This window comes from Yoonia sp. SWMV100, from assembly GCF_056108365.1.
The window spans coordinates 115,344-171,594 of sequence record NZ_JBWBAQ010000006.1; the positions used below are offsets into that span (position 1 = coordinate 115,344).

Annotated in this window: 52 protein-coding genes and 2 tRNA genes (1 of these 54 running past the window's edge); 31 read left to right on the plus strand and 23 right to left on the minus strand. The window is 55.7% G+C overall.

Annotation, left to right across the window (positions count from 1 at the left end; translation table 11 throughout):
- The 7 genes from ACXJGX_RS13860 to ACXJGX_RS13890 form a co-directional block, all read left to right on the plus strand.
- A protein-coding gene (locus tag ACXJGX_RS13860) for an alpha/beta hydrolase (RefSeq protein WP_474782679.1) crosses the window boundary here: on the plus strand, window positions 1-143 show its final stretch. It extends 526 nt beyond the left edge of the window; the window shows 143 of its 669 coding nt (coding positions 527-669); its start codon lies off the left edge, out of view; it ends in the stop codon at window positions 141-143.
- Window positions 144-228: 85 nt separating this feature from the next.
- Window positions 229-960, plus strand: coding sequence for a GGDEF domain-containing protein (locus tag ACXJGX_RS13865; protein ID WP_474782681.1), 732 nt, complete (start codon window positions 229-231; stop codon window positions 958-960).
- Between the two features lie 142 nt (window positions 961-1,102).
- On the plus strand, window positions 1,103-1,687 hold the full coding sequence (locus ACXJGX_RS13870) for an HNH endonuclease (protein WP_474782888.1): 585 nt from the start codon (window positions 1,103-1,105) through the stop codon (window positions 1,685-1,687).
- Between the two features lie 84 nt (window positions 1,688-1,771).
- A complete protein-coding gene (zwf, locus tag ACXJGX_RS13875) occupies window positions 1,772-3,226 on the plus strand; it encodes a glucose-6-phosphate dehydrogenase (RefSeq protein WP_474782683.1) in 1,455 nt (484 codons plus the stop codon).
- 41 nt (window positions 3,227-3,267) lie between these two features.
- Window positions 3,268-3,939 carry a 6-phosphogluconolactonase gene (gene pgl, locus ACXJGX_RS13880; protein WP_474782685.1) on the plus strand — a complete coding sequence of 224 codons (672 nt, stop codon included), beginning with the start codon at window positions 3,268-3,270 and terminating at the stop codon, window positions 3,937-3,939.
- A 1-nt stretch (window position 3,940) separates the two neighbouring features.
- On the plus strand, window positions 3,941-5,539 hold the full coding sequence (gene pgi, locus ACXJGX_RS13885) for a glucose-6-phosphate isomerase (protein WP_474782687.1): 1,599 nt from the start codon (window positions 3,941-3,943) through the stop codon (window positions 5,537-5,539).
- A gap of 52 nt (window positions 5,540-5,591) precedes the next feature.
- Window positions 5,592-6,050 carry a prepilin peptidase gene (locus ACXJGX_RS13890; RefSeq protein WP_474782689.1) on the plus strand — a complete coding sequence of 153 codons (459 nt, stop codon included), beginning with the start codon at window positions 5,592-5,594 and terminating at the stop codon, window positions 6,048-6,050.
- 22 nt (window positions 6,051-6,072) lie between these two features.
- Here the strand turns inward: ACXJGX_RS13890 and ACXJGX_RS13895 are convergent, their stop codons facing one another.
- The 5 genes from ACXJGX_RS13895 to ACXJGX_RS13915 form a co-directional block, all read right to left on the minus strand.
- A complete protein-coding gene (locus tag ACXJGX_RS13895) occupies window positions 6,073-6,423 on the minus strand; it encodes a RidA family protein (RefSeq protein ID WP_474782691.1) in 351 nt (116 codons plus the stop codon).
- A 27-nt stretch (window positions 6,424-6,450) separates the two neighbouring features.
- Window positions 6,451-6,524: transfer RNA gene (locus ACXJGX_RS13900), tRNA-Gly, on the minus strand.
- Between the two features lie 100 nt (window positions 6,525-6,624).
- On the minus strand, window positions 6,625-7,170 hold the full coding sequence (locus tag ACXJGX_RS13905; protein WP_474782693.1) for a GNAT family N-acetyltransferase: 546 nt from the start codon (window positions 7,168-7,170) through the stop codon (window positions 6,625-6,627).
- 59 nt (window positions 7,171-7,229) lie between these two features.
- Entirely contained in the window at window positions 7,230-8,525 is a 1,296-nt protein-coding gene (locus ACXJGX_RS13910; protein WP_474782695.1) for a class I SAM-dependent methyltransferase, read from the minus strand.
- Window positions 8,526-8,645: 120 nt separating this feature from the next.
- Entirely contained in the window at window positions 8,646-10,688 is a 2,043-nt protein-coding gene (locus tag ACXJGX_RS13915; protein ID WP_474782697.1) for an ASKHA domain-containing protein, read from the minus strand.
- Between the two features lie 320 nt (window positions 10,689-11,008).
- Between ACXJGX_RS13915 and ACXJGX_RS13920 the strand changes: the two genes are divergently transcribed.
- Window positions 11,009-11,704, plus strand: coding sequence for a YoaK family protein (locus tag ACXJGX_RS13920; RefSeq protein ID WP_474782699.1), 696 nt, complete (start codon window positions 11,009-11,011; stop codon window positions 11,702-11,704).
- Between the two features lie 331 nt (window positions 11,705-12,035).
- Window positions 12,036-12,446, plus strand: coding sequence for a helix-turn-helix transcriptional regulator (locus tag ACXJGX_RS13925; RefSeq protein ID WP_474782701.1), 411 nt, complete (start codon window positions 12,036-12,038; stop codon window positions 12,444-12,446).
- A gap of 54 nt (window positions 12,447-12,500) precedes the next feature.
- Here ACXJGX_RS13925 and ACXJGX_RS13930 read toward each other — a convergent pair whose 3' ends face one another.
- On the minus strand, window positions 12,501-13,553 hold the full coding sequence (locus ACXJGX_RS13930) for an ATP-grasp fold amidoligase family protein (protein ID WP_474782703.1): 1,053 nt from the start codon (window positions 13,551-13,553) through the stop codon (window positions 12,501-12,503).
- Window positions 13,554-13,713: 160 nt separating this feature from the next.
- Here ACXJGX_RS13930 and guaB point away from each other — a divergent pair, with 160 nt between their 5' ends.
- The 4 genes from guaB to ACXJGX_RS13950 all read left to right on the plus strand — a co-directional run bounded on the left by guaB (window position 13,714) and on the right by ACXJGX_RS13950 (window position 19,993).
- Window positions 13,714-15,162, plus strand: a complete 1,449-nt coding sequence (guaB, locus tag ACXJGX_RS13935; protein WP_474782705.1) for an IMP dehydrogenase — start codon at window positions 13,714-13,716, stop codon at window positions 15,160-15,162.
- Window positions 15,162-15,944: an MBL fold metallo-hydrolase gene (locus ACXJGX_RS13940; protein WP_474782707.1), complete on the plus strand. Its 783-nt coding sequence runs from the start codon at window positions 15,162-15,164 to the stop codon at window positions 15,942-15,944. The genes guaB and ACXJGX_RS13940 overlap by 1 nt, the downstream gene beginning before the upstream one ends.
- 492 nt (window positions 15,945-16,436) lie before the next feature.
- Window positions 16,437-17,597 carry an RsmB/NOP family class I SAM-dependent RNA methyltransferase gene (locus ACXJGX_RS13945; RefSeq protein WP_474782709.1) on the plus strand — a complete coding sequence of 387 codons (1,161 nt, stop codon included), beginning with the start codon at window positions 16,437-16,439 and terminating at the stop codon, window positions 17,595-17,597.
- Between the two features lie 236 nt (window positions 17,598-17,833).
- Complete coding sequence (locus tag ACXJGX_RS13950) at window positions 17,834-19,993, plus strand: ATP-binding protein (RefSeq protein WP_474782711.1); 2,160 nt, start codon at window positions 17,834-17,836, stop codon at window positions 19,991-19,993.
- On the opposite strand, the gene ACXJGX_RS13955 is transcribed toward ACXJGX_RS13950, so the two are convergent.
- From ACXJGX_RS13955 to ACXJGX_RS13965, 3 genes are read right to left on the minus strand one after another with little or no spacing between them, the layout of a single operon-like run.
- Entirely contained in the window at window positions 19,990-20,976 is a 987-nt protein-coding gene (locus tag ACXJGX_RS13955; RefSeq protein WP_474782713.1) for a glucokinase, read from the minus strand. The genes ACXJGX_RS13950 and ACXJGX_RS13955 overlap by 4 nt on opposite strands.
- 7 nt (window positions 20,977-20,983) lie before the next feature.
- Window positions 20,984-22,306: a GH1 family beta-glucosidase gene (locus tag ACXJGX_RS13960; protein ID WP_474782715.1), complete on the minus strand. Its 1,323-nt coding sequence runs from the start codon at window positions 22,304-22,306 to the stop codon at window positions 20,984-20,986.
- Window positions 22,296-23,339, minus strand: a complete 1,044-nt coding sequence (locus tag ACXJGX_RS13965; protein ID WP_474782717.1) for a LacI family DNA-binding transcriptional regulator — start codon at window positions 23,337-23,339, stop codon at window positions 22,296-22,298. Before ACXJGX_RS13965 ends, ACXJGX_RS13960 begins: the two co-directional genes overlap by 11 nt.
- 280 nt (window positions 23,340-23,619) lie before the next feature.
- Between ACXJGX_RS13965 and ACXJGX_RS13970 the strand changes: the two genes are divergently transcribed.
- The 5 genes from ACXJGX_RS13970 (at window position 23,620) to ACXJGX_RS13990 (ending at window position 30,278) form a co-directional block, all read left to right on the plus strand.
- Window positions 23,620-24,975: an ABC transporter substrate-binding protein gene (locus ACXJGX_RS13970; protein ID WP_474782719.1), complete on the plus strand. Its 1,356-nt coding sequence runs from the start codon at window positions 23,620-23,622 to the stop codon at window positions 24,973-24,975.
- A 79-nt stretch (window positions 24,976-25,054) separates the two neighbouring features.
- Window positions 25,055-26,281 (plus strand): carbohydrate ABC transporter permease, encoded by a 1,227-nt coding sequence (locus tag ACXJGX_RS13975; protein WP_474782721.1) that lies wholly within the window; start codon window positions 25,055-25,057, stop codon window positions 26,279-26,281.
- Window positions 26,281-27,432 (plus strand): carbohydrate ABC transporter permease, encoded by a 1,152-nt coding sequence (locus ACXJGX_RS13980; RefSeq protein WP_474782723.1) that lies wholly within the window; start codon window positions 26,281-26,283, stop codon window positions 27,430-27,432. The genes ACXJGX_RS13975 and ACXJGX_RS13980 overlap by 1 nt, the downstream gene beginning before the upstream one ends.
- A gap of 89 nt (window positions 27,433-27,521) precedes the next feature.
- A complete protein-coding gene (locus ACXJGX_RS13985) occupies window positions 27,522-29,174 on the plus strand; it encodes an alpha-glucosidase (protein ID WP_474782725.1) in 1,653 nt (550 codons plus the stop codon).
- Between the two features lie 12 nt (window positions 29,175-29,186).
- Window positions 29,187-30,278: an ABC transporter ATP-binding protein gene (locus ACXJGX_RS13990; protein WP_474782727.1), complete on the plus strand. Its 1,092-nt coding sequence runs from the start codon at window positions 29,187-29,189 to the stop codon at window positions 30,276-30,278.
- A 213-nt stretch (window positions 30,279-30,491) separates the two neighbouring features.
- Here ACXJGX_RS13990 and ACXJGX_RS13995 read toward each other — a convergent pair whose 3' ends face one another.
- From ACXJGX_RS13995 to ACXJGX_RS14010, 4 genes are all read right to left on the minus strand, one after another.
- A complete protein-coding gene (locus ACXJGX_RS13995; protein WP_474782729.1) occupies window positions 30,492-31,118 on the minus strand; it encodes a hypothetical protein in 627 nt (208 codons plus the stop codon).
- A gap of 259 nt (window positions 31,119-31,377) precedes the next feature.
- Window positions 31,378-32,445 carry a dihydropteroate synthase gene (locus ACXJGX_RS14000; protein WP_474782730.1) on the minus strand — a complete coding sequence of 356 codons (1,068 nt, stop codon included), beginning with the start codon at window positions 32,443-32,445 and terminating at the stop codon, window positions 31,378-31,380.
- Window positions 32,442-33,377 carry a methylenetetrahydrofolate reductase gene (locus tag ACXJGX_RS14005; protein ID WP_474782731.1) on the minus strand — a complete coding sequence of 312 codons (936 nt, stop codon included), beginning with the start codon at window positions 33,375-33,377 and terminating at the stop codon, window positions 32,442-32,444. The genes ACXJGX_RS14000 and ACXJGX_RS14005 overlap by 4 nt, the downstream gene beginning before the upstream one ends.
- A gap of 41 nt (window positions 33,378-33,418) precedes the next feature.
- Entirely contained in the window at window positions 33,419-33,715 is a 297-nt protein-coding gene (locus ACXJGX_RS14010; protein WP_474782732.1) for a virulence factor, read from the minus strand.
- A 246-nt stretch (window positions 33,716-33,961) separates the two neighbouring features.
- Here ACXJGX_RS14010 and ACXJGX_RS14015 point away from each other — a divergent pair, with 246 nt between their 5' ends.
- From ACXJGX_RS14015 to glpK, 3 genes are all read left to right on the plus strand, one after another.
- Window positions 33,962-35,074, plus strand: coding sequence for a Ppx/GppA phosphatase family protein (locus ACXJGX_RS14015; protein ID WP_474782733.1), 1,113 nt, complete (start codon window positions 33,962-33,964; stop codon window positions 35,072-35,074).
- A gap of 15 nt (window positions 35,075-35,089) precedes the next feature.
- On the plus strand, window positions 35,090-35,839 hold the full coding sequence (locus ACXJGX_RS14020; protein WP_474782734.1) for an RlmE family RNA methyltransferase: 750 nt from the start codon (window positions 35,090-35,092) through the stop codon (window positions 35,837-35,839).
- 75 nt (window positions 35,840-35,914) lie between these two features.
- Window positions 35,915-37,405 (plus strand): glycerol kinase GlpK, encoded by a 1,491-nt coding sequence (gene glpK, locus ACXJGX_RS14025; RefSeq protein WP_474782735.1) that lies wholly within the window; start codon window positions 35,915-35,917, stop codon window positions 37,403-37,405.
- On the opposite strand, the gene ACXJGX_RS14030 is transcribed toward glpK, so the two are convergent.
- Window positions 37,402-37,998: a gamma-glutamyl kinase gene (locus ACXJGX_RS14030; protein WP_474782737.1), complete on the minus strand. Its 597-nt coding sequence runs from the start codon at window positions 37,996-37,998 to the stop codon at window positions 37,402-37,404. The two genes, glpK and ACXJGX_RS14030, sit on opposite strands and share 4 nt — an antisense overlap.
- Window positions 37,999-38,192: 194 nt before the next feature.
- On the opposite strand from ACXJGX_RS14030, the gene recA reads away from it, so the two are divergent.
- From recA to ACXJGX_RS14045, 3 genes are all read left to right on the plus strand, one after another.
- Window positions 38,193-39,272 (plus strand): recombinase RecA, encoded by a 1,080-nt coding sequence (recA, locus tag ACXJGX_RS14035; protein WP_474782739.1) that lies wholly within the window; start codon window positions 38,193-38,195, stop codon window positions 39,270-39,272.
- A gap of 203 nt (window positions 39,273-39,475) precedes the next feature.
- Window positions 39,476-42,133 (plus strand): alanine--tRNA ligase, encoded by a 2,658-nt coding sequence (alaS, locus tag ACXJGX_RS14040; RefSeq protein WP_474782741.1) that lies wholly within the window; start codon window positions 39,476-39,478, stop codon window positions 42,131-42,133.
- The gene (locus tag ACXJGX_RS14045) at window positions 42,130-42,417 is read left to right on the plus strand and encodes a DUF1330 domain-containing protein (protein ID WP_474782743.1); all 288 of its coding nucleotides are present in this window, start codon (window positions 42,130-42,132) and stop codon (window positions 42,415-42,417) included. Before alaS ends, ACXJGX_RS14045 begins: the two co-directional genes overlap by 4 nt.
- A gap of 85 nt (window positions 42,418-42,502) precedes the next feature.
- Here the strand turns inward: ACXJGX_RS14045 and typA are convergent, their stop codons facing one another.
- Complete coding sequence (gene typA, locus ACXJGX_RS14050) at window positions 42,503-44,320, minus strand: translational GTPase TypA (RefSeq protein WP_474782745.1); 1,818 nt, start codon at window positions 44,318-44,320, stop codon at window positions 42,503-42,505.
- A gap of 80 nt (window positions 44,321-44,400) precedes the next feature.
- Window positions 44,401-44,736 carry a DMT family transporter gene (locus tag ACXJGX_RS14055; protein WP_474782747.1) on the minus strand — a complete coding sequence of 112 codons (336 nt, stop codon included), beginning with the start codon at window positions 44,734-44,736 and terminating at the stop codon, window positions 44,401-44,403.
- A 178-nt stretch (window positions 44,737-44,914) separates the two neighbouring features.
- Here ACXJGX_RS14055 and ACXJGX_RS14060 point away from each other — a divergent pair, with 178 nt between their 5' ends.
- On the plus strand, window positions 44,915-45,781 hold the full coding sequence (locus ACXJGX_RS14060) for a transferrin-binding protein-like solute binding protein (protein WP_474782749.1): 867 nt from the start codon (window positions 44,915-44,917) through the stop codon (window positions 45,779-45,781).
- Here the strand turns inward: ACXJGX_RS14060 and ACXJGX_RS14065 are convergent.
- Together ACXJGX_RS14065 and ACXJGX_RS14070 are read right to left on the minus strand one after the other, a co-directional pair.
- Window positions 45,778-46,389 (minus strand): YitT family protein, encoded by a 612-nt coding sequence (locus ACXJGX_RS14065; RefSeq protein WP_474782751.1) that lies wholly within the window; start codon window positions 46,387-46,389, stop codon window positions 45,778-45,780. The genes ACXJGX_RS14060 and ACXJGX_RS14065 overlap by 4 nt on opposite strands.
- 90 nt (window positions 46,390-46,479) lie before the next feature.
- Window positions 46,480-47,688 (minus strand): NADP-dependent isocitrate dehydrogenase, encoded by a 1,209-nt coding sequence (locus ACXJGX_RS14070; protein ID WP_474782753.1) that lies wholly within the window; start codon window positions 47,686-47,688, stop codon window positions 46,480-46,482.
- Between the two features lie 751 nt (window positions 47,689-48,439).
- Here ACXJGX_RS14070 and ACXJGX_RS14075 point away from each other — a divergent pair.
- Window positions 48,440-48,622: a hypothetical protein gene (locus ACXJGX_RS14075; protein WP_474782755.1), complete on the plus strand. Its 183-nt coding sequence runs from the start codon at window positions 48,440-48,442 to the stop codon at window positions 48,620-48,622.
- Window positions 48,623-48,626: 4 nt separating this feature from the next.
- On the opposite strand, the gene ACXJGX_RS14080 is transcribed toward ACXJGX_RS14075, so the two are convergent.
- Window positions 48,627-48,703: transfer RNA gene (locus tag ACXJGX_RS14080), tRNA-Ile, on the minus strand.
- A 447-nt stretch (window positions 48,704-49,150) separates the two neighbouring features.
- Between ACXJGX_RS14080 and purM the strand changes: the two genes are divergently transcribed.
- The 4 genes from purM to ACXJGX_RS14100 all read left to right on the plus strand — a co-directional run bounded on the left by purM (window position 49,151) and on the right by ACXJGX_RS14100 (window position 52,446).
- Window positions 49,151-50,191: a phosphoribosylformylglycinamidine cyclo-ligase gene (purM, locus tag ACXJGX_RS14085; protein ID WP_474782757.1), complete on the plus strand. Its 1,041-nt coding sequence runs from the start codon at window positions 49,151-49,153 to the stop codon at window positions 50,189-50,191.
- Window positions 50,188-50,784, plus strand: coding sequence for a phosphoribosylglycinamide formyltransferase (gene purN / locus ACXJGX_RS14090; RefSeq protein WP_474782759.1), 597 nt, complete (start codon window positions 50,188-50,190; stop codon window positions 50,782-50,784). The genes purM and purN overlap by 4 nt, the downstream gene beginning before the upstream one ends.
- Before the next feature lie 75 nt (window positions 50,785-50,859).
- A complete protein-coding gene (rnd, locus tag ACXJGX_RS14095; RefSeq protein WP_474782761.1) occupies window positions 50,860-52,017 on the plus strand; it encodes a ribonuclease D in 1,158 nt (385 codons plus the stop codon).
- A 21-nt stretch (window positions 52,018-52,038) separates the two neighbouring features.
- Window positions 52,039-52,446, plus strand: coding sequence for a SufE family protein (locus tag ACXJGX_RS14100; RefSeq protein ID WP_474782763.1), 408 nt, complete (start codon window positions 52,039-52,041; stop codon window positions 52,444-52,446).
- Here ACXJGX_RS14100 and ACXJGX_RS14105 read toward each other — a convergent pair.
- Genes ACXJGX_RS14105 through ACXJGX_RS14115 form a run of 3 tightly spaced genes read right to left on the minus strand, consistent with a single transcriptional unit; the run spans window position 52,433 to window position 53,978 of the window.
- Window positions 52,433-53,065 (minus strand): DUF1638 domain-containing protein, encoded by a 633-nt coding sequence (locus ACXJGX_RS14105; RefSeq protein WP_474782765.1) that lies wholly within the window; start codon window positions 53,063-53,065, stop codon window positions 52,433-52,435. The genes ACXJGX_RS14100 and ACXJGX_RS14105 overlap by 14 nt on opposite strands.
- Complete coding sequence (locus tag ACXJGX_RS14110) at window positions 53,055-53,222, minus strand: hypothetical protein (RefSeq protein ID WP_474782766.1); 168 nt, start codon at window positions 53,220-53,222, stop codon at window positions 53,055-53,057. Before ACXJGX_RS14110 ends, ACXJGX_RS14105 begins: the two co-directional genes overlap by 11 nt.
- Window positions 53,223-53,276: 54 nt before the next feature.
- A complete protein-coding gene (locus ACXJGX_RS14115; RefSeq protein WP_474782768.1) occupies window positions 53,277-53,978 on the minus strand; it encodes a corrinoid protein in 702 nt (233 codons plus the stop codon).
- Window positions 53,979-54,109: 131 nt separating this feature from the next.
- Here ACXJGX_RS14115 and ACXJGX_RS14120 point away from each other — a divergent pair, with 131 nt between their 5' ends.
- Complete coding sequence (locus ACXJGX_RS14120) at window positions 54,110-55,192, plus strand: PA0069 family radical SAM protein (protein ID WP_474782770.1); 1,083 nt, start codon at window positions 54,110-54,112, stop codon at window positions 55,190-55,192.
- Here the strand turns inward: ACXJGX_RS14120 and bmt are convergent.
- Window positions 55,189-56,205 (minus strand): betaine--homocysteine S-methyltransferase, encoded by a 1,017-nt coding sequence (bmt, locus tag ACXJGX_RS14125; protein ID WP_474782772.1) that lies wholly within the window; start codon window positions 56,203-56,205, stop codon window positions 55,189-55,191. The two genes, ACXJGX_RS14120 and bmt, sit on opposite strands and share 4 nt — an antisense overlap.
- Window positions 56,206-56,251 lie beyond the last annotated feature (46 nt).

The following is a 56,251-nucleotide window of genomic DNA, read 5'->3' on the forward strand; positions in this document are numbered from 1 at the left end:
TGCCACAAGCCGCTGAAACACTTCAAAATGCCGGCTGGACCGAAGTTTTCGCCCATATCATGAAGGGCACAGGCCACGGCATTGCCCCCGATGGATTGCAGGTGGCTTTGGCGTTCATGCGGGATCGGCTGGGGCTCGCCTGATCATTCACATTTCACCGTTCAGATTCACCAACTGGTAAGGGCGCTGCGCAATACTGATCCGACCGGGTTGTTTGGGTGGTTTTTTATGGTGCGATATACACCGTCTGTTGTGCGCTATTTGGCGCCGCACTCTGTGCTGGGGTGGCTTTGGCGGATTTGTGCGATCCTGAGCGCGCTAATTGTCGTTCAGATTTGTGTAAACGGGTATCGGCACCACGTTCTGACAGATGGAATTGCGCATCATATCGGGACGGTCGTCATGATTGGCGGACCTTTGTGTATCGCCCTGATGTGGGCGATGCGACAGCTTGACATTGCGGAACGAAGGTTGCAAGCTGTTGCGCAGATCGACCCCGTCACCGGGCTGTTCAATCGGGCAAACTTTAAGCAACGGCTTGCCCGCGCACTGCCCCAAAGCGGGGTGCTTCTTTTGGTGGATATCGATGATTTTCGCGGGTTGAACCAACGGCTTGGGTTTGATGCGGGCGATCTGTGTCTGCTGGCATTAGGGCAGCGGTGCCGCGAGGTTACCCGTACAAACGATATACTTGGGCGGCTTGAGGGCGCGGTGATCGCGATATATCTGCCGGGCGCGCCGGTCGAAATCGCGGTCGAGATCGCGGATCGGTTGACAGACGGGATTCATGTGATCGCCAGCACCTGTAATTTTAAGGCGACTGTTTCGGTTGGGGCCGTGATTGCACCCGGGTCAACCGCCGTTGATGCGCTGCTACAGCAAGCCACGACGGGTCTGGAGCGCGCAAAGCTGCGTGGACGGGCGCATGTGATTCTGCGCGGTTGGCCAAAAGCGGCCTGAATAGTCAGCAACAATTGTGATATGATCCGCACATGCTGGGGGTTGTCACATTTCTGACGCGATATATAGTCCTTAATTAACAGGACTGCGGGAACGCCGCTTTGCAGAGTTCCCGCGCTTCGTGTGTGGGATGTAAAATATGATGCAGGCAGATTTTCGAATAGATTTTGTCAGGGAGCCCGGCGCGCTCAAGCACTTTCCGGCGTTGGTGTTAAACGCGGACTATCGCCCGCTGTCCTATTACCCTTTGTCATTATGGCCGTGGCAAGAAGCGGTCAAAGCAGCGTGGCTTGATCGCGTTGATATCGTCAGCGAATACGACGAGGTCGTGCGAAGCCCGACGACAACGTTGCGCATTCCGTCGGTCGTTGTTTTAAGGGACTATGTGAAGCCGCAAAAACAGGTGGCATTCACGCGGTTCAACCTGTTCTTGCGCGATTCCTTTTGCTGCCAGTATTGTGGCAGCAAGGGTGATCTGACATTTGACCACGTCGTGCCACGTGCCGCTGGTGGGGTGACAAGCTGGGAAAACGTTGTCGCGGCCTGTAGCCCCTGTAACTTGCGCAAGGGGTCTAAGTCGTTGAAACAAAGCGGTATGAGCCTGCGTAAGCCGCCCGGACGACCCGTACCGGACCAATTACACAACGTTGGTCGCAAATTTCCGCCCAATCATCTGCACGAAAGTTGGGTGGATTATCTATATTGGGACGCGGAACTGGAAGCTTAGGTGTTTCTGGTGCTAGACTCGGGTCGCGACGCGGGGTAGATACGCGGCGTTAGCGCTAACGTATCCAGCAAAGCGGAGTAAGCTATGGTCTCTCGCGTCATTCCCGTTGAAACTTTCGATCTGGTCATTTTTGGCGGGACCGGTGATTTGGCACGGCGGAAAATCCTGCCAGGTCTATTCCGCCGGTTTCGGTCAGGGCAAATGCCTGAAGGGTCACGCATCATCGGTGCCGCCCGATCCGAACTGGACGCCGATGGCTATCGCCAGATGATCGCAGACGCGGTTGCCGAATTCGGCGGCCAAGAGGCAAGCGACAAGAAAGGCTTAGCGGCGTTTCTGTCGCGTCTCGATTATGTTGCGATCGACGCGATGGGCGAGGGTGGCTGGAAAGAACTGGCCGGTATCGTGCGCCAGGATGTCGTTCAGGCGTTTTACTTTTCGGTCGCGCCATCGCTGTTTGGCGATCTGGCAGAGCGGTTGCACACACACAATATCGCAAATGCCCAAAGCCGCATCGTGGTTGAAAAACCATTCGGTCGCGACCTCGAAACGGCGCGCGCGTTGAATGCGACGTTGGCTGCGCATTTTAATGAACGCCAGATTTACCGGATCGACCACTATCTGGGCAAAGAAACTGTGCAGAACCTGATGGCCGTGCGCTTTGGGAATATGCTGTTTGAACCGCTGTGGAACAACCACTACGTCGATCATATCCAAATTACGGTTGCCGAAACTGTCAGTGTCGGTGGCCGTGGCGCGTATTATGACAAATCCGGTGCGATGCGCGACATGGTGCAAAACCACCTGATGCAGCTGCTGTGTCTGATCGCGATGGAACCCCCAAGCCAGTTTGGCGCCGACGAAGTGCGCGACGAAAAGCTGAAGGTGATCCGTGCGTTGCAGCCGGTTGCGCCGCATCACATCGTGCGTGGTCAATACGACGCCAGTGCTGACGGCCCAAGCTATCGCGAAGATGCCGAAAATCCGCGCAGTTTCACCGAAAGCTTTATCGCGATGAAATGTAACATCGCAAACTGGCGGTGGGCTGGCGTACCATTCTACATCCGTACCGGCAAACGTATGAAGGCGCGGTCTTCGGAAATCACTGTTGTTTTCAAAGATCTTGGCCATTCGATTTTTGAAGGCGACGAGGCACGCCATCGCAACATTCTGTCGATCCGTTTGCAGCCCAACGAGGGTATGGATTTGCAAGTGACCATCAAAGAACCCGGTCCGGGCGGCATGCGGTTGATTGATGTGCCCTTGGACATGACGTTCGCTGATGCGCTTGGCCCCGACGCCGAGGAAGTGCCGGACGCCTATGAGCGCCTGATCATGGACGTGATCCGCGGCAACCAGACCTTGTTCATGCGCGGCGACGAAGTCGAGGCTGCTTGGCGATGGACCGACCCGTTGATCAAAGGTTGGGAGGCGCGCCATGATGTGCCAAAGCTGTACGATGCTGGGTCGAATGGCCCCGAAGACGCGATGGCGATGATCCACAGAGATGGAAGAAGATGGCGTGAAATCAAGGGCTAGGCCATTGATCTTTACCTAAATTAATTCAGAAAGGCCCGCTCATGAAGTTGCTGGAATATCCCGACGCGGAAATGATGATGATGGACTTGGCCGATACGTTGGCCAAGGAATTAAAGGGGGCGTTAAACAGCAATGACACCGCGTCATTGGCGGTGCCGGGTGGTACAACGCCGGGGCCGATTTTTGACAGCTTATGTGCTGTCAATTTGGATTGGTCCCGCGTGCATGTGATCTTGACCGATGAACGCTGGGTCCCCGAAGAGTCCGAGAGATCGAACACCCGTCTTTTGCGGCAGCGGCTGCTGGTGAACCACGCGGCGCAGGCCAATTACGTGCCGCTTTATGCGCCCGCCGAGACCCCAGAAGAAAAACTGCCAGCGCTGGCCAGCGATCTGGCCCGGGTTTTGCCGCTGACGGTGGCTTTATTGGGGATGGGTGCAGATATGCACACCGCATCGATTTTCCCCGGTGCGGATCAGTTGGACCTTGCCTTGAACGGCGACGACTTGCTTGTCGCGATGCGCGCCCCCGGCGCGCCAGAACCCCGCATCACACTGTCGGCAAAAGTGCTGAATGCGGCGATGCACCGCCATATCGTGATTATCGGGTCGGAAAAACGTGCAGCGCTGGAACGGTCGAAAACACTTTCTGCCGCAGAGGCGCCCGTTGCGGCGATTTTGAACGGTGCCACTGTACATTGGGCGGAGAAATAAGATGTGGACGACCCTGAAAAACCATCATGCGACTGTTGCCGATCGTCGTTTCGAAACCTTGGTCGATGCTGCGCGCGCCGCTGATTTTTCGGCACAAGCGGGCGATATGTTGTTCGATTATGCCAAGACAAATATTGATGCAGACGGTCGCGCGCTTTTGATTGATTTGCTGGAAAACACAGGCGTTGCGGCGAAGCGTGATGCGATGTTTGCGGGTGCTGCGATCAATGAAACCGAAGGCCGCGCGGTGCTGCACACGGCCCTGCGCAATCTGGACGGCGGTCCGGTGATGGTTGACGGGGCCGATGTGATGCCCGGCATCAAAGACACCTTGGACCGGATGGCCGATTTCGCCAGCGCCGTGCGCGACGGTCGTTTTATGGGGCAGGGCGGCAAGATCACCGATGTCATCAATATTGGTATTGGCGGGTCTGACCTTGGCCCCGCGATGGCCGTAAAGGCGCTGGCACCTTATCACGATGGTCCCCGCTGTCATTTTGTCAGCAACGTAGACGCGGCAGATATTGCGGGCGTCATGCGCCAATGTGATCCGGCGACCACACTGGTCATCGTGGCGTCAAAGACATTTACCACGATTGAAACCATGACCAACGCCCGTACTGCACAGGCATGGATGGGGCAAAGCGTGGCGGACACGGGCGCGCAGTTTGCCGCGCTGTCGACGGCGGCCGACAAAACAGCAGCCTTCGGGATTCATCCCAGCCGGGTGTTTGGGTTTGAAGACTGGGTCGGTGGCCGCTATTCGATGTGGGGACCGATTGGTTTGTCACTGATGATCGCCATTGGCCCGCAGGCGTTCCGCGCGTTTCTGCGGGGGGGGCAGGCGATGGATGTCCATTTCAAGACGGCGGAATGGCAAGACAACCTGCCCGCGCTGCTTGCACTGGTGGGCATTTGGCATAACCAGATTTGCGGTTACGCCACCCGTGCAGTGTTGCCTTATGATAATCTTCTCAGTCGCTTACCTGCCTATCTTCAACAGTTGGAGATGGAGAGTAACGGCAAAGGCGTCAGCATGGATGGCGCAGATATGACGGTAAATTCTGGACCCGTCGTCTGGGGAGAGCCCGGCACAAACGGGCAGCACGCGTTTTATCAGCTGATCCATCAGGGCACGCGGGTGATCCCGTGCGAGTTTCTGGTCGCGGCCCGCGGGCATGAAGACGGGTTGCATCATCAACACCAACTTCTGGTTGCGAACTGTCTGGCCCAATCCGAGGCGCTGATGGCAGGGCGCGATCTGGACACGGCACGTGCGAAGGTGGCTGATAAATTCAGCGGTCCTGAACTTGAACGGCAAGCCAAGCACCGTGTTTTCCCCGGTAACCGTCCGTCGGTCACGATCGCCTATCCACTGCTTGACCCGTTTATGTTGGGGCAAATTATTGCGCTCTATGAGCACCGGGTGTTCGTGGAAGGCGTGGTTTTAGGTATCAACTCTTATGACCAATGGGGTGTGGAACTGGGCAAGGAACTTGCCACTGCGCTGCAACCCGTGGTGGAGGGGAAGCAAGACACCGAAGGGAAAGATGGCTCAACTGCCGCACTTGTCGGTTTTTTGCAAAAGAATGGTGTTTAGCCGGCGATGATTTTGTCATAGTTGCGAAAGTGTTAGACAAAGGAAACAGCCGATGATTGCCTACTATATCCCTTACGCGATGGCCGCGGTTTTAATCGTTGCTGTGATCATTGATCTGCGCACAGCCAAAACACCGAACTGGCTGACGCTGATCCCAATCGTGCTGTTTATCGCGCAGATCGCGTTGTCGGAAACACCTGCCGCCTTCGGATGGCAGTTGGGGCAAGGTATTTTGGTATTTGTGTTGGGGCTGGTGTTGTTTGCCGCAGGTGGGATTGGTGCTGGTGCGGTAAAGCTGATGGCTGGAACAGCGTTGTTGGTCCCGACCCACAACGCGCTTGGATCGCTTGGGCTGTTCCTGGCCGTCGTGTTGCTGGGGTTTCCGTTGATTATGCTTTTGCGCAAGGCAGTCGGATCAGAGACGAGCAAATGGGCTATCTTGTCCCGCCAGATTTTGCCAATGAGCCTGCCAATTGCAGTGGCAGGGCTCTATGGGATGTTCGTCGTTTAGGTGGTTCAATCACAAGCCAGCGTCAGATCGCCGCTGTCACGATGATTTCGACGTCATAGTCCGGTGTGGCCAGTTTGGCTTCGCCTGTCCAGCGTGCCGGGGCCTGACCCGCAGGCACCCAGGCATCCCACGCCGCGTTCATATCTGCGAATTGCGTGCCAATATCCGACAGCCAGATTTGCGCGGTCAGCATGTTGGTTTTATCGGTACCTGCTTCAGCAAGAAGCGTGTCGATCTGATCCAGAATTGCCTTGGTTTGATCGGTGACAGAGGCGCCTGCGGTGCCAACCTGGCCAGCCAGATAGGCAATCCCATTATGGATCACCAATTGGCTCATCCGGGCGTTTGTATGCTTGCGGGTAATATCGGGCATCGGGGCCTCTTTCATGTTGGGGAATATTGGAGCGGGTAACGGGAATCGAACCCGTAACTGAAGCTTGGGAAGCTTTCGTGATACCTTTTCACCATACCCGCAACATGGATTGATTTACGCGGGGATTTTGGAGGCGTCAACCGATGAATCTGCCCGCAGAATGCCGCAGTGGAAAATTTTCATACGACGATTGTTTTTGCCTCATTTAGGGCCGTGGCGCTGTCGCGCTTGCCAGTCCGCAGCCGAGAGCCGAAAGACCTGCCATGGTGCTGGCCCGCCACCCAAATCAAGTATCGCGTCTTCGAAAAAGCGCGCGCCAAGTTTGGCGGTGGCTTTTTGTGATCGGATATTGCTGGGTGCGATGTGGAACCAGATCTCGGGGAACGTCCCGAAGGCGTGGTCGTGCATCAGGGTCTTCAGGGCAAAATTTGTCGCACCACCCCAGTAGGCACGGTCCAAAAATGTGTAGCCGATAGCGATGGTGCCCGGACGGTCAGGTGCCGTGTAATACCGCGAACACCCAATGATATCACCTGACGTGTTGTCAATAATGGCGAGTGTCGCGCGGCTGGCAAGCAAGCTGCTAAAGTAGGGTTCGAACACCGCCTTTTCGTGCCGGTCGGATGCGGGGTGTCCTGCCCAGGTTTCCGGGTCAGATGCCGCACGGTACAGCCCGTCAAAATCGGTCATGGCCAGCGCACGCAGCGTCAGTGTCGCGCTGGTCAGCGTTGGTTGCGTATCAAACATGGCATCGCTCCGTCATGTTTATAAATGGCTGCGCGGCGCCATGTTTGATACAGGATGCTTTACGTTTCGGCGTAAATGTCAGCACGCGTGGCGGGTGGCCCGGTGACACCAAGGCGCCGTTTGGACGACAGTGTTTGATACAAATTCACCACGTTTCTGTCGAAACCCACCTCGAATAGCGCAAAATAAGCCAGCCAGAGGCGCACCAGTTCGTCGCCCACCAGTTCTTCAGCTTCGACGCGGTTTTCCCACAGCTTGTCGTGCCAGTGGACCAGCGTCAGACGGAAATGCTCGCGCAGCGACTCTGTGTCGTGCACCTCGAAACCGTGCCGTTCAAAATCTGTGATTGTACGGCCGATATGATCCAATTCACCGCCGGGGAAGATGTATTTTGTGATCGTTTTTTGGTAGCCAGTGGGGCGATCAAAGTCGGCCAGATGCGGTGTGACCCGCCGTGTGGACGCCTGATGCAAACACAGCCCGCCGGGCTTTAGCATCCGGTGGATGTTCTTGTAGTAGCTGTCGTAGTTATCAGCACCAATGTGTTCAAACATCTCGATCATCGAGATCTTATCAAAGTGATCGACCTCACTCAGGTCACGGAAGTCCTTGAGTTCGACGGTGACTTTGTCGGCCAAGCCGCGTTGCTGAATGCGTTCGTTGACCAACGCGAATTGGGTTTCAGACAGGGTCACGCCCTTGACCGTCACGCCGTAAAATTCGGCAGCATGACAGGCCAGGCTGCCCCAACCGCATCCAACGTCAAGCATCTGTTCGCCGGGTTTCAGCCGCAGCTTGCGACAAATGTGGTCGAGTTTGTCAATCTGTGCTTGGTCGATGTCGTTGTCCCAATCCTTGAAGTAGGCGCAGCTATAGACCATGCCGCGATCAAGGAAGAGTTTGTAAAAATCATTCGAGACATCGTAGTGAAAAGCGATCATCGCTTTGTCATCTCTTTTGCCTTTTTGCAGACGATCCAAAAAAGCGCGCGGCGAGAATTTCGCGCCTTCTTTGAACAAGAATGGCGCCAAGGCTTTGACAAGCTTCGCCCGAGAGTAGGATTTGAAAAACTTCAGGATACTGACGTGATCCGTGGCCTTGAGCAGTTGCAATGGCGACGCGTCGGTGATGCTGATGCCGCCGCTTCCGTACAGGCCGAAAACGGTCGCGATATTCGGTTTCAACAGGATTTGACGGATCGCGTCCGCAGAGTTGATGACCACCTCGATGTTTGGCGCATCGCTGCGGTTGTACGCTATTGTGGTCCCATCCCAAAGCTTGACTGTGACGTCGGCTTTGACCGCATCTTTTGCGGCGTTCAGGATGGTGCTAATCGACTTAAGTTGGGCGCTCAAAATATATACCTTCTGCTCTGTTGGCCTAAAGTTATCGACGTGGTCTAACCGCGTCCATAGCTTCAGACCAAAAAACGCAAAATGGGATGTTTAAGTCAGCAAAAGTCGCCTTTTAGTTGCTTATCCCCGCCGCCGCCGCCGCCCGCTGCCGTCACCACCACGCGAACCGCCTGTATTGTGATTCACATCGGGCAGCGTCACGATGCTGTTCAGGATCGGAAACGGTTCGACCGCGTTGGGCATGGCGGACGCATTGACAAAATGTTCCTGAAACCGGGGTTCAATTGCGGTTTCGATTTTGTGGATGTTGCGCACTGTTTCTTCGATTTCGCGCCGTGCGTCGGTGTTCAGCAGCGCAATCCGCGCCCCGGTGCCTGCGGCGTTGCCGGCGCTGGTCACTTTGTCCAATGGTGCGTCGGGGATCATGCCCAGCACCATCGCGTGTTTGGGGCTGATATGGGCACCAAAGGCGCCGGCCAGTACGATCCGGTCCACCTTGTCGACACCAAATTTATCCATGAGCAGGCGCGCGCCGGAATACAGCGCGGCTTTGGCCATTTGGATTTGCCGGATGTCGGTGTTGGTCACCGTAATTTTCGGACCCCCAGCGGCAGTCCCGTCATACAGCAGATAAGAGTTCGTGCGCCCGTCCGCAAAACAATTAGGCGACCCGGTTTGTTCAGCCGATCCGATCAGGCCCGGCGCGTCAACGATGCCAGCCATGCGCATTTCAGCGACGACTTCGATAATGCCTGACCCGCAAATGCCGGTGATGCCGGTTTGCGCGATGGCGGCATCGAACCCGTCTTGGTCAGACCAAAGATCGGACCCGATGACCTGAAAGCGGGGTAATTTGGTGACCGGGTCGATTGCGACGTGTTCAATTGCGCCGGGCGCTGCCCGCTGCCCGCTGCTGATTTGCGCGCCTTCAAACGCAGGGCCGGTGGGGGAAGAACAGGCCAGTACTTTTTCGCGGTTCCCGAGCAGGATTTCAGCGTTTGTGCCCACATCCACGACCAGCATCAGATCGTCGGATTTATCAGGGGCCTCTGACAGTGCAACGGCGGCGGCGTCGGCGCCAACGTGCCCGGCAATGCAGGGCAGGATATAGACGCGTGCGGCAGGGTGCAGGTGCAGGTCCAGATCAGCGCCGCGCAACGACAGGCTGTTGGATGTCGCCAAGGCAAAGGGGGCTTGCCCCAGTTCATATGCGTCGATCCCCAAGAACAGGTGGTGCATGACAGGGTTGCATACAAATACCGCGTCAACAATCAAGGTTGGGTCAATCTTGGCTTCGCTTGCGATTTGAACAAACAGTGCATTCATGCCTTCACGGACCGCAGCTGTCATTTCCGACGATCCGGTCGGGTTCATCATGCCATAGCTGACCCGGCTCATCAGGTCTTCGCCAAAGCGGATTTGCGGGTTCATGATGCCCGATGATGCGACGACATCGCCGGTATGCAGGTCACACAGGTGCGCGGCGATTGTGGTGGACCCCAGATCGACGGCAAGCCCGTAAAGCGCACCGTCATAGAAGCCCGGCCAGATGTGGATGATGCGCGGGCTGAAAACGGCGTCGCCCAGATGGATCGCAACCGTGACTTTCCAGTCGCCTTTGCGCAAGGCTTTTTGCAAGGTTTGCAGCACGCCAAGGTCCGCCTCAAGCGCGGGCAGGTCCCAGTCGCGGCGCAATGCGATGATCAGCCGTTCCAGATCGCCCGACGGATCATGCATGTCGGGTTCGGCAACTTCGACGTAATAAAGCCGGGTGGAGGGGTTCATCACGATTTCGCGGGCCTCTGCGCGTTTGCGCACGACTTGTTTATGCACCTGGCTTTCGGCGGGGACGTCGATCACCACGTCTTTTTGCACTGTCGCCTGACAGCCCAGACGCCGCCCTTTTTTAAGACCGCGAATGTCGTCGTACCGCTGTTCAACGCTGTTCCATTCCGACAGCGCATCATTGGCGACGCTCACCCCGTGCTTGGAAAATTCACCATAGGACGGCGTGATCTGACACTTCGAACAAATGCCACGGCCACCGCAAACGCTGTCCAGATCGACGCCAAGCTGCCGCGCCGCGGTCAGAACCGGGGTGCCGACGGGAAACCGCCCGCGTTTGCCAGAGGGAGTAAAAATAACCAGAGGATCGGTGCTCATGAACGCGGCCTTGTGCTGTTTGCGCATAGATACCCTGCTTGGCGGCGAATGGAAGGTCCGAACCCGTCATAATCATTATGTGAAGCGGCATGGCGTCGACGCGCCACACCCAAGGATGCTGCATCAGCTATGAATGTCTGCTAACACCAGATAGCCAGAAAAAATCCCGCGACACCCCTGAAAGTTAAACAGGATTTGTTTCAGCGCCAATCCCGGTGTTTTATGCAGGTGACCACAGGGAAGTTTGTGGAACACTTTTTTCGTTTGAGCGACCGACCGACAATGCCAATTTTGACACTGGAAATTGAACAGGAACCACAATGTTAATCAAAGTTGGTGACGACCGCACCGCAAACATTGATCTGGTTCTGGCAGGACTTTTGTCATCAATAGCGGGTGCATTAAACGCCGTCGGATTCTTGATTGCGGGATCGTTTACGGCGAATATGACGGGTAACATTTCGGCCTTTGCGGACAACATCGCGAATGGCGCGATCTTTGTCTCTTTTTCGTTCATCGGGCTGGTGGCAGCGTTTGTGTGCGGGGCAGGCCTTGCCGCCCTCGCGATACAAACCGGCGAAAGAAGGCGGCTTCGGTCCATCTACGCCATCGCAATTACCGCTGAGGCGGGAATACTTTTGATGCTAGGCATGACGCTTACTTTGTCACTTTTCCAGCCCGATGAGACATTTTTGGTGATTGTTCTCAGTTTTGTGATGGGTCTTCTAAACGCGGTTACGACGATGATTTCAAAGGCGCGCGTGCGCACAACGCATGTCTCGGGCATGGCAACTGACATCGCAATTGAACTGGCCGCGCTGGTCGGTGATACAAAGGCGCGACAGGATGCGATGCCGAAACTGAAACTTCACACCTTGACCCTTGCTAGCTTTGCAATCGGGGGCGTCTGCGGGGCGCTCTTGTTTCAACTTGTCGCAAGCTGGCTGTTTGTGATGGCCGCAGTTGCGTTGCTGGTCATAGCCGTTCCCGAAGCCCTGCGCGCGCACCGTCCCTGAATTCACGCGTTGTTTTTGTAAAGCGGTCGTTTGTCGCACTATGGGTTTTGAAAACCGCAGTTGGATCAAACGCCATGCGACACGCTGCGGCGAAGGACTGACGCGCGGGTGCGGTTTTGGCGGCAATTTTACGCCATATCGTGGGGGTGATCGGAATTTTCCGCGTGTACCTTGACGGCCGCTATTCTACTTAGGCGTAGTCGACTGAATACTGGACCCTGTGATGAAGCGACCATTGGTTTACATTGCCCTGCCGGCGCTGGCGTTCGTTCTTGTTTGTGCGCTCGATATTATTCGCTAGACGCCGCCATGGGATCCCGTTGATATCGGCTTGGATATTGCCCAAACCGTGGCGTTGGTTTTGATGGTTGTGGCTGTTGCCTGGTCGATGCAGCGGGTGGTGGATCTGCGCCAAGACAGTCAAGCCTTACGTGATTTTATGGCGCGCAATAACAACAAGGGCGCGGATTGGCGCGCCGCCCGGTCGCAAGAAATCGCGGCGATCAGCGAAGCCATCGCCCTAGAGTTTCGCGATTGGGGCCTGACGGCGCAGGAAATGAACGTCGCGGAATTGCTGCTAAAGGGGGCGTCGGTAAAGGAAATCGCACTGGATCAACAGGCATCCGAAGCGATGATCCGCGTAAGGGAACAGTCAATCTATCGAAAGGCCGGGCTATCGGGGCGGGTGGAACTGTCAGGTTATTTTCTGGATAGTCTTTTCGCCGCTGAAACCCTGCAGTAACGTGATCACGTTTCTATGGTGCCTCACCAATTGGTGACGTGACGCTGACCGGGTTCACCACTGGACACGAAATAATTGTGTGGGCCGGGTATCTTTGGGCATTTTGTCATAGAGCTTGCGCGCGCGCGTGTTTTTGTAGAAGGTCAGATCCGTTTTATCTTTTGGCCCCATCCACGGCGCATGCCAGTGAAACCCCAATAGGTAGTCGGGGAATGGTTCCCTTGTTCTGGCGGCGCCACCGTTCGGGACAAGACCGATTTCGCCCATATATATTTCATCGCGGCACAAGAAAAGATCGACGCGGATAAAGTCGAACGACTTTCCTATTTCCTCGGCGACAGCGATCATCTGGTCGATTTGTGGCGGCATTTGCACAGCGGAACCGCCTTTGAAATACAGCTCGACATCCAGTTTTTGGGTATCGCGGTCATAGATCGTCTGGATGTGGCGTGTGTGACGATCACGGTCATTTTGAATAAGGATGACTTTGCCATTGCAGACAAAGAATTTCCAGTCATCAGCGGAAACGCCGCTTTCCGATAGATCCTCTTCTAGAAAGATGCGCCTTTCAAAGAATTCGTACCACCAAAGGCCAAGCCTGCGATCATGGATTTTTGTCAGCCAGGTTTCGGCTGTTGCTTCAAGCTTTGTCCGTGTTTCCTGATCGATCGGGAAATTGACGGGCATATTGGTTCCCGCACCATGGTTGGATTTAAACCAGTATCGACCAGCCGGGATGTCATCATTTGATGGAAGCTCTGCGCGCTTACTTTCCCAAATCACCCGCGGGGTTTTCACCGCTGGCGCTCCTTTGGACGGAAGGTACTTGCGCGCACCGAGTTTATCGGAGGTTGCACATAGGGGGATCGGCGCGAAAAACTTGAACAGAAGTTGCTTTTCAGTGAACGAGGATGGCGCAAGAAGGTTGGGTAGCCGACCATGAAACCGTTCATAGACCGCACAAGATCGCCGTACCGCATGCGGAAAGTCGTCGCCAAGTGCCTCGTATCCGCGGTGATAGCCGGTCGGCACGCGGCTTGAGGTTCCGTGCAACCCGTTTGTCTTAATAATTTGCAACGACGTTTTGACGTAGTCTCTGATAATCACTTGGCACCTGCAGTTTTTTCGGCGCTGAGTGCGACCTTCTCATCGCAGGGTATTATGCCGAGATTGCGTATCGGTAAAGATAAATCCCCCCAAGGTCTTTCTTGTGCGCCGTATCCATGCAATAGCGCAGTGCCAACGATGCCACCCAAGGAGACGGTTGATGGAGATTCGCGAGGCGCTTACCTTTGATGATGTTTTACTGGTGCCGGCCGCATCAAGTGTGCTGCCGTCAACGGCCGATACACGCACGCATGTGACCAAGGCGATCAGCCTGAACATTCCGTTGCTATCCAGCGCGATGGACACAGTGACAGAAGGCCGGATGGCGATCGCCATGGCCCAAGCTGGCGGCATGGGCGTGATCCACAAAAACCTGAACATCGCGCAGCAAGCCGAAGAAGTTCGCCGGGTGAAACGGTTTGTATCAGGCACAGTGTATAACCCGGTCACGTTGCGCCCGGAACAAACTTTGGCGGATGCCAAGGCCCTGATGGAACGTTACCGCATCACCGGGTTTCCCGTCGTCGATGCGAACGGCAAGATTGTCGGAATTGTCACCAACCGTGACATGCGCTTTGCCCAAGATGACGCGACCCCGGTCAGCGTGATGATGACAACCAAAGACCTTGCCATTCTGCAAGAACCTGCCGATTTGGACGAGGCGCGGTCATTGATGCAGGCGCGCCGGATTGAAAAGCTGTTGATCACTGACAAAGGTGGCAAGCTGACAGGGCTGTTGACATTGAAGGATAGCGAACAGGCTGTTCTGAACCCGATTGCCTGCAAAGACAGTTTGGGCCGGTTGCGGGTTGCAGCTGCCTCTGGCGTGGGCGACGCGGGTTATGAGCGGACGCAAGCGCTGGTCGAGGCGGGCGTTGATATGATCGTGATTGACACGGCGCACGGTCACTCTGAAGGGGTGGCGCGGGCCGTTGAGCGCGCAAAAATGCTGTCGAATGAATTGCAGGTAGTCGCGGGCAATATCGCGACAGGCGAAGCGGCGCGTGCGCTGATTGGATCAGGTGCGGATGCCGTGAAGGTCGGGATTGGCCCCGGGTCAATCTGTACCACCCGTATGGTCGCCGGTGTCGGTGTGCCGCAACTGACCGCCATTATGGATTGCGCGATTGCCGCGGGTGATATTCCGGTGATTGCCGATGGTGGCATCAAGTTCTCGGGCGATTTTGCCAAGGCGATTGCGGCAGGCGCGTCCTGTGCGATGGTCGGGTCAATGATCGCAGGCACAGACGAAAGCCCGGGCGAAGTGATTTTGTACCAAGGCCGGTCTTTCAAGTCCTACCGTGGCATGGGCAGCCTTGGCGCGATGGCCAGCGGATCTGCCGATCGTTATTTCCAAAAAGAAGCCGCCAGCGACAAATTGGTCCCGGAAGGCATCGAAGGTCAGGTGCCATACAAAGGGTCTGCACATGCGGTGGTTCATCAGTTGGTGGGCGGTTTGCGTGCAGCGATGGGATACACGGGCAATGCGACGATCCCAGAGATGCGCACAAACTGCGCGTTCGTGAAAATCACTGGCGCCGGTCTGAAGGAAAGCCATGTGCATGACGTGCAGATCACCCGCGAAAGCCCGAACTACCGGGTCGGCTGATGGACGGGGTGTCACGGTATCAGGTGGGGCAAATCAGCGTCATGTGCCTGAAGGACGGCGGGGCGAATTTTCCTGCGAAAATTTTTCCTTCCGTCGATGATGCGCTGCGGGCGACGCGATTGTCAGATGCAGGGTTGTCGGAGATCCAGACCAATTTTAACTGTTACGTCCTGCAGTTTCCCGATGGCCGGGTTAAGATGATCGACACCGGGTTCGGGACCAAAGTTGTCTCGGCAGGTGGGCAGATGCGCGCCTTGTTGGACGGGCTTGATATTGCGCCTGCCGATGTGTCGCAGATTGTCTTTACGCATCTGCACAACGATCATTGCGGCGGTGCGATGGATCACGACGGATTGGTTTTTCCAAACGCCGAGATCATCTTGCATGTCGATGAGGCGGCACACTGGGCGGGCACGGATGTGGCCGCGGGCCAGTTGTTGGCCGCGTCCAAAAATACCCGCACCGTTGAAGATGGTGCCGATCTGGGGGATGGTCTGACGGTTTGGGCGCTGCCCGGGCATACGCCGGGCCACATGGGGTTGCGTTTAGGTGAATTGGCGTTCGTCGGTGATGTCGTCCATTCCGAAGCGCTGCAACTGCCGGACCCAACCACAAGTTCGATCTATGATGTTGATGCGGCCGCAGCGCTGAAAAGCCGTATTCTGGCGTTGGACACCGTTGCTGATCATGGTTTGATCTGGACGGGATGCCATATGTTGGGCCCGCAAAAATTCGCGCGCCTCAAGCGTGTCGGGCAGGGGTTCGTGCGGGTGCCGCTTTAGCGTCAGGGCGCCCGCATTTTCATCATCCCGGCAGGATTGGCTGATCATTCAGTGCTGTGCGCCTCCGGGCGGCGGTTGCATGCATGCGCGTGATAAGTTTTGCGCCCGCTAGTATGAACAACATTAACGCGATGATATTTAAAGTTTGCGCGCCAGTCAGGCCGGTTTTGGTGGGGGAGAAGTGCAGATTTACGACCGTCGATACATGGTTTCATAGATAAAGTCCCACACACTGGTCGGCGATTGCGTCTTTGGCGACCCGTGTACGTGCTGTCATCGCACCGCGTAAGCAAAAGACGGATCCTGATTTTCCAGACCGATGCAGGTTTTTCATGATCCACGCGGCAAAGGCCGGCGTGAATTGCGCGGCAACTGCGATTTAAAAGGTTGCGGGTTTGATTGCGCGCAAGCGACGGGTATATGAACACAAACCTTGCACCAGAAAGTTGCCTTTATGTCCTTATCATACGCCCTTGTTGATTGGTCTGTTCAATGACACCGGGTGCCCGCGTTGCTGCGGCGATCTCCATCCTTAACGCCATCCGCGATGGGCAGGCCGCCGAACAGGCGTTGACGTCTTGGGCGCGCGGAAGCCGTTTTGCCGGGTCAAAGGACCGTGCGGCGGTACGCGATCATGTATTTGATGTGCTGCGCGCCCGTCGATCGTTGGGTGACGGCACGGGGCGGGAACTGATGATCCGGCTGTGCCAGCGTGATGGCTTGCCTCTTGATGCGCTTTTTTCGGGCGATGGCCATGCGCCTGAACGCCTCACTGACACTGAAACGCTGGCCCTGAACCAGCCTGACGTGATGTCCGTTGCGGCACAACATGATCTGCCCGAATGGCTTTGGCCGATATGGCAAGACAGCCTTGGCGCTGAAGCATCGCAGGCGGCGTTGGTCCAACAGCAGCGTGCAGCTGTGTTTCTGCGTGTCAACATGCGGCGTTGCAGCCCATCGGACGCGATTTTGGCGCTCGCCGCGGATTCGATTTCGGCGGTGGCGCACCCAACTCTTCGCACCTGTCTGGTGGTGACGGAAAACAGCCGCCGGATCAAAACATCTGCCGCCTATCTGGATGGTTTGGTCGAATTGCAGGATGCGGCGTCGCAATTTGCGATTGGTATGGTGCCCGTGAAAACCGGCGCGCGGCTCCTGGACTATTGCGCGGGCGGGGGTGGCAAGGCGCTTGGCTTTGCCGACCTGAATGACGCAACCGTGTTCGCCCATGATATCGCATCGCGCCGGATGGCCGATTTGCCAGTGCGCGCAGCCCGCGCAAAGGTCAGTATTTCATGCGTTGAAACGGACGCCCTTGCCAAAAATGGCCGCTATGATGTGGTATTTTGCGATGCGCCTTGTTCAGGAAGCGGGACATGGCGGCGCACACCTGATGCCAAGTGGCGGTTGACACAATCAGACCTGACAAAGCTGACGACGCTGCAATCCGAGGTGATTGCCGCCGCGGCAGCGTTGGTCGCGCCGGGGGGGATCCTTGCGTATGCGACCTGTTCCGTGCTGCGGCCAGAAAACGACGATATCGTGAATGGGTTTTGTGCAGCGCAGCAAGAATGGGAGATTTTGTCCCAGCATCACCTTGTGCCAAGTCTGGATGGTGACGGATTTTTCCTCAGTCTTTTAAGGCGTCTGTGAACATCTATGAGTTGCATTTATGCGCGTCCTCGCTCACGTTAAGGTTTGGTTAAGGCATTCAGCTTAAGCCAAGAAAGTGCTTTTGTTGAGGATCTTCGGTGTCTGAAATTTCGTTGTCGCTAAGGCCGCTGGTCAAAAGCATTCGTCACCTTCCTGCGAGGATAATCTGGGGCGGCGCGTCTTTTTTGTGCCTTGAAGCGGCCGTCACTGTTTCTTCGCCCTTTTTCGCGATTTGCATGGCGTTTATCGCTTTTGTCCTTGGTTGGTTGGCTTTGTTCCGGCCCGATTGGCTGCAAACCGGCATCGACCAAGCCACAATTGACCTGATCAATCAAGATCCTGACAGCGCGTTTGTGACGGATCAAAATGCCAAAGTTTATTATACAAACGCTACCGCCATGGCACGGTTCGGTGATTGTGACGGACGAAGCCTGCACGACATATTTGAAAATATGATGGCGGACCCAGCCTCGATGATCCGGCGAATGATGTCTGACGACGGCGTAACGCAGACCCGCAAGGAACATATCGTGACGCGCCGCGCGCATTTTCGCATGAGCGTGACACCGCTACGCAAGATGAAGCTTTTGTGGCGTCTAGACGAGCTGGGCGGCCAAAGCGAAATTCAGAACGAAAGCTTTGCACTGCCAATTTTAAGTGTCGCGTCTGACGGCGTGATTTCGCATCAAAACAAAGCATTTCGCGATCTGATGGTGACGCATCCCAACAGCCTGCGCGACGCTTTTGACACGGTCCCTGTGATCGCGGGTAAACCGAATAAACTGGTCACAGGGAACGGCCTTGTTCCAATTTTTATAGCCGAAATTAAAGGGTTAGCCGGTAGACGTGATCTTGTTGTTGTGCCTGCGGCGCAGGCGGCACCGCGTACACGGCTGGATGTGGGTTGGGACGCCATCGAAGATTTGCCCGTGCCTTTGCTAAAGGTGTCGGTGGAGGGGGACGTGCTTGCATCAAACCGCGAGGCGCGCCATCTTTTGGGCTGCGAATGCACCGAAAAAACGCGCTTTGCCGATCTGCTGGACGGATTGGGCCGCCCGATTACAGATTGGCTGCGTGAAGCCGCAGAAGGGCGTGGCGGACATGTGTCCCAATTCCTGCGTGGACGTGGGGACAATCAAGATACCTTTGTTCAGGTGACCCTGAACAGCGCAGGGGGGGCGGACGATCCGCATCTGATTGCGGTGCTGAATGATGTCACAGAGCTGAAGACACTCGAAGCCCAATTTGTGCAAAGCCAAAAGATGCAAGCGATTGGGCAGCTTGCGGGCGGTGTTGCCCATGACTTTAACAATCTTTTGACAGCGATTTCGGGTCACTGTGACCTGTTACTGCTGCGCCACGATGAAGGTGATCAAAATTTTGGGGATTTGATACAGATACATCAAAACGCCAACCGCGCGGCGAGTTTGGTCGGCCAATTGCTGGCCTTTTCGCGCAAACAAAATCTGCAGCCCGAGATCATTGATTTACGCGATACGCTTTCGGATTTGACCCATCTTTTGAACCGCCTTGTTGGTGAAAAAGTAACGTTAACGCTGCACCACGACCCCGCTTTGGCGCAGATCAAAGCGGACAAGCGGCAGTTAGAACAAGTCTTGATGAACTTGGTCGTGAACGCACGTGACGCGATGCTGGGAAAGGGCGAAATTCGTGTGGAAACCGAAAATATGGTCCTGAACAAGCCGATGATCAAAGACCGGGCAGTGGTGCCACCAGGCGCATATGTTGTTGTCAAAGTGATCGACGAAGGCCACGGAATTCCTCCCGAGAAATTGTCGAAGATATTCGAACCGTTTTATACGACCAAACGCACGGGCGAGGGGACCGGGTTGGGCCTGTCCACGGCGTACGGGATCGTTAAACAAACGGGCGGTTTCATCTTCGCGGATAGCGAGGTTGGCAGCGGCACCGAGTTTTCGCTTTTGTTCCCAAGTTACGACCTGCCAGTTTCCACCCCGGTTTCACCAATTGCAACGACACCCGAACTGACGACAAGCCCTGCAGACGGGGTTGTATTGCTTGTCGAGGATGAGGCACCTGTGCGCGCGTTTGCATCGCGGGCCTTGCAGCTGCGCGGCTATACAGTCCTAGAGGCGGACTGTGCCGAAGCCGCGCTTGCCATGCTGGAAGACCCGGATTTGCAGGTCGATCTGTTTGTATCAGATGTCATTATGCCCGGGATGGATGGCCCGACTTGGGTCCGCCAAGCGTTAGAGGCGCGGCCCCATATTAAGGTTGTGTTTGTGTCGGGCTACGCCGAGGACGCGTTTGGCGACGAACAATCGCGCATCGCCAACGCTGTATTTCTGGCAAAGCCGTTTTCGCTGAATGCGTTGACGCAAACAGTCGAATCCCAATTGGCCGGCACGCCTTAACGCGTTTGACCGGCTTGGGCCAAACTGACCAGATGTGCGGCTGACCCGGTTAATGCCGCGTAGTCATCGTGCACGACATGGACAGCAAAATTGCCCATGAATCCGGCAAATCGCCCTTTGTCACGGAACGCATCGCCAAAACCATATTCGGTCAAATGCGCAGAAATCGCCCGCGCCACACCACCAACCAGATAGACCCCCCCAAACGGAAGTTGGATCAACGACAGGTTTCCGCAGACCGTGCCCAGGATGCGTGTGAACAATTGCGCGGCTTCGATAGCACGCGGGTCGCTGCCAGAATCGCAGGCGTCCATAATGTCTTTGGCGGATAGTTCACGCGGATCGTTTGCCTCGTGGCCCAAGAACCCATAAGCGCGTTCCAACCCACGACCTGACAGCACGTCTTCGACTGCGGGGAACCCATGAGCCGTTGACACGTACTGGCACAGACGCAGTTCTTTTTCATTGCGGATGGGCAGGTTTGCGTGGCCGCTTTCTGATGGGGGGACCACGCGTCCATGTTCAAGGTCAAACACTGGGGCGGCATTGAATCCGGTGCCAACGCCGACCACCAATTTGGCAGCATTTTGCGGCGCAGCCGTCCCCGCAAGGACGGTTTGAATGTTGGCTGGATCAATATGACCCAGCGCATGACCTTGTGCCTGTAAGTCATTGAGAATGGCCACAGTTTCAGCGCTTGTCGCCCGGGTCAGCGTCAGCTTGTCGATCGTCCAGTCAAGGTTGGTCATTGTTGCCTGACCATCGCGCACCGGGCCAGCGACGGCCACACATGCGGCGATCGGGTCCACGTTGTCTTCGTCTTCGATATAGCGCCGCAGCACCGATTCCAGTCCGGGGAATTCGCTGTTGCTATAACGGCGGATTGTTTCTGGCAGAATGTCTTTGCCGTGGGCAAGCGCCACGCGCGTATTCGTTCCGCCGATGTCGGCAACAAGAGAGAGAGTGTTTTTAGGATGGCTCATGATAGACCTAACGCGCAATGGCTGCTTTGAGGGCGTGATACGATGCTTTGGGGGTTCGCTGCAATGTATCGAAATCCACATGGACCATGCCGAACCGTTTTTCGTAGCCAAAGGCCCATTCGTAGTTGTCCAGCAGTGACCAGTAGAAGAAACCTTTGACGTTTGCACCGTCGTCGATGGCGTGTTTGGCCGCCATGATGTGGTCGCTGACGTATTTCATCCGGACGGGGTCATAAACGGCGCCGTTTTCGACGTGGTCATCCCATGCCATGCCATTTTCGGTGACATAGAGTGGCAGGTCACCGACGTAGTCACGCGCCATGCGCACCAGAATCGCCTTGAGGCCAGCAGGGTAAATTTCCCATCCCATCTGTGTCAGGTCCAATGTGGGTTCGGCGGCTTTCAGGCTGGGCCATGCGGTCGCGGGGTCGGCCAGAATTTCATGGCGCGTGTAATAGTTTACGCCAAGAAAATCAATGGGTTGGCTGATTTGTGCCATGTCGTCTTGCCAGCCTTCAGGCATATGTGGGCCCAACCCGTCCAGTGCGGCTTGGGGGTAGGTGCCTTTGGTCGCAGCCTCGATGAACCAGCGGTTATAGAGCGCGTCCTGTACATCGGCGGCTTTCACGTCTGCGGGGCTATTGCTGGCAGCTGGGCTGTGTTCAAAGTTCAGGACGATACCGCAATTATCCATCCCTTTTGCGCGCAGGCGTGTCATTGCTTCGCCGTGGGCCAGCATGATGTGGTGCATTGCGCGGGCGGTGGCGCGGATGTCGCGCAGGCCGGGCGCATGCGCGCCGATGAAATGCGACAAAAACGAGACACACCAAGGTTCGTTGATCGTGGCGATAGAGGCCATACGGTCACCGATTTTGTCGGTGATGACATCTGTGAAGTCACCGAAATATTTTGTGGTATCGCGGTTGGTCCAGCCGCCTTTGTCAGCTAGGGCCGAAGGCAGTTCCCAGTGATAAAGCGTTTGAAACGGCTTTAACCCGCGTTCTAAAATGGCGTCTGTCAGGCGGTCGTAAAAATCCAGACCTTCGGCATTTACGGTGCGCCCGTCGGGCATCACCCGCGCCCATGATGTGGAAAACCGGTAGGCATCCATCCCCGCATCTTTCAGCAGATCCAGGTCTTCGGGAAAGCGGTGATAGTGGTCACAGGCGCGCGCACCGTCTTCGGCGCGGATAACGTTGCCGGGCGTTGCCGCAAACGTATCCCAATGGGTTGACCCGGCACCACCAAACTTGTGGCCTTCGATCTGGTAGGCGGCTGTGGCGGCCCCAAAAAGAAAATCTTTCGGGAAATCAGAGCGTTTAAAGTCCATTTTCTTCCTTTCGGGGGGCAGGGCCCGTTGATTGTCCAACCACAAATTCGGCCTGCAGGATGACCTTTTGCGGCGGTTTGTTCGGCTGTTCGATTTTATCCAAAAGCACCTGCGCCAACTGTTGTCCCGCAGTGCGGACCGATGATCGGGTCGCGGTAAAAATCGGCGTTTCGTTGCCGTTTTGCAAATATGATAGCATGTCGTCGTGGGTGATCACGGACACGTCTTGACCCATCACCAGTCCGCGCCCTTCGATGGCGCGACGCACGCCAAGCGCACTGATCAGTGATGAACAAAGAAAGGCGGTGGGGGCATCGGGTTCGCCCAACAAACGGTGCGCTGTTTCATACCCGTTCACCTCGGTCATTTCGCCCGACTGCATGATGGTTTCATCGACCTGCATGCCGTGGTTGCGCAGGGATTTTTCGTATCCCGCCCGCCGCTGAAACGCAAAGTCCATGTTTTCAAGCCCATTCACCAAGCCGATCCGCCGATGGCCAAGTTGGATCAGGTAATCGGTCGCTTCTTTGAAGGCGTCCAGATTATTCACATCAAGATAGGTATACGGCAGGTCACAATGGGTGACGTGCCCGTGGACAGCAAAGGGCAGGTTAAGACCGCGCAAAAGCGCGATCCGGGGGTCGTCGATCCGCGGGCCATGAACGATCACCCCATCGACGGCGCGACGGGATTTCAGGCTGCGATAGATCTGGTCTTCGTTGGAATCGTCCACAATCGACAGGATCATTTCATAGCCGTTGCGGGCGTATGTTTCACCCGCTCCGGCGATGAAGTCACCAAAAACGGGGTTTACCATCTCGTGTTTTGTCGAGACTGGGATCACGTGGCCAATCGCAAGCGCCCGACCTGTCGCTAGACCTTTGGCGCGGGTGCTGGGGTGGTAATGAAACTCTTTTGCGGCACGCTCTACGCGATCGCGCGTCGCTTCGCTCACTTCGGGGTAGCCGTTCAGCGCACGGCTGACCGTTGTCTGGCTAAGTCCTAGGTTTTGCGAGAGTTCTTTGAGGTTCATGGGGGATCGGTTGCTTTATATTTGGTCAGATTATTGCTGTGGAAGCCTGTATTTTGGGCATAAAATTATTGCGTAATCGTTTCAGTAACCGTCCTGACGTCCGATTCCAAGCTTTTTTTCCCGATGCATGTCTGTTGACTTCATATCGCAGTTCACACAGTGTAGGCAAATCCAAAGCGCTTTGGGAAGTCATGATTCCTGTAGCGTGTGACGGAAGTGAGTGCACGATAAGTGCGTTTTAGATCGCACGCCGCCTTGGCGTGAATTGGGAGGACAATCCATGAATACAAAACTTTATGCAGGCGTTGCAGCCATTGCATTGACCGCGGGTATGGCACATGCCGAAGGCCACGCAATGTTCACACCGGGTGAGGGCGACTTCACATGGGACAGCTATAACGCATTTGCCGAAGCAAATGATTTTGCAGGCCAAAGCGTCACGATTTCTGGTCCATGGTTGGGCGCAGAAGCTGACAACTTTTCGCGCATGGCCGCCTTGTTTGAAGCCGCAACAGGCGCATCAGTGTCCTATGTTGGTTCCGACAGCTTCGAACAGCAGATCGTCATTGACGCCGAAGCCGGTTCCGCACCAAACATCGCTGTATTCCCGCAGCCAGGTCTGGCCGCAAACATGGCGTCACGTGGATTGTTGACAGCACTGCCAGAAGGCACTGCCGACTGGATCAACGACAACTATGCTGCTGGGTCTTCATGGGTTGATCTGGGCACATATCCAAACGCAAGCGGCGACAAAGAAACATACGGTTTCTTCTTCAACGTGAACGTAAAGTCGTTGGTTTGGTACGTTCCTGAAAACTTCGAAGATGCTGGCTATGAAGTGCCAACAACAATGGAAGACCTGCTGGCCCTGTCCGACCAGATCGTGGCAGACGGTGGCACACCTTGGTGTATCGGTCTGGGTTCCGGTGCGGCAACTGGCTGGCCTGCAACCGACTGGGTTGAAGACATCCTGCTGCGTACCGCACCTTTGGAAACATACGACGGCTGGACCACAAACGAAGTAGCGTTTGACGATCCTGCTGTGATCAACGCCATTGAAACATTCGGCAAATTCGCGCGTAACGACGCATGGGTTGCTGGTGGCGCGGGCGCTGTTGCAACAACCGATTTCCGCGAAAGCCCAAAAGGTATGTTTGACAGCCCTCCACAGTGCTACATGCACCGTCAGGCGTCGTTCATTCCTGCGTTCTTCCCAGAAGGCACTGAACTTGGCCAAGATGCTGACTTCTTCTACTTCCCGTCTTTCGCATCCGAAGAACTGGGCAACCCAGTTCTGGGTGGTGGTACGTTGATGGCGATCACATCTGCGTCCGACGCGACCAATGCATTCATGGAATTCATGAAGCTGCCAGTCGCCCACGAAGCAATGATGTCCCAAGGCGGCTTCTTGACACCACACTCTGGCGTGAACACGGCGACATATGCTGACGACACCCTGCGTGGCCAAGGCGACATCTTGCTGAACGCGACATCTTTCCGCTTTGACGGGTCCGACCTGATGCCGGGCGCTGTTGGTGCCGGGTCGTTCTGGACAGGTATGGTTGATTTCGTAGGTGGCAAAGATGCAGCAGCAGTAGCGGCTGACATCCAAGCATCTTGGGACGCGATTAAGTAAGCGATATCGCTTACAAGACCTTAGGACAGCGCGGTTCGCCCGCGCTGTCCGCCACATTTTTACCCGGGGGGGACAGACGATGCATCCGGCACTACAGGGTCTTCTGACAATTTTTCTAGGTGTGGGCGGTTGTATCGCCTATTTTTACTTTTCAAACCAGTTTCTAGACAAAGTGCTGTACCCCGCCAAAGGGGAGCATGCTGGCCGAAACATCAACCGCGCCAATATGATCCGCCCGTGGCTTTTCCTGTTTCCCGCGATTGTTGCTCTTGGTCTGTACCTCGCTTATCCTGTCTTCGCGACGCTGTGGTATTCTTTGACGGACCGTGACCAAGGGAATGCATTTGTGGGCTTGGCCAATTATCGTCAAATGTTTGACGATCCCAAATTCTGGGAAGCCCTGCAAAATAACATGCTTTGGCTGATTGTTGTGCCTGCCGCATCCACCGCCTTTGGTTTGCTGGCGGCACAATTGACAGACCGGATCAAATGGGGCGCGATTGCCAAATCCCTGATCTTTATGCCGATGGCGATTTCCTTTGTGGGTGCGTCGGTTATCTTTAAACTGATTTATGACACGCGCCCGGTAGAGCAAAGCCAGATTGGTGTGCTGAATGCGGTCTGGTTGCAGTTTGACGGCGGTCTTGGATCGGTTTTGGTACTGCGGCTTGTCCCTGGATTGCTGATGATCTGTGCCGCTGCCGCCGCGATTTATGTCGGCTGGACGCTGGTTCGCACGGTCATCGCAGGGAAGGGCAGTACCATCGCCACAGTCTTGCGCGCTGGTGCGGCGCTGATTTTGACGGCCATTGCATTGGCGGCGCTGTCGTTGGCCTTTGGCGCGTTTACCAAAACCTATCCCTACGGTGTGCCACAAACATGGCTGACCATTCCGGGGTGGAATTCATTCTTCTTGATGGTTGTTTTGATCTGGATTCAAACGGGTTTTGCGATGGTGATCCTGTCTGCGGCCCTGCGCGGTATTCCAGAAGAAACCATCGAGGCCGCGATTGTTGATGGTGCCAACCCGTTGCAGGTTTTCTTTAAAATCAAAATGCCACAGATTTCCGGCACCATCGTGGTGGTTTGGACGACCATTACATTGGTCGTTCTTAAGGTCTTTGACATCGTATTTGCGATGACGAACGGCCAATGGGAAACACAGGTTCTTGCCAACTACATGTACGACAAATTGTTCCGCGCGAACGATTGGGGACTGGGGTCGGCAAGTGCGATGATCATCATGCTGCTGGTGTCGCCGATTTTGATTTGGAACGTCTATAATGCCCGCAAGGAGATGCGCTGATGGATAACATTGCTGGTAGCAAGTCGTCGCTGACGTGGATCGTCCACATTTCTGTGGTGCTGCTTGTGGCGCTGTGGCTGTTCCCGACCGTTGGCCTTTTGGTATCGTCGTTCCGGACGACGGATCAGATTTCCAGTTCAGGTTGGTGGCAGTCGTTGTTCGCGACAGAACAAAACGTCACGTTGCGCACGGTTGATCCCGATGATGCGGGTGTGCAGGCGCTGACCGATGGCGTTTACACCATCACTGGCAACCTGTTTGAAACTCCGGGCGCCGAGATCGGCGTTTGGGGCACATCATCGCAGGTGATCGACGCGTATGCGGCGGGTGATACCGCCGATCTGGGCGACGGTGAAACCATTACTGTGCAGGCGAACGGCGATTACGTCTGGACCAGCCCGACTGCGATTTCGGGCCGTGGCCAGCGTGTGTTTGCATCGGCGCAAACCCCACCAGAGTTCACGTTGGATAACTACAAGCGGGTTTTGTTCAGTGGGTCATCGACAGACAGCATGGCCAAGGCGTTTTTCAACACACTGACCGTCACGATTCCCGCCACGATCATCCCGATCGTGATTGCAGCCTTTGCGGCCTATGCGTTGGCGTGGATGGACTTCCCGGGGCGTGCGATCCTGATTGCCATTGTGGTTGGGTTGCTGGTGGTGCCGCTGCAATTGGCGCTGATCCCGCTTTTGCGTCTGCACCTGAATATCGGGATCGGCAAAGGGTATCTGGGGGTGTGGTTGGCCCACACCGGCTTTGGCCTTCCGCTCGCGATTTACTTGCTGCGCAACTATATGGTGGGCTTGCCGCGCGACATTATCGAAAACGCGCGGGTAGACGGGGCGACTGATTTCCAGATCTTTACCAAGATCATTCTGCCGTTGTCCTTTCCCGCGCTTGCGTCATTCGCGATCTTCCAGTTTTTGTGGACATGGAACGATTTGCTGGTCGCCAAAGTGTTTTTGATCGACTCGACTGGGCAGACAACCGTGATGACCAACCAAATTGTCGAACTGCTTGGCACCCGCGGCGGGAACTGGGAAATTTTGGCGACGGCGGCCTTTGTGTCGATATCGGTACCGTTGGTCGTGTTCTTTGCGATGCAAAAATATCTGGTGCGCGGCCTTTTGGCGGGATCAGTGAAATAAAACCTGCCTCGGAGATACCCGGGGCAAACGATAAAACCACCCAAAGATCCCGGGCGAAACCCGGGACGGGGTAAGCTAGGAACGACGTTATGACTATGGCTCTTGCCGAGAAACCTATGGCCGCTGTTGACAAGGATTGGTGGCGTGGCGCGGTAATCTATCAGATTTATCCACGCAGTTACCAAGACAGCAACGGCGATGGCATCGGCGACTTGCACGGTATCGTGCAACGCTTGCCTTATATCGCGTCGCTTGGCGTTGACGCGATCTGGATTTCACCGTTCTTTATGTCACCGATGCGCGATTTTGGCTACGATGTCAGTGATTATTGCGATGTCGATCCGATGTTCGGGACGTTGGCAGATTTTGATCAGGTGATCAGCACCGCCCATAGTTTGGGCGTCAAAGTGATGATCGACCTTGTCCTTTCACATACCAGCGAAGACCATCCGTGGTTTGTCGAAAGCCGGTCGAACAAAACCAATGACAAGGCGAACTGGTATGTTTGGTCCGATCCCAAACCTGACGGCACGCCACCCAACAACTGGCTGTCGATCTTTGGCGGGTCGGGCTGGCAGTGGGATGCGCGCCGCGAACAGTATTATATGCACAATTTCCTTGTGTCGCAGCCCGACCTGAATTTCCACGAGCCAGCGGTGCAAGAGGCGCTGTTGGATGTAGGGCGGTTCTGGCTGCACCGGGGAGTGGATGGATTCCGTTTGGATACGATCAATTTCTACATGCATGACGAACAGCTGCGCGACAACCCGCCCTTGCCCAAGGAACGGCGCAACGCCAACACCGCACCTGCGGTGAACCCGTATAACCACCAAGAACATATCTACGACAAAAACCACCCCGATAACGTCGCATTCCTGCGCCGTTTGCGTGCCGTGATGGAGCCCTTTGGCGCCGCCGCAGTCGGCGAGGTCGGCGATAGCCAGCGCGGGTTGGAGATCTTGGGTGAATACACCCGCGGCGATGATCTGATGCAAATGTGTTATGCGTTCGAATTTTTGGCGGCGGATATTCCCACCGCGGACCGCATCGTCGAGGTGATGGATTACGTGGACCGCGTCGCCAGCGACGGCTGGTGCTGTTGGGCGTTTTCCAACCACGACGTTGTGCGCCATGTGACGCGTTGGAATCTGGCGCCCGGCGCACAGCGGATGTTCACGACGCTGATCATGTGTCTGCGCGGGTCGGTGTGTATCTACCAAGGCGAAGAACTGGGCCTGCCAGAGGCAGATGTTGCCTTTGAGGACCTGCAAGACCCCTATGGCATTCAGTTTTGGCCAGAGTTTAAGGGCCGCGATGGCTGTCGCACCCCGATGGTCTGGACACCATCCAACCAGAATGGTGGCTTTACCGAAGGTCAGCCTTGGTTGCCGGTGGCGCCGGAACATTTGGCCTCTGCCGTGTCGATCCAAGAGGATGAGCCGGGCGCGTTGTTACAGCATTACCGCAAGGCGATTGCATTCCGGCAGGATCACCCGGCCATCAAAAAGGGCGACCATGATAAACTGCGCGCCAAGGGTGACGTTGTGTATTTCACCCGGACCGATGGCGAGCAAACGATATTTTGCGCGTTCAACGTAAGCGAGACACCGTCCGACTTTGACTTGCCTGCCGGTGACTGGACGCCGATCGGCGCCGAGTTGGGCAGCGCGCATGTCTCGCTTGATGGACGCCTGCATCTTGGGCCTTGGCAGGTTTGCCTTGCTCTGAAGTCAAATACATAAGGGGAGTGAGACATGGCTGATCTGAAACTGACGGACGTTGCGAAAACCTATGGCGGTTCGGTTGAGGTTTTGAAACACATCAACCTCGATATTCAAACCGGCGAGCTGATCGTGTTCGTCGGCCCGTCGGGCTGCGGAAAATCAACTTTGTTGCGGATGATTGCGGGTTTAGAAAAAATCTCCGGCGGGACGTTGGAAATTGATGGCCAGGTCGTCAACGATGTGCCGCCTGCGCAGCGCGGCATCGCGATGGTGTTCCAGTCTTACGCGCTGTACCCGCATATGACTGTGCGCGAAAACATGGCGTTCGCCTTGAAGATCGCCAAGAAATCCGCAGCCGAGATCGAGGCCGCCGTGAGCAAAGCCGCCAAGATTTTGCAGCTGGAAGAATATCTTGATCGCCTGCCCAAGGCCCTGTCAGGCGGCCAGCGCCAGCGTGTTGCGATTGGCCGTTCGATTGTGCGCGACCCAAAGGTGTATTTGTTTGACGAGCCCCTGTCGAACCTGGACGCGGCGCTGCGCGTGGCGACCCGGATTGAAATTGCCCAACTCAAAGAATCCATGCCCGACAGTACAATGATCTATGTGACCCACGATCAGGTCGAAGCCATGACACTGGCCACGCGCATTGTGGTGCTGGCCAACAAAGGCATCGCGCAGGTCGGCACCCCACTCGAGCTGTACGAGCGGCCTGAAAACGAATTTGTGGCCCAGTTTATTGGATCACCTGCAATGAACCTGTTGTCGGGTGAAATCGTGGCTACCGGCCCGCAGACAACCGTCAAGCTGGATGGCGGCGGCGTGGTGAAATCTGATGTCCCAACGCAGGCGTCTGACAAAGGTCTGCGCGTCAATGTCGGGGTGCGCCCCGAGGATATGTTGGAAACAACGGGCGACGATTATCTGTTCGAGGGCAAGGTAAACATCACCGAAGCCTTGGGCGAGGTAACGCTGCTGTATTTTGATAAAGTCGGTGACAATGATTCCGTGATCGGCAAGCTGCCGGGGATTCACGCAGGTTTACGCGGCACATCGGTGCGGATGCATGCGGCACCGGCGAAGGTGCAATTGTTCCACAACGGGCAGTCGCTGTACTACCGCTGAACGTGACCGCCCAGACAGCGCCCCGTGTGTTCCACCTGCGGCGCTGTTTGTATGTGGCTGTCTTTGCGCGGTATCCCTGACCAATCAAACCGCCAAGTCCCGACATGCAACTTTAATCCAAACCGAAAGCGGATATTGGTGCGCGACGCAGCAAAAGCCCACTTAGAGCCCATCCTGTCAGTTGCTGCCACGCAGAAAACGAACTGAGTTAAACTATGCTGAAAGGTCGTTTAACAAGTCCTCGTCGAAGGGGCGATTTTCGCTTTTGTCATTGGGATGCGCGGCGAGCCATTCCGAAAACACCTTCTTTGGGCGGGCGTCGCCTTCCATACTCCAATCGTGAGTATTCGGGTCTACAACGCTTGGGATGAGGTCTCCGCCTAGCACGGGCGAATGTGAATAATAACAGCCATACAATCGCTCGGCTTCAATACCGTCCGCGACGAACTGGATATGGAAACTTTCGTCCATTTCGCGTCCCACATCTTCCATCCATCGTGAAATAGCATGATATGCTGAATGGTCGTCTTTCGCGCCCACTTCAGCATAAACTGCTGTGAGAAAACGAAACTCTTGTTCCTCATTTAGCGGCTTCCAACCTAGAGAGGTCAAGAAATCTTCAAGTTTCGATAGCATCTCAAAGTAGTTCAGTTCCGGGCTCTCAAGGTAGGCAAATTCATCCGCATAAAGCCCAATGCTCATTAAACTTTCGATGACCGACGCGACTTCTGCGGAGTTTACTTTCCTAAGATTTGCCTCAGGCGTTGGTCGGAAACGCGCTGCCAATCGCAGTAATCGAAAATTAGGTTCGTTGAACACTTTCATTTCCCGTGCCGGCATGGCTGTTCCGCTGGTTTGAGTTTCTCTCTGCTTGTAGCGGAAACTGTCGCAAACAATGAGATGATGCAACGGAAACGAACGGCAGCTTCGTCCCGCACAGCTGTCATCGGGTCAAATTTTGATCAATGTCTGCTTTTGCATAACGCGAACGTCGGTGTTTCACGCAGGGAAAGCCAATGTGGTTACAAGCATGGTTAAGGTCTCAGCCAGCGGCAGTGTGGCGCCCCCGCCTGTAACCGGGCAGGGGCAGGGCCGAGGGTTAACCTCGCTTGCGGCGTCCGGTCCGGGCCCGGCCTTCGCCCGCTTTCACCGGTGCGCGGTTGAACCTGATCCAATCCGACCCTGACGGATCGTTGTTGGTCAAAAAGTTGGCCGCGCGGATGGCTTCCATTTCGGACCCGGCACGCGCAAATGTAGAGCCCAGGCCAAACAACGTCACAAAGGTTTCGTCGTCGATATCTTCGGGAAGGATGATGCCGGCTGCCGCGACTTCGGCTTTCTTTTCGGCGATTTTCATGGGGCCCACCGGAAGTGCGATGGGGTTCATAATGGCAGAGGTCATGCCGGCAGTGATCGCCATCGGCAGGAACGCGTTGTTCACACCGTGCCGGTTGGGCAGGCCAAAGCTGATGTTGGACGCGCCACAGGTTGTGTTGACGCCCAGTTCCTCGCGCAGGCGCCGCACCAGTGTGAAAACTTGCAGACCCGCTGTGCCCATCGCCCCGATCGGCATCACCAATGGATCGACCACAATGTCATGGGCCGGGATGCCAAAGTCGGCGGCGCGCTCTACGATTTTTTTGGCGACCTCGAACCGCACATCGGGGTCTTCGGAGATGCCGGTATCATCGTTGGAAATCGCCACCACGGGGACATTGTATTTTTTGACAAGCGGCAGCACCAGCTCCATCCGCTCTTCTTCGCCGGTCACCGAGTTGAGCAATGGGCGACCTTCGCAGGCGGCAAGCCCTGCTTCAAGCGCGCCGGGCACAGAGCTGTCGATGCACAGTGGAATATCGACAACGGCTTGCACCCGCGCGATCAGTTCTTTCATCAGCGGCGGTTCGACAAAGTTGTTGTCGGCATACCGCGGGTCTTCGGCCATTTTATTGGAAAACACAGCGCCAGAGTTGATATCAAGGATGTTTGCACCTGCGGCGGCCTGCGCAATCGCATCTGCTTCGACCCGGCTGAAATCGCCACGTTCCAGTTCGGCGGCAAGGATTTTGCGACCTGTGGGGTTGATCCGTTCCCCGATGACGCAAAATGGCTGATCAAAGCCGATAATCGCTGTTTTTGTCTTTGATTCGACGATCGTTCGGGTCATGACATGTCCTTGGTCTGAGAGGCAGGAACCGCCGCGCGGCCGCCATTTGCGATGGCCCATTCGGCATTGGTCTTAATCCCGCCCAGCGGGAAGAAATGCACATGGGTAATGTTAAAATCAGGATGTGCCGCTTTGTGGGCAGCAAGGTCGATCAGTACCTCTGTCGGCTCGTAAGGTAGCAGCAGCTTGGTCACATCCATCGCGCGTTTTTGCAAGACCTTAAGAGAGGGGCCAACACCGCACGCAATCGCAAATTTAATCAGGGTCTGCAATTTTGCCGGGCCAGCGATGCCGATATGCACGGGGATTGTGATACCTGCGTCGCGCAGCGCGTCGGCCCACGCGATGATCGGTCCGGCCTCGAACGCGAACTGGGTGGCAAGCGCCATTTGTGCGCCCGTGGTTTCGGAAAACCGTTGTTTCCAGCGCAGCGCGTCCATCACGTTTTTATCACTGCCGTCTGTGTCGATGTCACGGTTGCCTTCGGGGTGGCCCGCAACATGCAACCGTTTAAAGTCACCGAAAAGCCCGGTTTCCATCAACTGCATCGATGAATGGAAATCGCCGTGCGGTGTGGCGACCCCGCCCGCCAGCAGCAGCGCCTGATCGACGCCAGCCTCGCCTTGGTAGCGGGCGATCCAATCGGCCAGTGTGGTGCGATCTTTGATGATGCGGGCAGGAAAATGCGGCATCACCTTGAACCCGTCCGCTGACAGGCGTTTCGCGGTCGCAACCATGTCGCCTATCGGGGTGCCGTCAATATGGGCAATATAGACGCGCGTTCCCTGCGGCAGCAATGCACGGAAATCTTCAACCTTTTCAGCCGTGCGTGGCATCACTTCGATCGAATAGTCCTGCAAGAACGCCTCGAGGACGGCGTGTGTGCGCGGCTCTTGGGTGACTTGGCGCTTAAGAAATGGGAACAGGGCCATTGCGATCTCCGATATGCGGGATGTGAAGGGGGCGGGTGGCGTCAATTCCAACCATCATTTGCGATGAGCGTTTTGATGCGTTCCTGGTCGTATTCAGAATCAATATGCGCAACGGCCGCTGCCGCTGCTTCGGCGTCAGTGCCGTCAGCCGGGTAGGGTTCGGCCTTGCGAAAGCCATTGATGTAATCATCGGATTCTGCCGCGCCCGATTTCATCGCAGCGCGGTCGATGGCCTGTTCAAAGCGTTCGGGCAAAGGCAATTTTGTGCCTTTACGTCCACGGCCGACGATCACTTGGGCTGGCATGTCGCGCCAGTAAACGATGGTAACGTCAGGCATCTGATTCCTCGCTGCTGTTGTTTTGTTCTAGCATTCCATTTGCGGCACCAATGTCGATTTTCGACATCACACGCGCGGTCCGCGACGAGGTCTTAGCTAACGCAAGCCTGACGGGGCGGCCACATCGCGCGTGGCCCAAAATCCTCATATCCAAGATGCAGTGAATTCACGAAGTGCATCACAAGGCTTGTGCAATGGGGCAGGGAAGCCTAGCTTGGGGATAACTCGAAATGGAGGGCGTAGCAGATGACGCCCAAGCGTCCCAAAGGTGCGGGCGCGTTCCCCAAAGCGGTCGATAGCCCCGCGCCAACACGTCCTGATCCCGCGTCGCTTTATGCGGCGTTAGATCTGGGCACAAATAGCTGCCGTATGCTGATTGCCCAACCGAAGGGCAGCCAGTTTCATGTGGTGGATAGTTTTTCAAAGTCGGTGCAGCTGGGCCATGGCCTGGAAAGCACCGGGCGGCTTTCACGCGCGTCGATGAATCGTACGATCGCCGCGATGCGCATTTGCCGCGAAAAACTAAAGCGGCATGGGGTGCAGCATATGCGCCTTGTGGCGACCGAAGCCTGTCGGCGTGCCGTTAATGGCCCGGGGTTTGTCGCGCAGGTGCGTCGCGAAACCGGCCTGAACCTTGAGATTATCAAACCCGAAGAAGAGGCGCGCCTTGCGGTGATTTCCTGTGCGCCGCTGGTCAGCGTCAATACCGAACAGTTGCTGGTCGTTGACATCGGGGGCGGGTCAACAGAATTGGTGTGGATCGACCTGACCAATGTGCCCAAGCGCGAAAGACCGCGTGCGATCATGCGCCTGCACGCAGGGTTCAAATCAGATCCCGGCCCGTTTGCTGCGGCAAAGGTGGTGGATTGGATTTCCGTGCCTTTGGGTGTGGCAACATTGCGCGACCAGTTTGCCGATGTCGAAGATGATGCTGCCCGTTTTGCGTTGATGAGCTGGTTCTTTGAAGAAAACCTCGAAGAGTTTTCGCCCTATGCCGCAGCACAGGCACGCGAAGGTTTTCAGATCATTGGGACAAGCGGCACGGTGACAACCGTGGCGGCCAGTCATTTAGGGCTGAAACGCTATGATCGCACAAAGGTCGACGGCCTGCGCATGACCTCTGACCAGATCGACGCAGTGATCCGTGATTACCTTTCACTTGGTCCTGTCGGGCGGCGCAATGACCCAAGGATCGGCAAGGATCGGCAAGCGCTGATCATGTCTGGTTCGGCGATTTTGCAGGCGTTGATGCGCCTTTGGCCGACAGATAGGCTGTCAGTGGCGGACCGTGGCCTGCGTGAAGGGCTGCTTTATGCACAAATGTCTGCCGATGGGGTCTTGGAAGACGCACCGTTTTAAGCGATAGGCAACAGTATGGCCAATAAACCGACAAAAAACAGCTCTGGACGCGGACAACGCGATCTGACCGTCAAAGTAAAGTCTGCGCGTGGGCGCAAGCTCAGCTCGACCATGTGGTTGCAGCGACAGCTGAACGACCCCTATGTGAAACGCGCCAAGGCGGACGGTTATCGTGGCCGTGCGGCCTATAAGATTTTAGAACTGGACGACAAGTATCGATTTTTGGTGCCGGGGGCACGGATTGTCGATCTGGGTTGCGCACCGGGCGGTTGGTGTCAGGTCGCGGTCAAGCGCGTGAACGCCTTGGGTGAACGCAAAAGCAAGGCCCAAGGATACGTTTTGGGCGTTGATCTGCAAGAGGTTGAACCGATTGCAGGCGCCGAAATTCACCAGCTCGACTTTTTGGAAGACGAAGCAGACAAACAGGTCATCGCGTGGCTTGGTGGTCCGGCGGATGTGGTGATGTCTGACATGGCGGCTTCTGCGTCGGGGCACAAACAAACCGACCACAACCGGATCATCGCCTTGTGCGAAGCGGCCGCTTATTTTGCGTTTGATGTGCTAAACGAGGGCGGGACATTTGTGGCCAAGGTATTGGCGGGCGGTGCCGAGGGCGATTTGCAAAAGTTGCTAAAGTCCCGGTTCACAAAGGTGGCCAACGTGAAACCGCCAGCATCGCGGTCGGATAGTTCGGAAAAGTTTGTCGTCGCGACAGGTTTCAAGGGGCGCGGTGACGATGCGCCCGAAGATTTTGAAGACGCGTAGAGAATAAGACCGTCAGCGCGACCGCTGCTTGACAGTGCGCGCATATATGACAGCTTGCCGGCAGGGGGGCTTCATATGACTTATATTCTTGCGATCGATCAGGGCACGACATCAAGCCGTGCGATCATTTTTGATGGGAAGATGCGCGTCACAGCGACGGCGCAACAAGAATTCCCGCAGCATTTTCCGCAATCGGGTTGGGTTGAACACGACCCGGCGGATATCTGGTCGTCCGTGGCCGCCACATGTCGCGGTGCGATTGAACGTGCCGGCATTCGCGCACACGAGATTGCAGGCATCGGAATCACCAATCAACGTGAAACCACTGTTGTTTGGGACCGCCATACCGGGCAGCCGATCCATAATGCCATTGTTTGGCAAGACCGTCGCACAGCGTCTTTTTGTGAAGAATTGCGCGCCGAAGGCTTTGATCAGGCAATCACCCAGCGCACCGGCCTTTTGGCCGATCCATATTTTTCAGGCACGAAGCTGCGCTATATTTTGCAGACTGTCGCCGGCGCCAAAGAGCGTGCCGCGGCCGGCGACCTGCTGTTTGGTACGATTGATTGCTATTTGATTTGGAAATTGACGGGTGGCGAGGTTCACGCGACCGACGCCACCAATGCCGCACGCACAATGTTATATGATATTCGCAAGGGACACTGGAGCCAGACAATTTGCGAACGTTTTGGCATTCCGATGGGCATGCTGCCGGATGTCCGCGATTGTGCGGCTGACTACGGGATGACCCGGCCGGATCTGTTTGGTGTGGCCTTGCCGATTTTGGGCGTTGCAGGCGACCAACAAGCTGCGACGATCGGGCAGGCCTGTTTCCAACCTGGCATGTTAAAATCAACCTATGGCACCGGCTGCTTTGCCCTGTTGAATACAGGCGATACGTTGGTTGAAAGCAAACATCGGTTGCTGGGAACAATTGCCTACCAATTTGACGGGAAACCGACATATGCGCTGGAAGGGTCCATCTTTATCGCGGGCGCAGTGGTGCAATGGCTGCGCGATGGTTTGCAGATTATTCGCCATGCAAAAGACACCCAGCCATTGGCGGAACAGGCCGATCTTGGTCAAGAGCTTTACATGGTGCCTGCGTTTACAGGGCTTGGCGCCCCTTATTGGGATGCTGACGCGCGGGGCGCGATCTTTGGGCTGACACGTAATTCTGGCCCTGCCGAATTTGCAAAGGCTGCGTTGGAAAGCGTGGGGTTTCAGACCCGTGACCTGATTGACGCAATGAGGAACGACTGGCAAACGTCTGATACTCAAGCAATATTGCGTGTGGATGGCGGGATGAGCGCATCAGATTGGACCATGCAGTTTTTGTCCGATATTATTGGCGCACCTGTGGACAGGCCGACCGTGTTAGAAACAACCGCGCTTGGCGTTGCATGGCTGGCTGGAATGCGTGCCGGGGTCTATCCTGATCAGGCAGGGTTCGCGGCCGGTTGGGCGCTGGACAAACAGTTTACCCCGCAGATGGATGATACCACGCGCGAAAGACGGTACGCCGGATGGAAGGATGCGGTGCGGCGGACGCTGACCACCGCCTAAGACTGACCAAGACCCCAAATTTCGAATTCGGCGGCCCGTTTTTCGCGCAGTCGGGATTCGATGTCGGGGGATAGCGAAAGGTCCATTTTAGGAGACACATTTTTGTCTTTCAGTTCGATTGTCATCCCCAATCTGTCTTCAAGATATCCGACAACCTTGTGCCAAGATTCGTAGCGGAACAGGTGATCGACCCCAAGCTGGCCATCGTTAAGCCGCAGAAATTTGTTCTGCGATCCGACGTTGGCAAAGGGGGCAGGCTCTCCCTTGCAGTATTCCGCCACAAAATCATCAAAATTGACATCACGTGTGCTGTTCGGCTGACCGATCAAATCATCACGTGTGCGGTACCGGTACCAACTGCCCAGCCAGTCAATCGGATGCCGCACGACAGCCATCAGTTCGGGTGTTTGACCGCCAGCCTGAACAAAAAACGGCCGCAGGAATCGTTTGTAGCGATAGCTGGGCGCATGCTTCAGTTCAGGCGGGTCGCGCAAGACCATCGATGCGCGTGGCGCAAGCGTTGCCTCCAGTGCGGTTGTTCCGGTTTTCGGTACCGAAAGCAGAACAAGGTTTTCCTTCCAAAAAACAAGCATTTATATGGCGTTCCTTACGTTTCAAGTGTCGTGCCTTGCGCTGTAAACCAAACCTTAACCAGTTCTCGATGAAGTGGCATCATTAAAATTTATGTTGCAATGTTCTGCTTTTGGTCCCACATATGTTCGGAACATAATAAGAACAAAGCAGTGATTGCTGCCCCGCTGGGCGCGTGAAATAAGGACAGGACACTATGGCAACGGCAGAGCTTCTCAAAATGGCAGATAAAAAGACCGCAGACAAAGAAAAGGCGCTGGAAAGCGCGCTGGCGCAGATTGAACGTCAGTTTGGCAAAGGGTCGATCATGAAACTCGGCGGGCAGAATCAGATGCCCGATATCGAAGCGACATCGACCGGGTCTTTGGGATTGGACATTGCACTTGGGATTGGTGGTCTGCCTAAAGGGCGGATTATTGAAATTTACGGCCCTGAATCGTCAGGGAAAACAACGCTGACGCTGCACGCAATCGCGGAAGAGCAGAAAAAGGGCGGCGTTTGTGCGTTTGTTGACGCGGAACATGCTTTTGACCCGCAATACGCCAAGAAATTGGGCGTCAATCTGGATGAACTGCTCATCTCGCAGCCCGACACAGGCGAGCAAGCGCTAGAGATTGTCGATACGTTGGTGCGTTCGGGGGCTGTCGCAATGGTGGTCGTCGATTCCGTTGCTGCGCTGACACCAAAATCCGAGCTTGAGGGTGACATGGGGGATAGCTCCGTTGGGGTGCACGCCCGTCTGATGTCGCAAGCGATGCGCAAACTGACCGGATCCATCAACCGGTCCGGCTGTATGGTGATTTTTATCAACCAAATCCGGATGAAGATTGGTGTGATGTTCGGGTCGCCGGAAACGACCACGGGCGGCAACGCGCTGAAATTCTATGCCTCGGTCCGTTTGGATATTCGCCGGATCGGTTCGGTCAAGGACCGCGATGAGGTGGTTGGAAACGCAACCCGTGTGAAGGTCGTGAAGAACAAAGTCGCACCACCGTTCAAGCAGGTCGAATTCGATATCATGTATGGCGAAGGCATTTCCAAAACTGGCGAATTGCTAGATTTGGGTGTTAAAGCCGGGGTCGTCGAAAAGTCGGGCTCTTGGTTTAGCTATGGTGATGAACGCATGGGGCAGGGACGCGAAAACTCGAAAACCTTCCTTAAGGAAAACCCTGTCATTGCCACCGAAATTGAGGATAAAATCCGCGCATCACACGGGCTGGATTTTGATTTGACTGCTGGTAGCTCTGACGATGATGACGATCTCGTTGATATCTAAAGATACTTAGCATCCCCTTCTACAAAGGCGCCGCGCCAGTGGCGCCTTTTTTTATGTGCAACGCGGTCTAGAAAAATTCCGCCCTGTGGAACGGGCTTTCTGGGAAAGCAAGAAGTTCGGGCGAATTGTCTGGCTACTGTGGACACAAGGCCAGTGCGCGGCTATTTCTGCGCCTAACTATGACGCATTTATGAAAGTCTGCCATGACAAGTCTTGCCGACATCCGATCCACTTATCTGAGCTACTTTAGTAAGCAAGGTCACGAGGTTGTGCCTTCGAGCCCGTTGGTGCCGCGCAATGATCCGACCTTGATGTTTACCAACTCTGGTATGGTGCAGTTTAAGAACCTGTTTACCGGCGTTGAAACGCGCGACTACGTGCGCGCGACCAGCAGCCAAAAATGCGTCCGCGCTGGCGGAAAGCACAACGATCTGGACAACGTCGGCATGACCGCGCGCCACCTGACGTTTTTCGAGATGTTGGGCAACTTTAGCTTTGGTGACTATTTCAAGGAACAAGCGATCCCATATGCGTGGGAAATGGTTACCAAAGAATTGGGTATTCCGGCTGAAAAGCTGCTGGTCACCGTCTATCACACCGATGACGAGGCTGCGAACCTATGGAAAAAGGTTGCGGGGCTACCCGACGACCGGATCATTCGCATTCCGACCGACGATAACTTTTGGCGGATGGGCCCGACGGGGCCATGTGGTCCATGCACCGAAATTTTTTACGATCACGGCGATCATATCTGGGGCGGTCCTCCGGGTTCACCAGAGGAAGATGGCGACCGTTTTATCGAAATCTGGAACCTCGTTTTCATGCAAAACGAACAATTCGAAGACGGGTCGATGAAGCCGCTGCCCAAGCAGTCGATCGACACTGGCATGGGGCTAGAGCGCATTTCATCACTGTTGCAAGGCACAAACAACGTCTTTGAAACGGATCTGATGAAGGCGCTGGTTGAGGCATCTGCACATGCAACATCGACCGGTACCGATGACAGCATTATCACACATCACCGTGTTATCGCCGACCACCTGCGGTCGACATCCTTTCTGATCGCCGAAGGTGTCCTGCCATCCAATGAAGGCCGCGGTTATGTTTTGCGCCGTATCATGCGCCGCGCAATGCGTCATGCCCACATGCTGGGGTCAAAAGACCCGGTGATGCACCAGTTGGTGCCTGCGCTGGTTCAACAGATGGGGGCAGCCTATCCGGAATTGGGCCAAGGCCAGCGGCTGATTGAAGAGACCCTGTTGAACGAAGAAGTAAGGTTTAAGCAAACGTTGGACCGTGGCTTGAAACTGCTTGATGACGAGGTTGCAGGGTTGGCCGAAGGTGCGGCGCTGCCCGGTGCTGCCGCATTCAAGCTGTATGATACTTTTGGCTTCCCGCTTGATTTGACGCAAGACGCGATGCGTGATCGTGGGTTGACCGTGGATACCGCCGGATTTAACACCGCCATGGCCGAGCAAAAAGCCAAAGCACGTGCAGCGTGGTCTGGCACGGGCGAAGCGGCTGATAGCACCATCTGGTTTGATGTTGTCGACAAACACGGCACGACAGATTTTCTGGGTTATGACACTTTGGATGCCGAAGGGCAGATCGTGGCGCTGGTCGCTGATGGCACGCTTGCGGACGCGGCGACAGGGACTGTACAAATCGTGCTGAACCAGACTCCGTTTTATGCTGAATCCGGCGGACAAGTCGGTGATGCCGGCCTATTGCGGACTGAAACAGGCGTCGCGGAAATCACGGACACCAAGAAGGTTGCAGGCGTTTACGTCCATTTCGCCAAAGTGACCGAAGGCAAAATACAACGCGGGCAGGGCGCAACTCTCCGTGTTGATCCGGCGCGGCGCGGCGCAATTCAGGCCAACCATTCGGCAACGCACCTGTTGAACGAAGCGCTACGTGAAATTCTGGGCGATCACATCGCACAGCGTGGATCGTTGAATGCGCCGGATCGTTTGCGGTTCGACTTTAGTCACACCAAGGGGCTGACGTCCGATGAGCTCGCGCAGGTTGAACGAGACGTGAACGCGGTGATCCGTCAGAACAGCCGGGTCGAGACGCGGATTATGACACCGGATGATGCCCGCGCTTTGGGCGCGCAGGCCCTGTTCGGCGAAAAATATGGCGATGAGGTGCGCGTTGTGTCGATGGGTCGCAAGGCCGGTTCGGGCAAGGGCGCTGCGGGTGATACCTATTCTCTTGAGCTTTGCGGCGGGACCCACGTACGTCAATTGGGCGAAATCGGTGCATTTGTCGCATTGGGGGACAGCGCGTCCAGTGCCGGGGTCCGCAGGATCGAGGCGTTAACAGGTCAAGCCGCGCTTGATCATCTGCGCGCGCAAGACGACCGTTTGACCCAAGTCGCGAGCGCCTTAAAAGCGCCGGTGGCCGAAGTTGCGGACCGCGTCAAAGCGTTGATGGATGAGCGAAAAGCGCTTGCCAATGAGGTCGCGCAGCTACGTCGTGAATTAGCGATGGGCGGCGGTGCCAAAGAAGCAGCCCCAGCCGAAGTGATCAATGGCGTCGCCTTTCAAGCGCAGGTTTTATCCGGCGTGACGGGCAAAGATTTGCCATCTTTGATTGATGAGATGAAAACCGCCATGGGCAGCGGTGCTGTTTTGCTAATCGCCGACACCGGAGACAAGGCCGCAGTGGCCGTGGGCGTCACCGCCGACATGGTAGGCCGCGTGTCAGCCGTGGATATTTTGCGGGCTGTGACACCTGAACTGGGCGGTAAAGGCGGCGGTGGACGCCCCGATATGGCGCAAGGTGGCGGTGCGTCTACTGAAAATGCCGATGCCGCGATTGCTGCCGCGAAATCTGTTCTGGAGGGACTGAAATGACCGCACTTTGGATTGCCCACGTCACTGTGACGGATGACGTTGCATATAAAAAATATGCCGAACTTGCCGGACCCGCGATTGCCGATCACGGCGGGGTCTTCATTGCCCGCGGTGGTCGTTATGTGCAGCTCGAGGGCAAAGAGCGACCACGCAATGTTGTCGCCCGCTTTCCGTCGGTCGAGGATGCGGTGGCATGTTATAATTCGGCGGCCTATCAGGCTGCGCTTGACCATGCGCGTGGCGCGTCAGAGCGTGAATTGGTTGTCGTCGAGATAAACGACTGACCGACAACGCGTTTTAAGATTTGAAACTACGAAGGGCGGTCCGTTTGGACCGCCCTTTTTTGTTTTGTGACGCTATGACGGTGACTTAGCCCGCGCGTGACTGGCGCTTGCGCTCGTTCGGGTCAAGGTAGCGCTTGCGCAGACGGATCGCGTTTGGCGTGACTTCGACCAGTTCGTCGTCGTCGATATAGGCGATGGCCTGCTCAAGCGACATGGTTACCGGTGTCGTCAAGCGTACCGCTTCGTCGGTGCCGGACGCACGGACGTTGGTCAATTGCTTGCCCTTCAGCGGGTTTACTTCCAGATCGTTGTCACGGCTGTGTTCACCGATGATCATGCCGGTATATACGGCCTCTTGTGCGCCGATGAAGAATTTACCGCGATCTTCCAGTTTCCACAGCGCAAAAGCAACGGATGTCCCGTTTTCCATCGAAATCAGAACGCCTTGACGACGGCCCTGAATTTTACCTTTGTAGGGTGCCCAACCATGGAATAGGCGGTTCAGGATGCCAGAGCCACGGGTGTCGGTCAAAAACTCACCGTGATACCCGATCAGCCCGCGCGATGGGACATGCGCGATGATGCGGGTTTTACCAGCACCGGCGGGTTTCATTTCGACCAGTTCACCTTTGCGTGGACCCGTCAGTTTTTCGACCACAGCACCTGTGTATTCGTCATCGACGTCGATGGTTGCTTCTTCGATAGGTTCCATGCGGACGCCGTCCACGTCTTTATAGATGACCTGTGGACGCGAAATCGACAATTCGAACCCTTCGCGACGCATGTTTTCGATCAAAACACCCATCTGCAATTCGCCGCGGCCCGAAACCTCGAAGGCATCACCGTTCGGTGTATCGTTGATTTTGATTGCGACGTTGACCTCTGCTTCTTTCATCAGCCGGTCACGAATCACGCGCGATTGCACCTTTTTGCCGTCGCGACCCGCAAGCGGGCTGTCGTTGATACCGAACGTCACGGTGATGGTTGGCGGGTCAATCGGCTGCGCGGGGATCGCGGCGTCAACGGACAGATCGCAGATCGTGTCGGCCACTGTCGCTTTGGTCATACCGGCCAGTGTGACGATGTCGCCAGCTTCTGCCACGTCGATGGCTGTTTGTGACAGACCACGGAACGCCAGAATCTTGGAAACCCGGAACTGTTCGATCTTGTCGCCGTTACGCGACAGCGCCTTGACGGTTTCGCCTGCACGCAATGTGCCGGCCTCAACGCGACCGGTGAGAATACGACCGATGAACGGATCGGCGGACAGTGTTGTCGCCAGCATCTGGAATGGTTCTTCGCGGCGCGAGATTTGCGCAGGCATGGGGACGTGTTCGACGATCTTGTCGAACAGGGCGGACAAATCCTTGCGCGGTCCATCCAGTTCGTTATCGCACCAGCCAGCGCGGCCAGATGCGAACATTGTTGGGAAATCAAGCTGTTCGTCGGATGCTTCCAGTGCCGCAAACAGGTCAAAGACGTCATCAACAGCTTGATCTGGTTCGCCGTCCGCTTTGTCGACTTTGTTCACAACAACGATGGGGCGCAGACCAAGGGCCAGTGCCTTGGACGTCACGAATTTTGTCTGGGGCATCGGACCTTCGGCCGCATCGACCAGCAGCACAACACCGTCGACCATCGACAGGATGCGTTCAACTTCGCCGCCAAAGTCGGCGTGGCCCGGCGTATCGACGATGTTGATCCGTGTGCCTTTCCATTCGACCGATGTACATTTAGCCAAAATGGTAATGCCACGTTCGCGTTCGATGTCATTGCTGTCCATCGCGCGTTCGGTCGTGGCTTCGTTTTCCCGGTATACGCCGGATTGTTTCAGTAGTTCGTCAACAAGTGTCGTCTTGCCGTGGTCAACGTGTGCGATGATCGCGATATTGCGAATGTCCATTGGTCTGCCTTTTGGGTAAGTTGTCGCGCGGATACCGTGCAATTGCAGCAAAAGCCACCCCAAAATCGCAGGACTGTGCTTTAGTGGGCCGAAGTCTGCGAAAAAAGATGGATTATCAGGATGCCAAGCAAGATCAGACTGATCCCGATGCCCGCCGCCATATCCAGTTTTTGCCCGAACACAACAAAGCCGATCCCCGCAATCAGCACGATACCAAGGCCGGACCAGATTGCGTACAAAATTCCCACGGGCATCACCTTTAGGGCAAGAGCCAAAAGGTAGAATGACGCTGCATAGGCAACGACCACCAAGACTGATGGCCACAGGCGCGTAAACTGTGCGCTGGCTTGCAAGGCTGTCGTGCCGATCGTTTCGGTGATGATGGCAAGGATAAGGTGAATATAGTGTGCGGGCATGGTCTAGGCGTAGCTGAACGCAAAGATACTGTCATCCCGCAATCGGCGGGAGTCTGCAGAAACAGCGTGGCGCCAAATTTCAACTCTAGAGGTACGAATGTTTAGCGGTATAGTGCGCCAAATGTTGTTAAAAGTTGCCGTTTCAGCAGGCGACGCTTTGGAATGATGGGACGCCTCGATGGAAATTTTACTGAAACGGTCGATACTCTTGCTCGCTTTGCTTGGTACAGCCGCCTGTGGTGGTGGCGGGGATACACCTGACCCGACACCGGTTACCGACCCAACCGAAACACAAAATGGACTGCCCTATGCGGCTGGCCAAGTGATTTCGGACGCCGAAGGTGTTGCGATGACGTTGACGTCGGCAAGCTACCAGACCGCGAGTGGTGCCACGATTGAAGCACCACGTACGGTCACACTGGATGCCGGATTTTTCTCGACTGATCAGCTGAACGGATCGATCACGATTTTCGGCGAGGTTGTACAGATCACGAACGGGCAGGGTACGTTAGCCAACACAAACACAGTGAATGTCGTGTACGAGCCCGAACGGTCGGGAGACTACGTCGCCGCCTTTGAGGCGGTTGCGCTGGATGGCAATAATTACGTCGGGGAAGAAGGTTATATTGTAGGTTTTGAAACCCGGCCATCCGCTGTCGCCGCCCAAACCGGAGGTTCCGTTGTCTATACGGGTGATTTTGTCGCCAATGGTTTTTCCGCTGGCAGCGAAGCGGAGTACGAAGGTGGTGTCGTGTTCACAGTCAACTTTAACGACAACACCGTGGCGGGCACTTTTGATGGTGGGCTGAATGGCGGCGCCGGATCTGGCGGCAGTGACGTCGATCTGGCCATGGGGGCCACCAGTTTCAGCGGCACCAACAATTTTAACGGTTCATTGACATGTGCCGATGGATGTATTGGCTCTGCCGGAACTGTTGATGCCGCGTTTTATGGGCCAGCTGCTGACGAAATCGGCGGTGTCATTGCCGTCGACTTTGATGGGTTCGACGGCGCGGGTACGTTCATTATTTCGGTCACACCTTAACGGGCGACGTATCTGTCGGGGCGGTGGTTCATCGCGATCGTCGTATTGACGATGACCGCCCCAAGCAACGACCAGGCCACCAGACCGGCAGGAAAGATAAAGAACGCTGCTGAGAATAAAATCGCATCAATCAGCAGCTGAAAATATCCGGCGCGAAACCCTGTGGTGTCTTGGATGATCAGCGCCAGAACGCCAAAGCCGCCGAGCGATCCGTTGTGACGAAACATCGCCAGCAGTCCAATCCCCGTCACACAGCCAGCCACAATTGCCCCTAACCACGGGGTGATTGTGCCCATTTGCCATCCCAGCGGCAGCAGTTCAGTCACAACCGACAATAGCGTGACCGAGATGAGGGATTTTATGGTGAACCTTGGCCCAAGCCGCAGATAAGCCAGCACATAAAACGGGATATTAATGACGAAAAAGACCAGCCCAAAAGACCAGCCCGTCAAATAACTGATGATCACGGCAAGCCCGGCGGTCTGGCCGGTAATAAGCCCGATATGCGTCAGCACGTGGACGCCAATGCCACACAGAAACACACCAAGGGCAAGACCCTGTAGGTCATCGATTAAGCTGTGTTTTGTGGATGGGGCCGGTTTGATCATGGCCCCTTATATGTCAACAATGCTGACCTGAAAAGAGGGCATGTAAAGGGGCAAAAGAAAAGGGGGCAGTCGAAACTGCCCCCCGGTCGCTTACATTGCAGCGTTAAGATTTGCGTCGACTTTTTCCAGGAAACCTTCTGTGGTCAGCCATTTTTGATCTGGGCCAACCAGCAGCGCCAAGTCTTTGGTCATGAAGCCACTTTCAACAGTGTCGACAACAACTTTTTCCAGCGTGCTGGCGAATTTCATCAGCTGTGCGTTGTCGTCCAGTTTCGCGCGGTGCTTTAGGCCGCCGGTCCAAGCAAAGATCGATGCGATCGAGTTGGTCGATGTCGCTTTGCCCGCTTGGTGCTGGCGGTAGTGACGGGTCACTGTGCCGTGTGCAGCTTCGGCTTCGACGATTTTTCCATCTGGCGTCATCAGTGCAGATGTCATCAGGCCAAGCGACCCAAAGCCCTGCGCAACCGTGTCGGACTGGACATCGCCGTCATAGTTTTTACATGCCCAAACAAATTTTCCGGACCATTTCATTGCAGATGCGACCATGTCGTCGATCAGGCGGTGTTCGTAAGTGATCCCGGCGGCTTTGAATTTGTCGGCGAATTCTTCGTCGAATACTTTTTGGAACAGATCCTTAAAGCGTCCGTCATAGGCCTTGAGGATCGTGTTTTTAGTCGACAGGTACACAGGCCAGCCCAAGTTCAGGCCGTAGTTCATCGACGCACGGGCAAAGTCGATGATGCTGTCGTCAAGGTTATACATGCCCATTGCAACACCTGCGGATGGTGCATCAAAGACTGTTTTTTCAATGACGGTGCCATCGTCGCCCACGAATTTCATCGTTAGCTTGCCGGGACCAGGCATCAAGAAATCAGTCGCCTTGTATTGGTCACCAAAGGCATGACGGCCGATCACAATCGGGTCGGTCCAGCCGGGCACAAGACGTGGCACGTTTTTACAGATGATCGGCGCGCGGAACACAACACCACCCAGAATGTTGCGGATGGTGCCGTTCGGGCTGCGCCACATTTGCTTAAGGCCAAATTCTTCGACGCGGGCTTCATCAGGGGTGATGGTCGCACACTTTACGCCAACACCATATTTTTTGATCGCTTCCGCGGCATCAATGGTGATTTGGTCATTGGTTTCGTCACGGACTTCCATGCCCAGATCGTAGTACTTGAGATCAATGTCCAAGTAGGGAAGGATCAGTTTTTTCTTGATGAAATCCCAGATGATCCGGGTCATTTCGTCGCCGTCGAGTTCGACGACTGGGTTCTCTACCTTAATCTTGGACATGTGTCTCTCCGCTTGGGTTGGATTCTGGGTCCGCCATAACGCAATTTGTTGGCTACGGGAAGGCTGTATGCACTTGTATACTGAATATGTGATACGATTTTGCTGCGATGTCGGGCTAAGTTTGCACACCATTGATGTCGTTCATCGCGCGCTGTGTGCGTTCCACACTGTCAATTCGCGCAAGCACAGACAAGAGCCCGTGACGAGCGACACGGTTGCGTGCGCTGTTCACCGATCCACTGGCCTGTGCCAAAATAGCGGTTTAGCGCACAGGTGTATCCGGGCAAAACGTGCGCCAGACGCGATCATGTTCTGGACGTGGAACAGCGGTGCTTGCGCAGACCAGATAGAATTTTCGACATCGGGCACTAGCAAATTTGGGCAATGGGCGGCAAATTCCTGGCGCACAGGCGCTTTGCCGCCTTGAACGGTTGCAGAATGCATTTGCAAATCGGTCTGATCGGGGTCCTCGCGGTGTTGAATATAATCAAGCATCCGAAGTTCGGGTCGGCCGCCCCGCACGCGCCCAAAGTCCCGTGCAAAACGCAAGGCTAGGCGACATTCAACGTTTTTTTGTGGCCGAAATCGCAGTCATTGCGTGGTGGGACGGCGATGCGCAGTTGAGCACAAGTATCCTGGCAGGATTTGATCCCGCTCTGGCTGAAACCGCTGCACAGGATGCGTACAAACCTTAAGATTCCGAATCTTTCGATGTGGTATCAACGGGTATGTTATTAAAACCGCCAACCGCGTGAATGCTGTTGCTACGGGCGCGCCCCTAGCGATGGCACCGACAGTCGGGCATTGGCACGCGTCGTTGGCAATGGCAGGTCTGACCCCGATTGCCCAATGCAACTTCCCGTCATTAGGCTTTGTTGAACGGCGCGGAGACACCTGTCGCTACATCCCGACGCCTGCCGATTTTGAAGGGTAAGGGGTGGTAGGCCCGGCAGGACTTGAACCCGCAACCAAAGCGTTATGAGCGCTCTGCTCTAACCAATTGAGCTACAGGCCCCCTGGTGCATGGATTAGCAGACGAGGCAGAGGCGTCAAGGCGGTCTTTTCGTCCGCAAGCATGCTGGCACAGTAGCCATACGGCTAGGCGATGAATATTGGCGACAAAATACCGGGCATTCGCATAGCGGAATCGTCGAAAAAGCGGGACCGCGAAAAAAAGTGACCAGCGCAGTTTTGTGCGCCGGCCACGACAGAATTGGTCGGTCTAACTTTGCGCCAATGCAAACGCGGAACGAGGTCTCTTGTTTGTGTGCCGTTGGTTCAATCAGTTATGTAGAGATACCATAGAAGATGAGGAGGGCTTCGGTCTCTGTTTTCCGGATACCATTTAATCGATTAACAAATCGTAACTATAGATTATTTATTTGGCTATTTTTCTCTGCTGTCCGTTGCGCAATCGCAGGGGTTGGGCTATCGCATTTGCAACATAAAATGGGGTGTCCCGATGACCAAGAACGGCCTTACCTATGCAGACGCTGGGGTGGATATTGACGCAGGCAATGCGCTTGTTGAGCGGATCAAACCTGCAGCAAAGCGCACAGCGCGTCCGGGTGTCATGGCCGGATTGGGCGGGTTTGGCGCGCTATTCGATCTGAAAGGTGCGGGGTATAACGACCCGATCCTTGTCGCGGCGACAGACGGTGTGGGCACCAAGCTGCGGATCGCAATCGATACAGGCAACGTCGACACGATCGGGATCGATCTGGTTGCGATGTGCGTGAATGATCTGGTGTGTCAGGGTGCCGAGCCACTGTTTTTCTTGGACTACTTCGCCACTGGTAAGCTGGAACTGGATGCGGCGACCCGTATTATCGAAGGTATTGCCGCCGGGTGTGAAGCGTCGGGTTGCGCGTTGATCGGTGGTGAAACGGCGGAAATGCCGGGCATGTATCACGATGGCGATTTTGATCTTGCGGGCTTTGCTGTTGGCGCGATGGAACGGGGGGCCGATTTGCCCGCTGGCGTTGCTGAGGGCGATGTGTTGTTGGGCCTTGCCTCTGATGGTGTGCATTCAAACGGGTATTCGCTCGTTCGTCGGGTTGTTGCGCTGTCCGGCTTGTCTTGGGATGATCCGGCACCGTTTGCCGACGACACGCTTGGCGCGGCACTGCTTGCGCCGACCCGCCTTTATGTAAAGCCTGCGCTGGCGGCTGTGCGGGCAGGGGGTGTGCATGCGCTGGCCCATATCACCGGCGGTGGCCTTACTGAAAACCTGCCGCGCGTCCTGCCTGACGATTTGGGCGCGACCATTGATTTGGCGTCTTGGACGCTTCCGCCCGTATTCCGTTGGCTGGCTGAAACCGGTGGGATGGCCGAGGCAGAGCTGCTGAAAACATTCAATGCGGGAATCGGGATGGTTTTGGCTGTGGATGCTGCTGCGGCTGACGCGCTGTCAGCATTGTTGGCAGACGCAGGCGAGACTGTGCATCGGCTGGGGACTGTGACCAAAGGTGCTGGTGTACGCTATACAGGCGCGCTTTTGTGACCAAACGCGTTGCGATCCTGATCTCGGGTGGCGGTTCCAACATGGTGTCGCTGGTCAACGATATGGCGGGTGATCACCCTGCGCGTGCAGTGTTGGTGCTGTCGAACGATCCCGACGCCGCGGGTTTAGCCAAGGCGCGCGCGCTGAATGTTCCCACATTTGCTGTCGATCACAAACCGTTTGGCAAAGACCGTGCCGCATTCGAGGAGGCGTTGCAAAAAGCCCTCGTACTCGCGAAGCCCGATATTATTTGTTTGGCTGGTTTTATGCGGATTTTGACGCCTGAGTTTACGCGCGCATGGGAAGGGCGGATGCTGAATATCCATCCCTCGCTTTTGCCGAAATACAAGGGATTGCACACCCATGCCCGCGCCCTAGAGGCAGGTGACGCAGAACATGGGTGCAGTGTCCACGAAGTGACCGCCGAGCTGGATGGGGGGCCGATTTTGGGGCAGGCCAAGATCGCCATTTCCGCGGAAGATACACCCGAAACGCTCGCGGCAAGATTGCTGCCACTTGAACATGAATTATACCCGACCGTGCTGCGACGTTACGCCATTGGGGACCGTACTCCGGTCACCTTGCACGGCTGACCTTTCCAATGGCGTGCCAATCGCCTATCAAGCTGTATCAGGACACATCAGTTTAGTACGATTGACGGAATACGCATGAAAACGATTACGACGACGACAGATTTGGCGGCCTTTTGCACAGAGGCGGCGAAACATCCTTATGTCACCGTCGATACCGAGTTTTTGCGAGAGCGCACCTATTATTCCAAGCTTTGCCTTGTGCAGCTTGCGTTTCAAAGTGAGCAAGGCGCAGACGCAGTATTGGTTGATCCGCTGGCCGAAGGTCTGTCGCTTGAACCGCTTTATGATCTGTTTCGCGATGTCGGTGTGGTCAAAGTATTTCATGCTGCGCGGCAAGACCTCGAAATTTTTCATGTCGACGCCGGCGTTATTCCAGAACCGTTGTTCGATACGCAGGTTGCGGCAATGGTGTGTGGCTTTGGCGAACAGGTCGGTTACGAGACCTTGGTACGCAAGATTTGCAAATCGGATCTGGATAAATCGTCGCGCTTTACTGATTGGTCGCGCCGTCCGCTGACGGATGCGCAGGCGACGTATGCATTGGGTGATGTGACCTATCTGCGCGATATTTACGAATTTCTTGCGGCCGAATTGGAAAAGTCGGGCCGCAAAAAATGGGTAGCCGAAGAAATGGCTGTCCTAAAGGATCCGGCAACGTATGAATCCGACCCGGACGAGGCGTGGAAGCGCGTGAAAACGCGGACACAATCCGGAAAGTTCATGGCGATTTTGCGCGAATTGGCCCGTTTTCGCGAAACCTACGCCCAAGAACGCGACGTGCCACGTAGCCGGGTCTACAAAGACGACGCCTTGATCGAACTGGCGTCGACCAAACCCCAGAACGAGCAAGATCTGGGGCGGTCCCGTTTGTTGCTGCGCGAGGCCCGCAAGGGTGACATTGCCAATGGTATCTTGAAAAGCGTGCAAGTTGGGCTTGCCGTCAAGCCAGAGGATATGCCGCGCGTCGATAATCCGCGCGCGACATTGCAGGTGAACCCGGCATTGGCCGATATGCTGCGCGTGCTGTTGAAGGCGAAAACTGATCAGGAAGGTGTTGCGCCCAAACTGATTGCATCCTCTGCTGATCTGGATGCGTTGGCTGGCGGCGAACGGAATGTTCCGGCGCTCAAAGGCTGGCGCCGCGAGGTGTTTGGCAACGATGCGTTGTTATTGTGCGAAGGCAAGGTCGGTCTTGCGGTCAAAGGCCAGAAGGTCGTGACCGTCCCGCTTTGATACCGACATAAGGTGATAGAAATGGCGAACCCAGCGTTTGAAGATTTGGTCGAAACGTTCGAATTCCTTGATGATTGGGAGGACCGGTATCGCCATGTGATCGACATGGGCCGCGCCATGGAACCGTTGGACGACGCGTTGCGTGTGCCCGCGACAAAAGTGGATGGTTGCGCAAGCCAAGTTTGGCTGGTCCCCCAAATCAACGACGGCGTGTTCACCTTTCGCGGCGCAAGCGACGCGATGATCGTCCAAGGGCTGATCGCGATTCTGCTGACGCTTTATAACGGGCAGCCCGTCGCCGAGGTCATCAAGATCGACGCTGCCGCAGAACTGGCGCGTTTGGGTCTGAATGACCACCTGTCGTCTCAGCGATCAAACGGTCTGCGTGCGATGGTTGAACGCATCCAGCAGACAGCTAAGGCCGCTTAATTCCGCCAAGCGTGTGGGTTAAGTCGCCGTATCCGGTAAATCGACGCTCAAACGCAAGGCCCAGCCGACTGGCGCAGTCCTGTGCTTTTTGTGTCAGATCGGGATCATCGGTCTGTGCTTGGTAGACCAATTTTTCATAGTTGCCGAAATACATGTCGCGCAGGGCAGGGTGTCGGTCCAACCCAAGCGGTTTCCACACAAAGGCATCGAATTGGCGGACCAAGAAATCCGTCAGGTAAAAGGCGGTACATTCGTCGCGGGCCGCAAACACGTCATTGCCTTCAAAGAAGGAATAGCAATGTGGCCCGGCGATCATCTGGACGCCCATGTCGTCACAAGCCGTTTGTAATTGGCCGCCGGTCCCGCAGTCGGCATAAACCACAAACACATCGTCATAATTGTCCCTATTTCGTGCGACGGCATCGCGTACTGCGGGCACAATTCTTTCGGGGCGGCTGTGCAAAATTGCGGGTAGGCACTGTAAATCAAGATGGTCCCAGCCATTGGCCGCCTTTAATGCCAGGATTTCGCGCGCAAGCGCACCACAAGCGATCAGCAACACCGCACCTTCGCCGCGCGGCGCAAGCCCGTCTTCGGTCAAAGTCGTATCAGTTGTCATCTGTTCGGTTGATCCGTAGGACAAGGACGGCGCAAATAGCAAAAAGCCCAAGCACGCCAACCGAAACCGGCGCACCCAGATTGCTGGCGATCCACACGGTGACGGCCGCGGCGATGATCACACTGCCGACCAAAATAGCGAATGTTTTAAATGGCATGGCGGTCTCCTTTAATCTCATATGGGAAGAGACCGCGCAAATGCAACGACAGCGTTAGGCGTTTGCCTGATTATGCTTGCGCGCAACCAGTGTTTTTGCGGTCTCAACGGCCACGGCGGCGTCGCGACAATAGGCGTCTGCGCCAATGGCTTTGCTGAACTCTTCGTTTAGCGGGGCGCCACCGACCAGCACGATATAATCATCGCGCATGCCTTTTTCGATCAGCGTATCAATCACGACCTTCATGTACGGCATGGTTGTCGTCAGCAGTGCTGACATACCCAGAATGTCGGGTTGCTCTGTTTCGATCGCGTCAAGATATGCTTCGACAGCGTTGTTGATGCCCAGATCAACGACCTCGAACCCTGCGCCTTCCATCATCATGGCTACCAGATTTTTGCCAATGTCGTGAATATCGCCTTTGACGGTGCCGATCACCATTTTCCCAACGCGCGGCGCACCCGTCGCAATCAGCAATGGCTTCAGGATGGCCATGCCACCTTTCATCGCGTTTGCGGCCAGCAGAACCTCTGGCACGAACAAAATACCGTCGCGGAAATCATGGCCCACGATGGTCATGCCACCAACAAGCGCTTCTGTCAGCACTTTGTAAGGTGTCCAACCACGCGCGATCAGAATATTGACGCCTTCTTCAATCTCTTCACGCATGCCGTCGTATAGGTCGTCAAACATCTGCGCGACCAGATCTTCGTCGTTCAGTTCGGACAGGATGATGTCATCTTCTTGGTCGGACATTTGGCACCTCTTTGCGTTTGTCCTTTCGTAATGCGCCTTTATTGATTTGGCCAGCCAGTGAATTGCGACACTCAAAAATTCAATCCCGACCAGTGCTTGCGAATGTTCTTTCTTTGTTCTAATTTCATGCAATGTATGATGATAATGCCAGACCACAGCACAGAACACCGGGGCGGGCGGCAACGTCGAACCCGGATGTGCGCTTTGACCGCTTTACGGTAACGGCGCAGGACGATGGGTGGTATCAAGACGATGATTTGCCCGTACTGCGTACCGAAGTCACCGAAGAGCGCGCGCGCAAGGTGATCACGCGTAATACGTCGCCTGATTTACCGTTTGATCGGTCGATTAACCCTTACCGGGGCTGCGAACATGGCTGCATTTATTGCTTTGCGCGCCCGAGCCATGCATTTTTAGGGCTGTCTCCCGGGCTTGATTTCGAAACCAAACTGATTGCGCGGCCAAATGCGGCTGCGCAACTGCGCAAAGAACTGTCAAATCTGCGCTACGTGCCCGCACCGATCGCGATTGGCACCAATACAGATCCGTACCAACCGATTGAAAAGACGCGCATGATTATGCGTGATATTTTGGCGGTGCTTTCTGAGTTCAATCATCCGGTTGCCATCGTCACCAAAGGCACATTGATCTTGCGTGACATCGATATTCTGGCGCCGATGGCCGCAAAGGGGTTGGTGCGCGTGGGGATTTCAGTGACCACGCTGGACCCGCGCACGTCAAGGGCACTCGAGCCACGTGTGCCGCTGCCCGCAGCGCGGCTGCGCGTCATTTCCCAGCTGACGCAGGCGGGGATTCCAGTGCGGGTAATGGTGTCGCCCGTAGTGCCCGCGCTGACAGATCACGAATTGGAAGCAATTCTGACGGCTGCGGCAAATGCCGGTGCGGTCGCGGCATCGTCAATCATGTTGCGGCTACCAAGGGAGGTCGCAACATTGTTTGAAGAGTGGTTGGTGACCTACTACCCGGACCGCGCCGCGCGCGTGATGGGGCGCGTGCGCGAATTACACGGTGGCCTGACCTACGACCCGGCATTCGGGAAACGTATGACCGGGCAGGGGAAGTGGGCGGAATTGATGCGGCAGCGGTTTAAACTGACGGTGCGCAGGCTGGGTTTGGATAGACCGATGCCGCAATTGCGCACGGACCTGTTTGCACGGCCCCCGCAGCGCGGGGACCAGCTTTCACTGCTTTAAGCTTTTTTGCGACGTCCGCGGCGGGGTGCAGCCTCTGGGCCGGCACCATCAGTGCCGTCAGACGCCGATGAAAAACCACCCAGCGCTTCGGAAATTTGTTCCAGTGTGGGGCGGTCGCCGCGCGGACGCGTTTCCAACGCCTCGCGCATGGCGCGCAGGTGTTCGGGCGTTGTGCCACAACAGCCACCAATGATTGTCGCGCCGCAATCGCGGGCCAGTACAGCATAATCACCCATCAATTCAGGCGTGCCATCATAGTGGATGTGCCCGTCGTGGTATTTCGGGATGCCTGCATTGCCTTTTGCGATAATCGGGGCTGTCGGACCAGCCGCTGAAAAGCCAAGGATGGTGCGGAGCAAATCTGATGCACCAACGCCGCAGTTCGCGCCGAATGCCAAAGGTTGGTTTGTGATTTTATTCACGCGTTTGACCAAATCCGCCGAGGTCAGACCCATCATTGTGCGTCCAGCGGTGTCAAAGCTCATGGTGCCGCACCACGGCATATCGGCCATGGCAAACGCTTCGGCTGCGGCGACGAATTCTTCTGCGGCACTGATGGTTTCAACCCAAAGCACGTCCGCGCCGCCAGCTTTCAGGCCTTCGGCCTGTTCGTGGAACATTTCCACGGCGCGTGCATGCGTCAGGCTGCCCATTGGCTCCATGATTTCGCCGGTTGGTCCCACGGAACCGGCCACAACGATTTTGCGACCCGAAGCATCCGCAATTTCACGACCCAGTTCAGCGGCAGCTTTGTTTAGCTCGAGCACGCGGCCTTCGGCACCGTGTAGTTTCAAGCGTGACGCGTTTGCCCCAAAGCTGTTGGTCAAAAAGATGTCGCTACCCGCGTCGGCGGCACCTTTGTACAACGCTTTGATCTTTGCAGGTTCATCGACGTTCCACATTTCGGGCGCATCGCCGGACATCAACCCCATATTAAACAGGTTCGTGCCAGTGGCACCATCAGCCATTAACCAGTCGCGGCTGGCGAGTAGTTCTGAAAGGACGTCGGTCATGATTTGTCTGGGCTCCTGTTGCGTCGCGTGTCTCGCTTGTCACGTC

What these genes read in the sequence shown, in the direction of transcription:
- ACXJGX_RS13980 (WP_474782723.1), top strand. Translation starts at nt 26,281, where the DNA reads ATGGATAACATTGCTGGTAGCAAGTCGTCGCTGACGTGGATCGTCCAC.
- ACXJGX_RS14000 (WP_474782730.1), bottom strand. Translation starts at nt 32,445, where the DNA reads ATGACCCGAACGATCGTCGAATCAAAGACAAAAACAGCGATTATCGGC.
- ACXJGX_RS13890 (WP_474782689.1), top strand. Translation starts at nt 5,592, where the DNA reads ATGATTGCCTACTATATCCCTTACGCGATGGCCGCGGTTTTAATCGTT.
- ACXJGX_RS14015 (WP_474782733.1), top strand. Translation starts at nt 33,962, where the DNA reads ATGACGCCCAAGCGTCCCAAAGGTGCGGGCGCGTTCCCCAAAGCGGTC.
- ACXJGX_RS14100 (WP_474782763.1), top strand. Translation starts at nt 52,039, where the DNA reads ATGGCGAACCCAGCGTTTGAAGATTTGGTCGAAACGTTCGAATTCCTT.
- ACXJGX_RS13950 (WP_474782711.1), top strand. Translation starts at nt 17,834, where the DNA reads ATGGCGTTTATCGCTTTTGTCCTTGGTTGGTTGGCTTTGTTCCGGCCC.
- ACXJGX_RS13985 (WP_474782725.1), top strand. Translation starts at nt 27,522, where the DNA reads ATGACTATGGCTCTTGCCGAGAAACCTATGGCCGCTGTTGACAAGGAT.
- typA (WP_474782745.1), bottom strand. Translation starts at nt 44,320, where the DNA reads ATGGACATTCGCAATATCGCGATCATCGCACACGTTGACCACGGCAAG.
- ACXJGX_RS13960 (WP_474782715.1), bottom strand. Translation starts at nt 22,306, where the DNA reads ATGGACTTTAAACGCTCTGATTTCCCGAAAGATTTTCTTTTTGGGGCC.
- ACXJGX_RS13895 (WP_474782691.1), bottom strand. Translation starts at nt 6,423, where the DNA reads ATGCCCGATATTACCCGCAAGCATACAAACGCCCGGATGAGCCAATTG.
- ACXJGX_RS13920 (WP_474782699.1), top strand. Translation starts at nt 11,009, where the DNA reads ATGTTAATCAAAGTTGGTGACGACCGCACCGCAAACATTGATCTGGTT.
- ACXJGX_RS14010 (WP_474782732.1), bottom strand. Translation starts at nt 33,715, where the DNA reads ATGCCTGACGTTACCATCGTTTACTGGCGCGACATGCCAGCCCAAGTG.
- ACXJGX_RS13975 (WP_474782721.1), top strand. Translation starts at nt 25,055, where the DNA reads ATGCATCCGGCACTACAGGGTCTTCTGACAATTTTTCTAGGTGTGGGC.
- ACXJGX_RS13865 (WP_474782681.1), top strand. Translation starts at nt 229, where the DNA reads ATGGTGCGATATACACCGTCTGTTGTGCGCTATTTGGCGCCGCACTCT.
- ACXJGX_RS14120 (WP_474782770.1), top strand. Translation starts at nt 54,110, where the DNA reads ATGTATGATGATAATGCCAGACCACAGCACAGAACACCGGGGCGGGCG.
- alaS (WP_474782741.1), top strand. Translation starts at nt 39,476, where the DNA reads ATGACAAGTCTTGCCGACATCCGATCCACTTATCTGAGCTACTTTAGT.
- purM (WP_474782757.1), top strand. Translation starts at nt 49,151, where the DNA reads ATGACCAAGAACGGCCTTACCTATGCAGACGCTGGGGTGGATATTGAC.
- ACXJGX_RS13905 (WP_474782693.1), bottom strand. Translation starts at nt 7,170, where the DNA reads ATGTTTGATACGCAACCAACGCTGACCAGCGCGACACTGACGCTGCGT.
- ACXJGX_RS14055 (WP_474782747.1), bottom strand. Translation starts at nt 44,736, where the DNA reads ATGCCCGCACACTATATTCACCTTATCCTTGCCATCATCACCGAAACG.
- ACXJGX_RS14045 (WP_474782743.1), top strand. Translation starts at nt 42,130, where the DNA reads ATGACCGCACTTTGGATTGCCCACGTCACTGTGACGGATGACGTTGCA.
- ACXJGX_RS13970 (WP_474782719.1), top strand. Translation starts at nt 23,620, where the DNA reads ATGAATACAAAACTTTATGCAGGCGTTGCAGCCATTGCATTGACCGCG.
- ACXJGX_RS13940 (WP_474782707.1), top strand. Translation starts at nt 15,162, where the DNA reads ATGGACGGGGTGTCACGGTATCAGGTGGGGCAAATCAGCGTCATGTGC.
- ACXJGX_RS14060 (WP_474782749.1), top strand. Translation starts at nt 44,915, where the DNA reads ATGGAAATTTTACTGAAACGGTCGATACTCTTGCTCGCTTTGCTTGGT.
- ACXJGX_RS14065 (WP_474782751.1), bottom strand. Translation starts at nt 46,389, where the DNA reads ATGATCAAACCGGCCCCATCCACAAAACACAGCTTAATCGATGACCTA.
- ACXJGX_RS13995 (WP_474782729.1), bottom strand. Translation starts at nt 31,118, where the DNA reads ATGCCGGCACGGGAAATGAAAGTGTTCAACGAACCTAATTTTCGATTA.
- bmt (WP_474782772.1), bottom strand. Translation starts at nt 56,205, where the DNA reads ATGACCGACGTCCTTTCAGAACTACTCGCCAGCCGCGACTGGTTAATG.
- glpK (WP_474782735.1), top strand. Translation starts at nt 35,915, where the DNA reads ATGACTTATATTCTTGCGATCGATCAGGGCACGACATCAAGCCGTGCG.
- ACXJGX_RS14030 (WP_474782737.1), bottom strand. Translation starts at nt 37,998, where the DNA reads ATGCTTGTTTTTTGGAAGGAAAACCTTGTTCTGCTTTCGGTACCGAAA.
- ACXJGX_RS13915 (WP_474782697.1), bottom strand. Translation starts at nt 10,688, where the DNA reads ATGAGCACCGATCCTCTGGTTATTTTTACTCCCTCTGGCAAACGCGGG.
- ACXJGX_RS14020 (WP_474782734.1), top strand. Translation starts at nt 35,090, where the DNA reads ATGGCCAATAAACCGACAAAAAACAGCTCTGGACGCGGACAACGCGAT.
- ACXJGX_RS14110 (WP_474782766.1), bottom strand. Translation starts at nt 53,222, where the DNA reads ATGCCATTTAAAACATTCGCTATTTTGGTCGGCAGTGTGATCATCGCC.
- ACXJGX_RS14005 (WP_474782731.1), bottom strand. Translation starts at nt 33,377, where the DNA reads ATGGCCCTGTTCCCATTTCTTAAGCGCCAAGTCACCCAAGAGCCGCGC.
- pgi (WP_474782687.1), top strand. Translation starts at nt 3,941, where the DNA reads ATGTGGACGACCCTGAAAAACCATCATGCGACTGTTGCCGATCGTCGT.
- ACXJGX_RS14115 (WP_474782768.1), bottom strand. Translation starts at nt 53,978, where the DNA reads ATGTCCGACCAAGAAGATGACATCATCCTGTCCGAACTGAACGACGAA.
- ACXJGX_RS13945 (WP_474782709.1), top strand. Translation starts at nt 16,437, where the DNA reads ATGACACCGGGTGCCCGCGTTGCTGCGGCGATCTCCATCCTTAACGCC.
- ACXJGX_RS14105 (WP_474782765.1), bottom strand. Translation starts at nt 53,065, where the DNA reads ATGACAACTGATACGACTTTGACCGAAGACGGGCTTGCGCCGCGCGGC.
- ACXJGX_RS13870 (WP_474782888.1), top strand. Translation starts at nt 1,103, where the DNA reads ATGCAGGCAGATTTTCGAATAGATTTTGTCAGGGAGCCCGGCGCGCTC.
- ACXJGX_RS13955 (WP_474782713.1), bottom strand. Translation starts at nt 20,976, where the DNA reads ATGAGCCATCCTAAAAACACTCTCTCTCTTGTTGCCGACATCGGCGGA.
- guaB (WP_474782705.1), top strand. Translation starts at nt 13,714, where the DNA reads ATGGAGATTCGCGAGGCGCTTACCTTTGATGATGTTTTACTGGTGCCG.
- pgl (WP_474782685.1), top strand. Translation starts at nt 3,268, where the DNA reads ATGAAGTTGCTGGAATATCCCGACGCGGAAATGATGATGATGGACTTG.
- recA (WP_474782739.1), top strand. Translation starts at nt 38,193, where the DNA reads ATGGCAACGGCAGAGCTTCTCAAAATGGCAGATAAAAAGACCGCAGAC.
- ACXJGX_RS13965 (WP_474782717.1), bottom strand. Translation starts at nt 23,339, where the DNA reads ATGAACCTCAAAGAACTCTCGCAAAACCTAGGACTTAGCCAGACAACG.
- zwf (WP_474782683.1), top strand. Translation starts at nt 1,772, where the DNA reads ATGGTCTCTCGCGTCATTCCCGTTGAAACTTTCGATCTGGTCATTTTT.
- ACXJGX_RS13990 (WP_474782727.1), top strand. Translation starts at nt 29,187, where the DNA reads ATGGCTGATCTGAAACTGACGGACGTTGCGAAAACCTATGGCGGTTCG.
- rnd (WP_474782761.1), top strand. Translation starts at nt 50,860, where the DNA reads ATGAAAACGATTACGACGACGACAGATTTGGCGGCCTTTTGCACAGAG.
- ACXJGX_RS14070 (WP_474782753.1), bottom strand. Translation starts at nt 47,688, where the DNA reads ATGTCCAAGATTAAGGTAGAGAACCCAGTCGTCGAACTCGACGGCGAC.